The organism is Cedecea sp. P7760 (genome assembly GCF_013386425.1).
Classification (GTDB): domain Bacteria; phylum Pseudomonadota; class Gammaproteobacteria; order Enterobacterales; family Enterobacteriaceae; genus Cedecea; species Cedecea selenatireducens.
Genome location: NZ_JACARU010000030.1, coordinates 57,672 through 115,342 on the forward strand (window position 1 = coordinate 57,672; position 57,671 = coordinate 115,342).

Here is a 57,671-nt window from a genome sequence, read left to right on the forward strand (position 1 = left end):
AAGCTGATGATGACCCATTATCAGCAGGACAATCTGGATAAATACAAACAGAACATCAATAGTGCGAGTACGCTAGAAAGCACGGTTAACCGCACGCTGCCGCAGTTTAAAATGGACGGCAAGCTGATTTTCGATCGTGATATGGACTCCGTTGCCGGCTGGACGCAAACGCTGGAACCACGTGCTCAATACCTGTACGTGCCATACCGCAACCAAAGTGCGATCAACAACTACGACTCATCCCTGCTGCAGTCTGACTACAGCGGGCTGTTCCGTGACCGTACTTATGGCGGCCTTGACCGCATTGCCTCCGCCAACCAGGTGACGACCGGCGTAACATCTCGCGTTTATGATGACGCTTCCGTTGAACGTTTTAACGTATCCGCTGGTCAAATCTACTATTTCACCCAGTCCCGTACCGGGGATGACAATATTAACTGGGAGAAAGATAAGAAAACCGGCTCTATGCTTTGGGCCGGTGATACTTACTGGCGCATGACCGATCGTTGGGGCCTGCGTGGCGGGGTGCAGTACGATGCTCGTCTTGGCAGCGTAGCGAACGGCAGTGGAGCCATTGAATACCGCCGGGATACCGACCGTATGGCGCAGTTGACCTATCGTTATGCTAGTCCGGAGTATATTCAGGCAACGTTGCCAGCATACTCCACCGCCGATCAGTATAAAGAAGGGATCTCGCAGGTAGGTATGGTAGCCAGTTGGCCGATCGTTGACCGCTGGTCAGTCGTTGGTGCCTACTACTACGATACCAATGCCCGGCAGTCCGCTGACTCTATGTTCGCCGTACAGTATAGCTCTTGCTGCTATGCAATTCGTGTTGGCGTCGAGCGTAAAATCAACGGCTGGGAAAATAACATGAGCAAATACGATAACGTAATCGGCTTTAACATCGAGTTACGTGGCCTGAGCTCTAACTATGGCCTGGGTATTCCGCAGATGTTGCGTTCTAACATTCTGCCGTACCAGAGCTCGATGTAATTCACTTTGACGAATACTCTAAATAATCCGCTTTGCGGCTAAGTAAAATGGAAAAAGTATGAAGAACTGGAGAACGCTGCTTCTTGGTGTCGCCCTCGTAGCGAACACGGCTTTTGCAGCCCCGCAGGTTGTCGACAAAGTAGCAGCCGTAGTCAATAACGGCGTAGTCCTTGAAAGCGATGTTGACGGCTTAATGCAGTCGGTCAAAATGAACTCACGCGACGCGGGGCAACAGCTTCCCGATGACGCGACGCTGCGCCACCAAATCGTTGAACGTCTGATCATGGATCAAATCATCCTGCAGATGGGTCAGAAGATGGGCGTGAAGATAACCGACGATGAGCTCGATCAGGCCATCGCCAACATCGCCAAACAGAACAACATGACCATGGATCAGATGCGTAGCCGTCTGGCCTATGACGGCGTGAACTACAGCACCTACCGCAGCCAGATTCGTAAAGAGATGACGATTTCGGAAGTGCGTAACAACGAAGTGCGCCGTCGCGTTTCCATTCTGCCGCAGGAAGTTGACTCCCTGGCGCAGCAGGTCGGTAACCAGAACGACAGCAGCACCGAGCTGAACCTGAGCCACATTTTGATTGCCCTGCCTGAAAACCCAAGCTCCGCTCAGGTTGATGACGCAGAAAAGCAGGCACGTAACGTGGTCGATCAGGCTCGTAACGGCGCCGACTTCGGCAAACTCGCTATCAGCTATTCGGCCGATCAGCAGGCGCTGAAAGGCGGCCAGATGGGCTGGGGTCGTATTCAGGAGCTGCCTTCAATTTTTGCCCAGGCATTAAGCACGGCGAAGAAAGGCGACATCATCGGGCCAATTCGTTCAGGCGTGGGCTTCCATATCCTGAAAGTTAACGATCTGCGTGGCCAGAGCCAGAATATTTCGGTTACCGAAGTTCACGCTCGTCACATCCTGCTGAAAACGTCACCGATCCTGAACGATACTCAGGCACGCCAGAAACTGGAGCAGATTGCTGCTGATATTAAGAGCGGAAAAACTACGTTCGCTGCGGCGGCAAAAGAGTTCTCTGACGATCCGGGCTCAGCAAATCAGGGCGGCGATCTGGGTTGGGCGGCAACGGATATTTATGACCCAGCCTTCCGTGATGCGCTGCAGAAGCTGAACAAAGGCCAGATGAGCGCGCCGGTACACTCTTCCTTTGGCTGGCACCTGATCGAACTGCTGGACACCCGCAAAGTCGACAGAACCGATGCGGCACAAAAAGATCGTGCCTACCGCATGCTGTTCAACCGCAAGTTCTCCGAAGAAGCGCAAACCTGGATGCAGGAACAGCGCGCCAGCGCTTACGTGAAAATCATAGGCAGCAATGGCTAACATCTTTCGTGTGACCATCACTCCCGGCGAACCCGCCGGGATTGGTCCCGACCTGGTCGTCGCGTTAGCGCAACGCGACTGGCCCGTTGAACTGGTCGTCTGCGCTTCTCCCGAATTGTTACTCTCCAGAGCATCCCTGCTCGGCCTCCCACTGACGCTACAGCCTTTCCAGGCCGATCAACCGGCAAAACCACAGGCCGCAGGCACGCTGACCGTGCTGCCCGTTGAACTGCGCGCGTCGGTCGTTCCAGGGCAGTTGGATGTGCGTAACAGCGCTTATGTGGTTGATACGCTGGCTCGCGCCTGCGATGGCTGTCTGAGCGGAGAGTTTGCAGCCCTGATTACCGGTCCGGTGCATAAAGGCATCATCAACGATGCCGGCATTCCGTTTATCGGCCATACCGAGTTCTTTGAAGAACGTTCGCACAGCGAAAAAGTGGTGATGATGCTGGCGACAGAAGAGCTTCGCGTTGCGCTGGCCACCACACACCTGCCGCTGAAAGCAATTTCTGACGCCATTACGCCGGATTTGCTACGCCAGATTGTCACCATCCTGTATCATGACCTGCAGACCAAATTTGGTATCCCGCAGCCGCATGTGCTGGTCTGCGGTCTCAATCCGCACGCCGGGGAAGGTGGCCATATGGGCACCGAAGAGATAGACACCATTATCCCGGTGTTAAATGAGATGCGCGCTTTAGGGATGCACCTTTCTGGCCCACTTCCGGCAGATACGCTATTCCAGCCCAAATACCTCGATAGTGCTGACGCCGTACTGGCGATGTATCACGATCAGGGGCTGCCCGTGTTGAAATACCAGGGCTTCGGCCGCGCGGTGAATATCACTCTGGGATTACCTTTTATCCGCACATCGGTTGACCACGGCACGGCTCTAGAGCTGGCAGGCCAGGGAAAAGCCGACGTCGGCAGTTTTATTACGGCGCTTAATCTCGCCATTAAAATGATTGTTAATAGTCAATGAATACTCGAGTCCACCAGGGCCACCTTGCCCGCAAACGTTTTGGACAAAACTTCCTTAATGACCAGTTCGTTATCGACAGTATTGTCTCCGCTATTAATCCACAGCCAGGCCAGGCGATGGTCGAAATCGGGCCGGGCCTCGGGGCCTTAACCGAGCCGGTGGGTGAACGCATGGATAAAATGACCGTTATCGAACTGGACCGCGATCTCGCCGCCCGTTTGCAAACGCATCCGTTCCTTGCACCTAAGCTGACAATTTATCAGCAGGACGCCATGACCATGGATTTCGGCGAGCTTTCGCAGAAAATCGGCCAGCCGTTGCGCGTCTTTGGTAACCTGCCATATAACATCTCTACGCCGCTGATGTTCCACCTCTTTAGCTATACTGATGCTATTGCGGACATGCACTTCATGCTGCAAAAAGAGGTGGTTAACCGCCTGGTTGCCGGACCAAACAGTAAAGCTTACGGTCGTCTGTCGGTGATGGCGCAGTACTATTGCAACGTCATTCCGGTGCTTGAAGTACCGCCTACGGCGTTCACTCCGGCACCGAAGGTAGACTCTGCCGTCGTGCGTCTGGTGCCACACGCCACCTTACCGAATCCGGTAAAAGAGCTGCGCGTGCTGAGCCGCATCACTACGGAAGCATTTAATAAGCGTCGTAAAACGATCCGTAATAGCCTTGGCCACCTGTTCAGTGCCGAAGTGCTGGCGGAGCTGGGCGTCGATGCTACACTGCGTGCAGAAAACATTTCCGTTGCTCAGTACTGCAAGCTTGCAAACTATCTGGCTGATAACCCACAGCAGCCGTCGGAGAGCTAAACCATGCTTGATTCGCCCCGCGTATGTGTTCAGGTACAAAGCTTTTATATTGAGTCGCAGTCCTCGCCTGAGGACGAGCGTTTCGTATTTGCGTACACCGTCACTATCCGCAACCTGGGGCGAACGGCGGTTCAGCTACTTGGCCGTTACTGGTTGATCACCAACGGTAACGGTCGGGAAACCGAGGTTCAGGGCGAAGGTGTTGTTGGCGAGCAGCCGCACATTGAGCCGGGTAACGACTACCAGTACACCAGCGGAGCGGTCATCGAAACGCCGCTCGGCACTATGCAGGGCCATTACACAATGGTCGATGCGCAGGGAGAGGCCTTCAAGGTCGAGATTCCCGTTTTCCGTCTGGCCATTCCAACCTTCATTCACTGATACCATGTCTACATATCTGATTGGCGATGTTCACGGCTGCTACGATGAACTGATCGCGTTATTGCAGCAGGTTAATTTCAATCCTGAAGAAGATACGCTCTGGCTGACGGGCGACCTGGTGGCCAGGGGCCCTGCTTCTCTGGAGGTGCTGCGCTATGTTCGCAGCCTTGGGGACAGCGTACGTATGGTGCTTGGGAATCACGACCTGCATCTGCTGGCCGTCTTTGCTGGCATCAGCCGTAACAAGCCTAAAGACCGCATCACGCCGCTGCTGGAAGCCCCGGACGCCGACGAACTTCTCAACTGGCTTCGCCGCCAGCCGCTCATTCAGGTGGATGAGGAGAAAAAACTCGTCATGTCGCACGCGGGGATCACGCCGCAGTGGGATATCGAAACCGCGCAGGCCTGTGCGCGTGACGTAGAGGCCGTTTTGTCGAGCGACAGCTATCCGCTTTTCCTGGACGCAATGTATGGCGATATGCCAAACAACTGGTCCAGCGATCTGTCCGGCCTGGCACGCCTGCGTTTCATCACCAACTCGCTCACCCGCATGCGCTACTGCTTCCCTAACGGCCAGCTGGATATGTACTGCAAAGATACGCCAGAGAAGGCGCCTTCGCCGCTGAAGCCCTGGTTTGCAATTCCCGGCCCCGTCACCGCCGAATATTCCGTGGCCTTTGGTCACTGGGCATCTTTAGAAGGGAAAGGCGCGCCGGAAGGCATCTATGCGCTGGATACGGGATGCTGCTGGGGGGGAGATCTGACCTGCCTGCGCTGGGAAGATAAAAGCTGGTTCGTACAGCCTTCAAACCGCCAGCAGGATAGCGATGAAGGTCAGGCGGCCGTCGCCTCCTGAGACAGAGCTCTCTCCCTGGCGGGAGAGAGCTAAAAACTTAGCGACGTTCCAGAATTTCGAAGCAGTAGCCGTGCGAGTTGTTCTCGTCGGCATCATGGAATTCGCTGAAGGTTGACTGCCATTCGTCAGGATCGTAATCCGGGAAATGCGTGTCCCCTTCCACTTCCGCATCAATGTGGGTCAGGTAAAGGCGCTGCGCCTTCGGCAGAAACTGTTCGTACACACGCCCACCGCCAATCACCATGATTTCTTCGGCATCGCCACAGGCTTTGATGGCCTCTTCAACCGATGTCACCCACTCAACGCGATCGTCATTTCCAGCTTTGCTGCTGATGACGATGTTTTTACGTCCCGGCAGCGGGCGGCCAATCGACTCCCAGGTCAGGCGTCCCATAACGACGGGCTTGTTTAGCGTATTGCGCTTGAACCAGGCCAGGTCACCAGGCAAATCCCATGGCATGGCGTTTTCCATACCGATAACGCGATCTACCGCTAAAGCAGCAATCAGACTGATCATTCGTATAACCTAAGGATGATGAAAAAAATTGCCGCCACTATACGGAAAGCGCAATCTTTCGTCGACAGGGGGTGAGCCGCGTAACGAGAATTTTTTTTATTCTGCGCCGCCCGGAGCGCCTAAATATTCAACTGCGGGATATGGAACAAGGGGTTAGCGTTAACCCCCGTTCACTATAAGGAAAAGTAAATATTTTTCAGCAACATCACTCTGCCGGCCTGGCCGGGGGTTCGTCAGAAAGTTTGCCGCTGTGAAGGCCTTCTTTGGTGCCCTGCCAGCCGTCTTGCTGAATCACGTGCAGGTGCGCCCGATCCTCGTTAATCACCTCTGTCAGCATGGCGCTGTTACGCTTAAAGACGTCCGCCCGCTCGGCGGTCTTATCGTCGGTTGGCACCATCTCTTCAAGCATCTGCAGGTTAAAGCGACGGAAGTGATCGGCCCTTTCTCGTGCCTCGTATTTCCCTACGCCCAAACCTTCCAGCGCACGGCGGCCAATCTTCAGCGAGCTTTCAAACGTTTCACGTTCCGGCATCTCTACACCCGCCTGACGCAGGCGAATGTAGTGATTAATGTCGCGCGCCCTGGCAAGAATCTGCAGATGGGGGAAATGCTCTTTCGCCAGCTCCGTGAGCTGCATATTCGCTTCGGGATCGTCAATGGCGTTAATCAGCACTTCAGCGCCCGCTGCGCCGGCGGACTCAAGCAGGTCAACGCGGGTGGCATCACCATAAAACACTTTTGTACCGAATTTTCGCAGCGTTTCAATATGGTCTGGATCGTGATCCAGGATGACTACGTTCACGCCGCTGGTCAGCAGTAAACGACCTGCAATCTGCCCAAAGCGCCCGAAGCCGGCAATGATGACCCGAGGCTGCTCTTCATCAATCTCGTCGGCTTCTCCTGCCTGCTCGCTTCCCGTTTTCTCCAGCCGGTTCAGTAACACCAGCAGCAGAGGCGTCGCCGCCATCGAGAGCGCCACGGTAAGGGTCAGCGATTTAGACCAGCCGTCGTCCAGCACCTGCGCCATATGCGCCGCGCCGAAGATAACAAAGGCAAACTCACTTCCCTGCCCCAGCAAAGCGGCAAACCAGCGCCGCTGCCTGCGTGGCACCTTCAGCGGCTTAGCCACCAGCCAGAGCATCAGCGTTTTAATCATCAGGAAGCCGACCAGCAGGATGAGAATGCGTAGCGGATTTTCGAGTAACGTCCCGAAGTCGATGGACATCCCCACGCCGATAAAGAACAGCCCAAGCAGCAGGCCTTTAAACGGTTCGATATCGCTTTCCAGCGCGTGTCGATATTCGGAGCTGGCTAACAGCACTCCGGCCAGAAACGCCCCCATCGCCATCGACAATCCGGCCTCTTCTAACAGAAGGCCAAAGCCAAAGACCAGGAAAAGCGCAACGGCACTGAACACTTCACGCAGCCCGGAACGCGCCACAAACCGCAGCACTGGCCGGGTCACATAGCGGCCAAGCAGCACGACCAGGGCGAGCGCAGCAACCACCTTAAGCGCGGAAATTAAGAAGGTTGCAAAGGTCATCGTGCCGCCACTGCTGGCCAGCAGCGGGATCATTGCCACCAAAGGAATCGCGGCAATATCCTGGAACAGCAGCACCGCAAACGCGCTGCGCCCCATTGGCGTAACGGTCAGGTTACGCTCGTTCATTGCCTGCATAGCAATCGCGGTCGATGAGAGGGCAAGCGTCAGGCCGATAAGCAACGCTATCTTCCAGTCGAGCCCCATCACGATACAGAAAGCGCCCAGCGCCAGCCCGCAGCCCGCCATCTGGAGGAAACCGCCGCCAAACACCGAGGCACGAAGCGTCCATAACCGCTGCGGATCAAGCTCCAGCCCGATGACAAAGAGCATCAGCACCACGCCAATCTCGGCAAAATGCAGAATAGTTTCGGCATCCGTCACCAGCCGCAGCCCCCACGGCCCGATAATACAGCCGGCTATCAGGTAGCCAAGTACCGATCCCAGCCCGAGCCTTACGGCAATCGGCACGATAAGCGCGGCTGAACCGAGGTAAATAAGCGCCTGAATTAAGCTATGGCTATCCACGGCGAGCCTCCTGCCAGTCAATTAAGCGTTGCTTATAGTCGTCCGCCTGGCGGGCAAGCGTGAATTCGTCGCAAACAAAGGTAAAGTGAATGGCAAAACTCGGCAGCCAGTTCATGCCGCAGTAAAGCGCTGTCGCCTGCAATGGCTGGGCAAGAACGTCAAATCCGGGGTGGTCACCCAGCTCGAAATGCTTTTCGCTTCCGCCGGTTGTTACCGCCCAGATAACGTCTTTACCGTGCAGAGCGTTTCCGCCCTTACCGTATGCCCAGCCGTGTGAGAGGACTTTATCTATCCACAGTTTCATCAGCGGCGGCACGCTATACCACTGCATAGGATGCTGCCAGATAACCAAATCAGCGCGGCTCAACGCCTGCTGTTCAGCGGCAATATCAATGTTGAAGTCGGGATAAAGTTCGTAGAGGGAACGAATCTCTACCCCCGGCAGCGTTTTCGCCCGCTCAATCATTTGCCGGTTGGCGTGCGAATGCTGGGGATAGGGATGCGCATAAATTATAAGAATCATTGTTAAGCCTGTCTTCACTACTGCCTTTAATGACAGTGAGTTTAGTCAGTTAATCGACAGGCTAACAGTCAATATTGCTGAGCGTGTTGTTGGATATTTCTTAACTAGTTATCCAGCTCGCTCATCTCTTTCACCTGGTCACGGTTGATCTGCTCGGTTTTCCCCGTTTCGGCATTTTTGTAAGACACCAGGCCGGTATCTTTGTCTACCTGCGGTTTGCCATCGGTCACAATCGTTTTGCCATCGCTAGTTTTAACGGCCTGATTCGACGAGCAGCCTGCTACGGTCAGAAGCGTTACGGCAGCGAAAAGGGAAGCGAGTAAAGTATGTTTCTGCATGGTGTTCTCCCAGCGTGTTAGTCATTTTCAGTTGTGTGCAGGTTAACTGTAGACTATCTCGCTGAGGCCGAAGCAAAAACGGCCTCTTTTCAGAGGCCGTTGGCGTTGTTTTCGGAATATTCTTTCAGGCTGATGAGTATCAGCCCTTAATCTGCGCGTGCATTTCCTGCACCGAGATCACCTTCTCGGTGGCATCTGCGTTCAGCGCCATCGCCGTAGCGAAGCCGCCGTTCAGCGTGGTGTCGTAATGCACTTTGTACTGCAGCGCGCTGCGGCGAATCAGCTTGGAATCTTCAATCGCCTGGCGGCCCGCGGTGGTGTTGATGATGTAGGTGTATTCGCCATTCTTGATACGGTCCTGAATGTGCGGACGCCCTTCATGCACCTTGTTCACCAGGCGTGGATTGATGCCAGCTTCACCCAGAACAATCGCGGTACCGTGGGTAGCATCCAGCTCGAAGCCCTGTTTCAGCAGCTTAGCGGCCAGGTCTACTACGCGCTCTTTATCGCCCTCACGCACGGAGAGAAGCGCGCGGCCCGGCTTACGCATCGTGGACTGGCTGCCCAGCATCGCTTTAGAGAAAGCTTCAGCGAAGGTACGGCCCACGCCCATCACTTCGCCGGTAGAGCGCATTTCTGGCCCTAACAGCGGGTCAACGCCTGGGAATTTGTTGAACGGCAGCACCACTTCTTTCACCGAGTAGTACGGTGGAATGATTTCTTTGGTCACGCCCTGCTCAACCAGCGTTTTACCTGCCATGACGCGAGCGGCAACTTTCGCCAGCGGCACGCCCGTAGCTTTGGAAACAAACGGCACGGTACGCGCGGCACGCGGGTTAACTTCAATCAGGTAAACCTCGTTGTCCTTCACCGCAAACTGCACGTTCATCAGACCGCGCACCTGCAGCTCGAAGGCCAGCTTCTGCACCTGCTGGCGCATTACGTCCTGGATTTCCTGGCTCAAAGTGTAAGCCGGCAGAGAACACGCAGAGTCACCGGAGTGAACGCCCGCCTGCTCAATGTGTTCCATGATGCCGCCAATCAGTACGGTTTCACCGTCACAAATGGCGTCCACGTCCACTTCAACCGCGTCATCAAGGAAGCGGTCGAGCAACACCGGGGCGTCGTTAGAGACGCTAACCGCAGTCTGGAAGTAGCGGCGAAGGTCCGCTTCATCGTAGACGATTTCCATCGCACGGCCGCCCAGCACGTAAGAAGGACGAACCACCAGCGGGTAACCAATCTGCACGGCTTTCTCTACGGCCTGCTCAATGGCCGTCACGGTGGCGTTAGCAGGCTGCTTCAGCTTCAGGCGTTCAACGGCATGCTGGAAGCGCTCACGGTCTTCCGCACGGTCGATAGCATCCGGGCTGGTGCCGATAACCGGCACACCGGCCGCTTCCAGCGCACGAGCCAGCTTCAGCGGAGTCTGGCCGCCATACTGCACGATAACGCCCTTCGGTTTCTCAACGCGGACGATTTCAAGCACGTCTTCCAGAGTCACCGGCTCAAAGTAGAGGCGGTCGGAGGTGTCGTAGTCGGTGGAGACGGTTTCCGGGTTGCAGTTAACCATGATGGTTTCGTAACCATCTTCGCGCAGCGCCAGAGAGGCGTGTACGCAGCAATAGTCGAACTCAATGCCCTGGCCGATACGGTTTGGACCACCGCCCAGCACCATGATTTTATCGCGGTCGTTGTTCGGGTTAGCTTCGCACTCGTCTTCGTACGTGGAGTACATGTAAGCGGTGTCGGTAGCAAACTCTGCCGCACAGGTATCCACGCGCTTGTAGACAGGGTGCAAGTTATATTGCTCACGCAGTTTGCGAACTTCGGATTCACGAACGCCAGCCAGTTTCGCCAGACGCGCATCCGCAAAACCTTTGCGCTTCAGCATCCGCAGGAAGTCGTGGGTCAGGCCGGTGATACCAATTTCAGCCACCTGCTCTTCCAGGCGCACCAGCTCTTCAATCTGCACCAGGAACCAGCGATCGATGTTGGTCAGGTTGAACACGCCGTCTACGGACAGGCCCGCACGGAACGCGTCTGCCACATACCAGATACGCTCGGCGCCTGCGTCTTTCAGCTCGCGACGAATTTTGGTCAGCGCTTCCGGGTCATCCAGGCTGACTTTCGGGTCAAGGCCCATGGCACCAACTTCCAGGCCACGCAGCGCTTTCTGCAGGGACTCTTGCTGGGTACGGCCGATAGCCATGACTTCACCCACGGATTTCATCTGGGTGGTCAGGCGGTCGTTTGCGCCGGCAAATTTCTCGAAGTTAAAGCGAGGGATCTTGGTCACGACATAGTCGATGGACGGCTCGAAGGAAGCCGGAGTGCGGCCGCCGGTGATGTCGTTCATCAGCTCGTCGAGGGTATAACCTACCGCCAGCTTCGCGGCAACTTTTGCAATCGGGAAGCCCGTTGCTTTAGACGCCAGCGCGGAGGAACGGGACACGCGTGGGTTCATCTCGATGATGATCAGGCGGCCAGTCTTCGGGTTAACGGAGAACTGAACGTTTGAGCCCCCGGTTTCCACGCCGATCTCACGCAGCACCGCCATCGAGGCGTTACGCATGATTTGGTATTCTTTATCGGTCAGCGTTTGCGCTGGCGCCACGGTAATTGAGTCACCGGTATGAATGCCCATCGGGTCGAAGTTTTCGATAGAGCAGACGATGATGCAGTTGTCGTTTTTATCACGCACCACTTCCATCTCGTACTCTTTCCAGCCGATCAGCGATTCATCAATCAGCAGCTCTTTAGTTGGGGAGAGATCCAGGCCGCGCTCGCAAATCTCTTCAAATTCTTCGCGGTTATAGGCGATACCGCCGCCGGAGCCACCCATAGTAAAGGAGGGGCGGATGATGCACGGATAGCCCACGTCGGCCGCAACGGCCAGCGCTTCTTCCATATTATGTGCAATGCCGGAGCGCGCGGTGTCGAGGCCGATTTTTTTCATCGCGATGTCGAAGCGACGGCGATCTTCAGCCTTGTCGATAGCGTCTGCGGTGGCGCCGATCATGGTGACGCCGAACTCTTCCAGCACGCCCTGGCGCTCAAGCTCCAGCGCACAGTTCAGCGCGGTCTGGCCGCCCATGGTTGGCAGCACCGCGTCCGGGCGCTCTTTTTCGATGATTTTGCGCACCACTTCCCAGTGAATAGGCTCGATGTAGGTCGCATCAGCCATTTCCGGGTCGGTCATGATGGTTGCCGGGTTGGAGTTCACCAGAATAACGCGGTAACCCTCTTCACGCAGCGCTTTACAAGCCTGAGCACCAGAGTAGTCGAACTCACAGGCCTGGCCGATAACAATCGGGCCGGCACCGAGGATCAGGATGCTTTTTATATCTGTACGTTTTGGCATTTTATTTCGCTCCTGATTATTTAGCGGTGTTACGGTATTGCTCGATAAGTTCGATAAAGTGGTCGAACAGCGGCGCGGCATCGTGCGGCCCCGGGCTGGCTTCAGGGTGGCCCTGGAAGCTGAACGCGGCTTTATCGGTGCGATGGATGCCCTGAAGGGTGCCATCGAACAGAGATTTGTGCGTTACACGCAGGTTGGCAGGCAGCGTCGTCTCATCCACTGCAAAACCGTGGTTCTGGGCGGTGATCATCACGCAGTCTTTATCCAGGTCTTTCACCGGGTGGTTACCGCCGTGGTGACCAAACTTCATCTTCACGGTGTTAGCGCCGCTCGCCAGCGCCAGCAGCTGGTGGCCGAGGCAAATCCCAAAGACAGGAATGTCTGTCTCCAGGAAGGATTTGATTGCGCTAATGGCGTAGTCGCAAGGTGCCGGGTCGCCAGGGCCGTTAGAAAGGAAGATGCCATCCGGGTTCATCTTCAACACTTCTTCCGCCGGCGTTTGTGCCGGAACAACCGTCAGGCGGCAGCCTCTGTCGACTAACATGCGCAGAATATTGCGTTTTGCGCCGTAGTCATAAGCCACTACGTGGAAAGGTAAATCTTCTGCTTTTGCCGCTTCCGGCAGATTGCCTTCAAGGGTCCAGCTCCCCTGCTGCCAGGTGTAAGCTTCTTTGGTCGTCACTTCTTTGGCGAGGTCCATGCCGTTCAGGCCAGGGAACGCTTTCGCTTTTTCCAGCGCCAGGGCCGCGTCTACGTTATCGCCCGCGATAATGCAGCCGTTCTGAGCGCCTTTTTCACGCAGCAGGCGGGTCAGCTTGCGGGTATCGATATCGGCAATGGCCACAATGTTATGGCGCTTAAGGTAAGAAGAAAGGTCTTCGGTGCTTCTGAAGTTGCTGGCAATCAGCGGCAGGTCACGAATGACGAGGCCTTGCGCATGGACCTGGGAGGATTCTTCGTCGGCTTCATTGGTGCCGACATTGCCGATATGAGGATAAGTAAGAGTGACGATCTGGCGGGAGTAGGAAGGATCAGTGAGGATTTCTTGATAACCGGTCAATGAGGTATTGAAAACGACTTCACCCACTGCCGTACCCGATGCCCCAATGGCCCGACCGTGGAATTGGGTTCCGTCTTCCAGAACCAACAGCGCTGACTTAATCAAAACGTCCTCCAGGGAATAAACATTCAATTTATTCGCATATTAATTCAAAACTAACGGCTGAATCAAATGCAAAAAGCGTCTGCCCTACGGATTTTTGGCAAACGGCGGCATTCTAGAGACAAGCCGGTCGAAAGTCTACCTTAAGACGAAGTTTTTATGTCTATTTCGCCGCTCAGAGTAAAAATATCTGATTCGAGGGTCAAAATAACCAGCTAACCAGGGAAAAGTAATCGGTTGCCGGCTATGAATAGTGGAAAAGTGATGGGATAGCAGTGAAAAAGTAGACCAGATGGTCAAAATTAACATTACAACAACACAAAAAAGAGAGATAACCGCTAATTTTAAGCACAAATGAACACTTATAAATCAAGTAGCTTATAAAAACAAAAGGGTGATATAAATCACCCTAAAATCAATCAATTAAAAACAAACAACCACATTTATAAGGATAGGTTTAACTACAAATTATTGAGATCAAGCACGTCTCTCATATCAAAAATACCGTTCTTTTTACCTTTAAGCCACGAAGCGGAACGAACCGCGCCATTAGCAAAGGTCATGCGGCTTGAAGCCTTATGGGTAATCTCAACGCGCTCCCCAATATCTGCAAACATCGCGGTATGCTCCCCGACAATGTCACCCGCACGCACGGTAGCAAAACCAATTGTGCCAGGCACTCGCTCGCCGGTATGACCTTCCCGAGAGTAAACCGCGCAGTCTTTGAGATCTTTGTCCATCGCCTGGGCAATAGCCTCGCCCATTGCCAGCGCGGTGCCGGAGGGAGCGTCCACTTTGTAACGGTGATGCGCTTCGATGATTTCGATGTCGGTGTAATCGCCCATGACCCTGGCCGCTTTCTCCAGCAGCTTCAGCATCACGTTCACGCCCACGCTAAAGTTCGCCGCGAAGACAATCGGGATCTCACGCGCCGCATCGTTAATAGCCTGCTTGCCGGCATCATCAAAACCCGTCGTGCCGATAACCATGCCTTTGCCATGCTTGAGGCAAAATGCGAGGTGAGCCAGCGTCCCTTCCGGGCGGGTAAAATCAATAAAGACGTCGAAATCATTAGCTACCGCGTCCAGGCTATCGCTCACCAGCACGCCGGTTTTAGCCGCACCGGCCAGTTCACCCGCGTCGCTGCCGACCAGAGAAGATCCCGGGCGCTCAAGCGCAGCGCCAAGCTGGACGCCGTCCAGCTGCAGAGCCGCCTGAATTAACTGGCGCCCCATACGGCCGCCCGCTCCCGCGATGGCTACGCGAATCTGTGCATCATGCATATCATTACTCTTTGGTTAAATAATTCGTAGAAACGCTCTCAGGTTAACCAGCCCGCTGCCGGGCCGCCAGCCGAAAACACCCATAATTAGAATTTACTGTCATGGCCCGTCAGTTATCAATAACGGACATTAAAACCATTTAATTAATAAGGCTTAATTCTGACTAAAACCGCATGACTCGCGGACGATAAGCGTCGGCGGCAAAATAATTCTTTTTGCCGGCTCATCGTTTCCCTGAATTCGGCTATAAAGCAGCTCTCCTGCTTTGCGGCCAATCTCTTTAGCGGCGACAGAGACCGTGGTAAGCGCAGGCTGTACCAGCGATGCTTCGGTCACGTCATCGAACCCAACGAGCGCAAAATCTTTTCCGACAACACGCCCCATCTTGCGCAGCGTCTGCATCACGCCCAGGGCGACAATATCCTGGTAACACACCGCCGCAGTGATCTGCGGGAAACGGGTAAAAAGCCCTTCTGCGACTCTGGCGCCGTCACTTTGAGAGGCCTGCGAGGCCACAATCCATTCGCTTTCAGGCTGAATATTGTGTTCCAGCAGCTTGCTGGTATACCCGCCGATACGCTGTGCCCGGCTGGTAGAGCCGTTGCTCCCGCCGATAAAAGCAATATGCCTATGCCCGAGGCGTAACAAATGCTGAGTAGCCAACTGGGTTCCCAGGAAATTATCGGTACCAACGAAGTCGAAATCGACATCCTCAAAGGGACGAACCACCATAATCGCCGGGATGTTTCTTCTTCTCAGCGTTTCAAAGAACAGCGGCGGAGTCTCTCTCGCACCACAAAGCACCATGCCGCAGGCATTATTACGCATCAGAGAGTCGACAAATTTCTGCTGGCGTTCGCAGGACTCTTCGCTGTTTGCCAGAAAAAGCAGCAGATCGTGACGCTCCATCTCATGGCTTAGCCCGGCGGTCATTTCACCATAAAAAGGGTTGGTAATATCATGCAGTAGCAGCCCCACCTGATTACTGGTTCTGTTACGCAAATTGGCGGCGGTCTGGTTATACACATACCCCATCTCATCCAGCGTGAGTAATACCCGCTGCCGGGTGGCATCTGAAATACGCCCACGATTTCGTAGCACCATCGATACGGTTGCGGTTGAGACACCCGCCCGCTCAGCGACCTGAGCAAGAGTTACAGAAGTCATCGGCCCTCCTTGAAATCAATATCAGCAAAGATTAATCGAATAACCTGAAACTTGCATCTTTCTATGTGAAAGCCATCACAGATAGCCGGTAAAAATCCTCATCATTGCGAAAAATGGCGGGTTAATCATGTTTACCACTCTGTTCAAAAAAGGTTAATCGATTAATCTTATCTTAAATGAAAACAGGGAGCACTTATGAAACAGGCAGCGTATAACAAATTTCCTGAAGTCCAGGTTGCTGAGTATGCCGGCCACGCCTGCCAGGGCTGGGAGGCGATCGCCCAGGCGGTAAAGTCGACGCTTTCTCAAAGCGGAAAAACCGTGCTGGTGATCGATTGTTATCCAGGTGTACGCCTGGACGAGTTACGCCCACAGCTCATTGATGAGCTATGTCCGGCAAGAGTCATTAATGTCGAAGAGGCACGCCACAGCGAGCAGCATCTGCATGACCTGCTGGCCGGAAATCTGACCGACGATCGCGTTTTTGGCGTCCTCTCCTGCCACCAGCTTATCGAGTTTTTCGACGCTGAGAAGCTGACGCAGATGCAGCATGAAATAGAGGAAATGGATGCTGGCCTGGCGGTGGTTTATGGCTCCGGTGCCGCGCTGGTTCATGAAGGTGATGTGCTGGTGTATGCCGACCTGGCGCGCTGGGAGATCCAGCAGCGTTTCCGAAGCGGCGAGCTGGGCAACTGGGGAACGGAGAATCAGCAGGAAGATATACTGCGCCGCTACAAACGCGCCTTCTTTATTGAATGGCGCGTGTTCGACCGCCATAAAACGCCGTTGCTGAAACGCGCGAATTTTCTGTTGGATACCAATCAGAAGGATTCCCCAGCCCTGGTGACGGGCGAGGCACTGCGCCACGCGTTACAGCAAACAACCCGGCAGCCTTTCCGCGTCGTGCCCTTCTTCGACCCTGGAGTCTGGGGCGGACAGTGGATGAAGGAAAAATTCGATCTCGATCCCTCGAAGCCAAACTACGCATGGTGTTTTGACTGTGTGCCCGAGGAAAACAGCCTGTTACTGCGTATCGGTGACGTGCGGATCGAGATCCCCTCTCAGGATCTGGTGCTGCTCTACCCTCGCCCGCTGCTTGGCGAAAAAGTTCATGCTCGTTTTGGCGCAGAGTTCCCGATCCGCTTTGATTTTCTGGATACCGTCGGCGGTCAGAATCTCAGCTTCCAGGTTCATCCGCTGACCGAGTACATCCAACAGCATTTCGGCATGCATTACACCCAGGATGAAAGCTACTACCTGCTGGAAGCCGAGCCGGGAGCAGAGGTCTATCTGGGGACCAAAACTGGCATCAACCCGCAGGAGATGCTGGACGATCTTGCCGCCGCTCAGCGCGGTGAAAAGACCTTTGATGACGAGAAATTTGTTAATCGTTTCCCGGCGCACAAGCACGACCATTTCCTGATCCCTGCGGGTACCGTTCACTGTTCTGGCTCAGGCGCTATGGTGCTGGAAATCAGCGCCACGCCTTACATCTTCACCTTCAAACTGTGGGACTGGGGCCGACTGGGGCTGGATGGTTTACCGCGCCCCGTGCATCTGGAACACGGTGCTCAAGTTATCGACTGGCAGAGGGATACGCGCTGGGTCGAACAGCATCTGATAAACCATTTCGAGCCAATAGCCGAGGGAGATGGCTGGCACGAAGAACGAACCGGGCTTCATGAGCGTGAGTTTATTGAAACCCGGCGCCACTGGTTCAGCAAGCCGGTTACGCACCACACTCACGGTGGCGTGAACGTGCTTAATCTGGTGGAGGGCAGCGAAGCGGTGGTGGAAAGCCCAACTCACGCCTTTGAACCGTTTGTTGTTCATTATGCGGAAACATTCATCGTTCCGGCCGCCGTGGGCGAATACCGAATCTCACCTTATGGCGAGGGCGTCGGGCAGCAGCTCGCCACGATGAAAGCCTGGGTAAGGGGATAAATCATGATTAACGTCATTCTTGCAACACACGGTCCGCTGGCGGAGGCGATGCTGGCAACCGCACGCATGGTCTACGGCGAACTGCCGCACGTTTTTCCGGTTATGTTGAGCGAAACCAAGGGCATCAACGGCTTCCAGGATGAGTTTGCTGGCGTGCTTCAGCAAGCAAGCAAAGGTGCTGACGGCGTACTGGTGCTGTGCGATTTACAGAGCGGTACGCCGTGGAATGTTGCCTGCCATCATGCATTCGCTCCCTCAACGACACCGCCAATCGCGGTGCTGGGCGGCGTTAACTTCCCGATGCTGTTACTCAGCGACGAGCTAAAAACACTCACCGACGTAGAACAAGCCGCCGCCGTACTGCTTGAGCAAACGAAAGATGCGGTTGTTCAGGCTCGCCTGGTTGAAACCCAGCAATCTGATGATTTTTAAGGGGGCAAGATGAGTATTTCATTTGTACGGATTGACGACCGGGTGATCCACGGTCAGTTGATCACCCGATGGGCAAAAGAGCTGCCCTGTGACGGTATCGTGGCCATTGATGACGCCGTCGCAGCCGATCCGCTGCTTTCCTCAGTGATGAAAGGCGCGGTACAGGATACCAAAGTCTGGCTGTTCGATACCGCCACCGCCATTGAGAAGCTGCCGAAAATCATCGCCAGCGAAAAGCGCTATTTCGTGATTGGCAAGTCACCGGTCACGCTTCAGCGCATCGAGCAGGCGGGCGTCAGCCTGCAAAACGCTAACCGTAAAATTAACGTTGGGCCGATGAGCGCCCGCGCCAACACCACCACTATTGGGCCAAACCAGGCGGTCAGCGGAGAAGAAGCTTCGGCATTCGACTATTTGGCAGAGCGTGGGCATCAGATTGAGTTTCGCCTGGTGCCGGACGCAAGCTGCTATAGCTGGCAGGACGCCCGTCAAAAAATAAAATAAGGAGTGCATCATGGCTTTTGAAGCTGCGTTAATCGGCATTCTCTGTTACCTCGGTGCGCTCAGCAGCCCCTGGCTGCTCGGGCTCACCGGCGGCTGGTATCTGATTACCCGCCCGCTGGTTTCAGGCATGCTGGTGGGGTTTATCCTTGGCGATGTGCAAACCGGGATTATCATCGGCGTGGCCGTGCAGGCGGTCTACATTGCGATGGTAACCCCCGGAGGATCGATGCCGGCAGACCTTAACTTTGTCGCCTTCCCGGCGATTGCGCTGGGGATCTTATCGAATAAAGGGCCGGAAGTGGCCGTAGCGCTTGCCGCGACCATCGGCATTGCGGGCACGGTACTGTTTAACGCCATGCTGGTGCTGAACTCGTGGTGGAACCATCGGGCGGACATTGCACTGGAGAAAGGTGATGAGCGCGGTATTTACCTCAACAGCGCCATCTGGCCCCAGGCCACCAACTTCCTGATGCGCTTTGTGCCGACCTTCATCGCCGTCTATTTTGGCGCACAGTACATCAATGGATTTATGGATAGCCTGCCACACGTCGTGCTATCGACGATGAACGTGCTCGGCGGCATTCTGCCTGCGGTAGGCATCGCCATTCTGTTGAAGCAAATCATCAAAAACTACAGCATGCTGATCTACTTCCTGGTGGGCTTTATCTGCATCGTTTTCCTGAAGCTGAATATGGTGGCGCTGGTTATCGTCGGCAGCCTTTTAGCCCTAATCCATTACAACTACAAGCCAGAGCCACAGCCAGCAAATACGGCGAAACCGGCCGATGACGAGGATGAATTCTGATGGAAGATCGCAAACTCACCCGCCAGGATCTGCGCCGCTGCTGGCGCAGCTGGATGATGTATAACCTTTCTTCAATGAGCTTCGAACGCCTGGAATCCTTCGGCTTTTGCCTGAGTATGCTGCCCGTGGCGAAAAAGCTTTATCCGGATCTTCAGCAGCGTAAGGAGATGCTCAAACGGCATGCGTCGTTTTACAACACGGAACCGCAGCTGGGCGCTATCGTTAACGGCATGGTCCTGGGTCTGGAAGAGAAACGCGCCAACGGAGAACCTATCGACGGTGAAACCATCAACACCCTGAAAGTGGGGCTGATGGGGCCGGTCGCAGGGATTGGCGACTCCATGATTCCCGGTATGCTGATTCCTATCCTGTTAAGCATCGGGATGGCGCTGGCGGCAGGCGGCAATATTCTTGGACCGCTGTTCTACTGCGTGGCCTGGCTGGCAATCATTGTTCCCGGCTCGTGGTTCCTGTTCCTTAAAGGCTACCGGATGGGCTCAACGTCGGTTGAGATGCTGGTCAGCAGTAAATCAAACCGGCTGCGCGAAGCGCTTTCTCTGCTCGGCGTATTTGTGATGGGCGGCGTGGCTGCGAGCTACGTCAAATTAGGTACCGGGCTGGAGTTCATCACTAAAGACGGCGTGAATATCCATTTACAGCAAATGCTGGACGGTATTTTCCCGCAGCTTTTACCGCTGGTGGTGGTACTGGGGACCTGGTATTTGATGGCAAAACGTGGCCTGTCGCCGGTTAAGGCAATGTTGATGCTGCTGGTTATTGCGGCTCTTGGTGTCGCGGTTGGATTATTTGCAGCTTAACGTTACCCCCCTCCTCCGCACGGAGGAGGGGGTCATTTTCAAGGGTGATAATTCACCCACTTCTCGGCAACCATTCCCGGTTTTGAAATAAACTGAAAACGAGCCGGATCGTCCACAAATTGCTGATATAGCGGCTCATCTGTAATCCCAAACTCCCGATATTTACGCGGGGAGGTCGTGTGCAGGCGACCCGGCATATAATGTCGGTTATGCTGCCAGGCAACGTGCTCATCCTGCAAAATCGGATACCACGCCAGCCCCTTGTAGGCCCGCACCGCCTCATATTCAAAACCGTATTCCCTGTCGCACCACGCCCCAAACGTTAAAGGCTCGTGCGGCGAAGCAGAAACGGTGGCATGGGCCCAGCCGGGTGGCACCAGCACCTTATCGCCAGCTTCAGCCAATATTGCAAAGCAACGGCCCGGATCGTCGGCCACAAACTCCTGCATATAGATAATCGCCTTCCCCTGCCAGATTTCATACAGTTCGGGCGGCGACCAGCCGCTGTGAGCGCTGACCCGATGAATATGCCCCTGGCTGCGAATGGGTTCTTCGCCCAAACGCCCGGATGCATAGGTCACCACGCCAAAAAGCAACATTCGCTTCTTCAGTTCGGCAATATCACTTATCCGGGCGACGTCCATTGCAATCGCATACACCTGTTCCGGCCCTGTACATTCAGGATCCCGCAGAGAAGCTCGGATTTGATCCAGCGTGCGGATTTCAGGCAAAGGCCCCAGCGTTTCTTCGCCATAGCTGAACCCCATAGGCTGATGATGAATCAGCATATCCAGGCCGTATTTTTTTACGCTGTCAGTCATGGCTAGCCTCCGCGCGCCAGCCAGTGCCGTCGGTCTTGATCCTGACGGAAAATCCGTCCGACAGAGCGGCGTAATCATGCCCGGCAACCGTTGGCCAAACAGCAAGAGCGGAAAGAATTTCGCCGCCCGTATTGATGAGCCGGTGCGCTGTATACCCGGGAATGATATGCACGGATCCGGCGGTAACTATCTCGACCCGGGCTTCACCTCGTTCGTTTTGCAGTAGCAATAATCCGCAGCCGCGCAGGCCGAAATAGACTTCGCCCTGCTCCCGGCGCGCATGAAAATGGCCACGAGTCATAAAAAACTCATCGCCAACCCGGCCTGGGTGTACGTGAGTCACGCCGGTAAAAAGCGCACCTTCGCAAGTTTCAGTTTGCAGAACGTCAACATCATAGACAGCCTGGCCAGGCTCACATCGTTGCCAGCTTTTTGTGTCGGCAAAAACGCCAGCCAGCGCGGCTATATCGGTGGTTTTGCGGATAACGGGGCCATTTTTCAGCGCGCCCGTTTGCCATGCCACATGGGGTGGCACGAGAGTAGAAAGTGTCATGTTTATCTCCGGCCCGAGGAGAACAACTTCATCGACACACTAACAGATTAATCGATTAACCTGAAGACGAATGAACAAGCTTGCGAACGCAATCACACTCCTGGAACCGGAAGGCAGAGCTTCACCGAAATATCCCTATGCTGGCTTGTTTAGTGCATCCACTCAAGGCGCCAGCGCCAGCACCTCAGAGACCCACGCCTGAAAACCGGGAACGTCGATATCCAACGCAACCTGAGCGTTTGCCGGGCGCTCCAGGCGATGCTCCAGGTCCACAACCGTGGTTCCGCTGGTATAAGTCCCGTGCGTTTCCACCGCAACGAAACAAGGGTAAGTTTGAAACAGTTCGGGTTTAACCAGCCACGCAATGGCGGTCAAATCATGCATTCGCAGCCCGGTTTCCATGCTGCCGCTGCGGTAATGACTGAATAGCGCATGCAGCATTTTCCCGGTGCGATTCAGCTCTGGCAGGCGAGCCAGGTACTCAGGGGAAAGTATGGCCCGGCTGGTAACGTCCAGCCCGCACATGACTATCTCCAGGCCGCTCTCAAAAACACGGGCCGCGGCTTCAGGATCGATAGCGATGTTGAATTCGGCGGTCGGCGTAAAGTTCCCTCGCCCCGCAGATCCGCCCATCATAACCACACGCTTAATGCGCGCCTTGCACTCCGGGTACTGAGTCAGCAGCAAAGCGACGTTGGTCAGCGGGCCAATGGTGACCAAAGTAACCGACTCATCGCTGTTTATCAGGCAATCGTACATAGCCTGAAATGCGGGCACCGGCAGCGCATGACGAGACGTTTCGGTAAAGACATAACCTTCCATCCCCGATTCGCCGTGCACGTAGGCAGCATCCCGCAATGGACGCAGCAGCGGTACCGAAGCGCCCCTGGCAACCGGCGTATCTTTTTGCCAAAACTCCAGCAGCTGCAGCGCATTCCGCGTGGTTTTCTCCACCGACACATTCCCGGCGACGGTGGCGATCAGTTTCAAATCCAGCTGGGGTGCAAACAGGGCCGCCGCGAGGGCAACCGCATCGTCGATACCGGGATCGGTATCAAGAATAATCGGGGTTCTGGTCATGCTTTTCTCCATAAAAAATGCCAGCGGGCATACACCAGCTGGCATCTTCTCATAAACGTAAATCGACGACGCTAGTCTACTTCACGGATGTCGACCCGCAGCTCACGCGGCACTTCAAACACGATGTTCTCTTCGCGCCCGGTCAGCTCCTGGGCTTCACTGCCGCCCAGCTCACGCAGGCGGGTAATGACGTTCTGCACCAGCACGTCCGGCGCAGAAGCCCCGGCGGTAACGCCGACGCAATTTGCCTCTTTTACCCAGGATTCCTGGATATCCGCGGCGTCATCAATCAGGTAGGCCGCCTTCCCCATTCGCTGTGCCAGTTCGGCAAGGCGGTTGGAGTTAGAGGAGTTTTTAGATCCTACTACCAGCACCACATCGGCTTCACTGGCTAGCGCACGCACCGCTTCCTGGCGGTTAGTGGTGGCATAGCAAATGTCGTCTTTACGCGGGCCGATGATTTTCGGGAAGCGCTTGCGCAGGGCGTCAATCACGTCCGAAGTATCGTCCACGGAAAGCGTAGTCTGGGTCATAAACGACAGATTACTTTCGTCTTTAACCTCAAGCGTCAAGACATCATCCGGCGACTCAACCAGGTACATTCCGCCTTTCGGATTGCTGTACTGACCCATGGTGCCTTCGACTTCCGGGTGGCCGGCATGGCCAATCAGAATCGACTCTTCGCCGCGACGGCTGGCACGCGCCACTTCCATATGCACTTTGGTCACCAGCGGACAGGTGGCATCGAAGACCGTCAGCTCGCGGCTTTTGGCTTCGTTACGCACCGCCTGAGAAACGCCGTGCGCCGAAAAGATCAGGATCGCGCCGTCCGGCACTTCGCTGATCTGCTCGATGAAAATCGCCCCACGCTCGCGCAGGCTGTCCACCACGTAGCGGTTATGCACAACTTCGTGGCGAACGTAGATTGGCGCGCCGTAAATCTGCAGCGCGTTTTCGACAATGCTGATAGCGCGGTCGACCCCAGCACAAAAGCCTCTGGGATTAGCCAACAGGATCTGCATTCAACGCCTCCAGTACCGGATTAACTTCCAGTACTTCAATATCAAAATGGATAGTCTGCCCGGCAAGCGGATGGTTAAAGTCCACGGTTATCGAATCGCCGTTAACTTCACGCACCACGCCCGGCATTTCGCTGCCATCCATTGCGGTAAAAAGCATAATCGCACCCGGCTCAGGCTCGCCCGCCTCGACAAACTCACGGCGCGAAAAGTACTGAATCATATCCGGGCTTGGAATGCCAAAGGCCGACTCTGGTGCCAGCGAGAACGCTTTTTTATCACCAGCCTTCAGGCCAACCAGCTGATCTTCCATGCCAGGGGACAGTGTCTCATCCCCAAGGCGGAACAGCGCAGGCTTACCGTTCGCGCGGGTTGACTCCGCTGTGGAGCCATCCTCAAGCTTTAGCGTGAAATGCACTAGCACCGCGCTGTTGGTTTGTACGGACTCAGCCATGGATTACCCTTTTTGCTTTGCGGGCTTGTCGGAGGAGACAAAGAAGCCCTCCAGCACAATCAGCGCCGCGCCGATACAGATTGCGGTATCGGCCAGATTGAAGGTGGCAAAGTGCCAGTCGCCAACGTAGAAATCGATCATGTCGACGACAAAGCCGTGCCACAAGCGATCGAACAGATTGCCGAGCGCACCGCCAATGATTAACGCATAGGCGATGTTATTCAGCTTCTGGCTCGCTTTAGCGCGATACATCATCCACACCAGCGCCACGCAGATACCGATCGCGATCCCCGCGAAGAACCAGCGCTGCCAGCCGCCTTTGTCGGCCAGGAAGCTAAATGCGGCGCCATAGTTACGGGCGTAGTGCAAATTCAGGGAAGGGAACAGTGGCACCGTATCCCCCAGCATGAAGTGCTGGAGGATCAGGTATTTACTGCCCAGATCCACAATCAGAACTACCACCACCAGCCACAGCCAGCACAACCCGGTAGAGAAAATTGGTTTCATCAAGCAAACTTACGTTGTTCGCCGTCGCCGGCTACGTTGCTGACACAGCGGCCGCAGATTTCTGCGTGTTCCGCTACCTGACCGATATCCGTGGTGTAATGCCAGCAGCGCGGGCACTTCTCACCGTCGGCTTTACGCAAGGCAACTTTCAGCCCCTTGAGGATTTCGCTCTGCTGAGCGTCATCGCTCGCCTGCGCATAATCGGCAACGGCAGCGGCCGAGGTCAACAGGACAAATCGCAATTCATCGCTCAGGCTGTTCAGCTTCGCCGCCAGCTCAGCGTCAGCGTACAGGGTGACTGCCGCTTCCAGAGAACCGCCGATGCGCTTATCAGCACGAGCCTGCTCGATGACCTTGTTCACTTCGCCACGCACGGTCAGCAGAGTATCCCAGAACTCATTGTTCATCCCTTCGCTTTCCGCCAGGCCAAACAGACCTTCGTACCACTCGCCGGTGAACACATACTTCTCGCGCGCACCCGGCAGGAAGCCCCAGATTTCGTCGGCGGTGAAGGACATGATCGGCGCCATCCAGCGCACCAGCGCTTCAGAGATGTGATACAGCGCGGTCTGGCAGCTGCGACGAGCTACGCTGTCGGCCTTCGCGGTGTACTGACGATCCTTGATGATGTCGAGGTAGAACGAGCCCATTTCGACGGAGCAGAAGCGCATCAGACGCTGCACCACTTCGTGGAAATCGTAGTTTTCGTAAGAGGCGAGAATATCCGCCTGAGCTTCTTTCGCGCAGCCAACGGCCCAGCGATCCAGCACCACCATATCTTCTGGTTTCACCATGTCGGTTTCAGGGTTGAAGCCGCTCAGGTTTGCCAGCAGGAAGCGCGCGGTGTTACGGATACGACGATAAGCGTCAGCGGAACGTTTCAGAATCTCGTCAGAAACTGCCATTTCACCGGTGTAATCGGTAGACGCCACCCACAGACGCAGAATATCCGCGCCGAGCTTGTTCATCACGTCCTGCGGGCTAACGGTGTTGCCGATAGACTTGGACATCTTACGGCCCTGACCATCAACGGTGAAGCCGTGGGTCAGTACCTGGCGGTAAGGCGCTTTGCCTTTCATCGCCGTGGAGATCATCAGGGAGGACATGAACCAGCCGCGATGCTGATCGGAACCTTCCAGGTACATATCCGCAGAATGGCCGTTAAATTCAGGACGCGCATCAACTACAGAGTAGTTGGTTGAACCGGAGTCAAACCAAACGTCCAGGGTGTCAGGCACTTTCACGTAGTTGTCGGCGTCGTCACCCATGATGTCGCGCGGGTCGAGATCCCACCACGCCTGGATGCCGTCCTGCTCAACGCGCTTAGCCACTTCTTCCATCAGCTCAAGCGAGCGTGGGTGCAGTTCTTCGGTGTCTTTATGCACGAACAGAGACATCGGCACGCCCCAGGTACGCTGACGTGAGATACACCAGTCTGGGCGGTTCGCCACCATGGATTCGATACGAGCCTGGCCCCAGTCAGGGATCCACTGCACGCCTTTGATCTCTTTCAGGGACTGCGCGCGCAGGCCTTTCTGATCCATGCTGATAAACCACTGCGGCGTTGCACGGAAGATGATCGGCGTTTTGTGGCGCCAGCAGTGCGGATAGCTGTGCAGCAGTTTTTCAACGTGCAGCAGAGCGCCTTTATCACGCAGGATGTTCACGATCAGGTCATTAGCTTTGAATACCTGAACGCCGTCCAGGCCTTCGTAGGTACCCGGCAGATAGCTGCCGTCCGGGCCAACCGGGTTAGCGATTTCCAGGCCGTATTTCTGGCTGATGGTGTAGTCGTCCGGGCCGTGGCCACCGGCGGTATGTACCGCCCCGGTACCCGCATCCAGGGTAACGTGGTCGCCAAGAATGGCCGGAACGTCAAAGCCCATGAACGGATGCTTAAAGCGCAGCAGCTCAAGCTCAGCGCCTTTTACGGTGCCGAGGATCTGGTAATCGGTCACGCCAGCGCGCTTCAGCACGCTTTCCATCAGGTCCTTCGCCACGATCAGCGCCTGGCCTTCAATCTGCACCAGCACGTAGTCAAACTCAGCGCCCAGGGAGATAGCGCGGTTAGCCGGCAGGGTCCACGGCGTGGTGGTCCAGATAAGCAGGGAGACCGGGCCATTGACGGCTGAGGCACCAAACTTAGCTTTGACCGCATCGACATCTACAGCGTTGAACGTCACGTCGATAGACGGGGACGTTTTGTCGTAATACTCGACTTCCGCTTCCGCCAGCGCGGAACGGCAGTCAACGCACCAGTGAACCGGCTTAGCCCCTTTGTGCAGGTGGCCGTTGCCGATGATTTTACCCAGCGCACGAATGATGTTGGCTTCGGTGTTGAAGTCCATGGTCAGGTATGGACGAGACCAGTCGCCCAGCACGCCCAGGCGGATGAAGTCTTCGCGCTGGCCATTAACCTGCTCGGCGGCATATTTGCGGCACGCGGCACGGAACTCAGCGGCGGACACTTTCTCACCCGGCTTGCCGATCAGTTGCTCAACTTTCAGCTCGATTGGCAGGCCGTGACAGTCCCAGCCCGGCACGTACGGAGAGTCGAAGCCGGAGAGCCCTTTGGACTTAATGATAATATCTTTCAGAATCTTGTTAACTGAGTGACCAATGTGAATGCTACCGTTCGCATAAGGAGGGCCATCATGCAAAATAAAGGTTTTTTTGCCTTTTTTCGCATTACGGATGATGCCGTACAGATCGTCATCATTCCAACGCGCCAGCATACCCGGTTCGCGCTTGGCTAAATCGCCGCGCATCGGGAACCCTGTTTCAGGCAAATTTAGGGTAGATTTAAAGTCACTCATTAGATTCTCGGTTCCGTATTTCGGTTAGCCTTTCAGGCATTTGACTCAAAAAATTCTCGGGCTGATACCACATCTCTGGCGATTTGCGCCTTCAGCTCATCGAGTGAAGCAAATCGCTGCTCATTACGTATCTTTTTACGCAGCACTACTTCTATATGGCGACCATAAAGGTCCATTACAACGTCCAATAAATGGACTTCAAGCTGCTGGCGTATTCCCGCCACCGTAGGGCGAGTGCCAATGTTTGCCACGCCGGCAATCGGCTTTTCGCCGAGGCCTGAGACTTCAACCGCATAAACCCCTTTCACCGGGGAGACATGGCGGCGCAGCGGCAGGTTCGCCGTTGGGAAACCAATCGTGCGGCCCAGTTCATCACCGTGCACTACGCGACCGGAGATCATGAACGGATGCCCCAACAGGCTTTCGGCCTGCGGCAGGTCGTCATCGGCCAGCGCCTGACGCACCGCAGTACTGCTGATGCGCACGCCCCCCTCACAAAACGTTTGGGTGCTGGTGATGTCAAAACCGTATTCGCGGCCAGCCTTCTGTAATAACAAGAAATCCCCCTGGCGACCAGCGCCAAAGCGGAAATCATCGCCGACCGCGAGGAATTTCACCCCGAGACGGTCAACCAGAAGATCGCTGACAAAGTTTTGCGCGCTCAACGCGGCGAAACGACGGTCGAAGCGAACGCACAGAACATAGTCCACGCCACACTCGGCCAAATAACGCAGCTTTTCTCGCAGACGAGTCAGGCGAGCTGGTGCCTTTTCCGGTGCAAACAATTCGAGCGGCTGAGGCTCGAAAATCATGACCATCACAGGGAGATTGCGCGCACGCCCCTCTTCACACAGGCCCTTTAACAGTGCCTGATGGCCACGATGTACGCCGTCGAAGTTACCAATGGTGAGTACACACCCGTGGTGCTCCCGGCGCAGATTATGTATACCGCGTATCAGCTTCATGGCTGGCTCAAAACAGTGGAAATTGGCGGATTATACCAACTACCGCGATTAAGGTTAACCGACGATTACCGCCTTTAACGTAAAGCTTGAATGAATTCATTGTACTGGGAAGGGCTTTGCACCCGCTTCGCATTTGTCTTGACGAATTTTGATGCGAAAGACTGTATTCCCAAGCCTGATGCTGGTAGAATCCGCGCCATCACACGTAAGAGGTGTCGGAAATTTAACGACGCTTATTTGCACAAATCCATTGACAAAAGAAGGCTAACGGGGCATATTCCTCGGCCTTTGAATTGTCCACATAGATCATATTTGGGAGTTGGACCTTGGCTAATATCAAATCAGCTAAGAAACGTGCTGTACAGTCTGAAAAGGCTCGTAAGCACAACGCAAGCCGTCGCTCTATGATGCGTACTTTCATCAAGAAAGTATACGCAGCGATTGAAACTGGCGATAAAGCTGCTGCACAGAAAGCATTTAACGAAATGCAACCAATCGTGGACCGTCAGGCTGCTAAAGGTCTGATCCACAAAAACAAAGCTGCGCGTCATAAAGCAAACCTGACTGCGCAAATCAACAAACTGGCTTAATCGCCTTTTTGCTGTGAGCTTTGATAAAAAAACCGGCTAACGCCGGTTTTTTTATGCCTGTCATTCAGTCAACTTTGAAGAGCGCCGAATAATCCTTGCTGCAGATGCGCTGCACGGCGGGATGCTGAATCATACGCTCAGCAAAAATGGCGTGGTACTCCTCCAGCACGTTATCCATTCTGCCTATCTCGACGATGTTGTCACCGCTGTAGATGTCCTGCGTGTACAGCGTCGGAGCAACAAAGATAGCGTTGTGCGCGGCACCAAACGCTTTCATCAATGCGGCATCATCAAACTCGCCCAGAATCTCAATCTTCAGCCCCTGAATGTTAATCCAGTTGAGAAGCTTGCGCCCGAGCATGGAGCGGCGCCCGGGAATAAGTAGACGGCGTGTTTCAAGGCAGGCAGGGAAAGACTGCTCCGGCGCAGGCCCCTTGCACCAGAAGCTGATACCGCACTCGCCGAGCTTCACCGAAAACAGCCCTTCCTGCTGAGTCGAGTCTATCGGGCAGTCCGAAATGATCATATCCAGCTTATGCTGGCTCAGCTGCTCGAGCAGCATTTCATGGGTAGATTCAAAGCAGCGCAGGTGAATCTGCTCATCCCCAACGACCGCTGCGTCCAGCACGCCGCTGACCAGGCGCTTGGACAACGCATCCGCGACGCCAACATCAAACAGGATATTGGCCTCTTTACGGTAGTTAACGATATCCAGCATTTCCTGGCTTAGGGTAAACATTCTGTCGGCATAGCGGAACACCAGTTGCCCCAGCTCGGAAGGCACAAGCCCCCTTCCCTGACGACGGAATAGCTTGCCCTGCAGGCGCTCTTCAAGCGCTTTAATCTGCCCGGTGATGGTTTGCGGGGTCAGGAACAGTGCCTCAGCGGCACCGACGACTGACCCTTCTTTGCACACGTGCCAGAAATAATAAAGATGGTTGTAATTGATATGGGACATGCCCTTCACTCCCTGAGAGTTAATCCATTATCGGGTCATCTGACGATGACCCGGCAGCCAGTACCGTCATGAAGCAGCCTTAGGCAACCGTGCTTTTAGCATGGTAAAACCTACGACCGCGGAAAGTAACGATCCCAGCAAAATCCCCAGCTTCGCCCAGGTAATAAGCTCCGCATCCACGTCGCCAAATGCCAGCGAGGCGATAAAAATCGACATCGTAAAACCAATGCCGCACAGCACGCCCACCGCCATAATATCCCTGAAGCTTGTGCCCTCCGGCAGCGAGGCAAGCTTCAGTTTGAGCGCCAGCCAGCAGAACAGGCTAATGCCCAGCGGCTTGCCGATAAACAGTCCGGCAATAATGCCGAGCGGTAGCAGAGACGTCAGCCCCTCCAGCGTCACCCCGTTGAGCGAAACCCCGGCGTTGGCAAAGGCAAACAGCGGCAGGATCAGGAAAGCAACCCAGGGGTGTAGCACATGCTCCAGCTCCTGAGCGGGCGAGCGCCCTTTCTGCTCTTTTAGCGGGATGAAGAAGCCAATAATGACTCCCGCCAGCGTAGCGTGCACGCCTGATTTTAATACCGCCGTCCAAAGTATAATGCCAACCAGGATGTAGACGCCTGTACGGCGAACGTTAAACAGGTTCAGCAGCGCCAGGACAACGATGGCCGCCGCCGCAACGCCCAACGACATCATCGAGAGATCGTGGGTATAAAACAGCGCGATAATCACAATCGCCCCAAGGTCATCGATAATCGCCAATGCCATCAGGAAGACCTTCAACGCCAGCGGAACTCGGTTGCCCAGCAACGCCAGGATCCCCAAAGCAAACGCGATATCCGTTGCCGCCGGGATAGCCCAGCCTTCACGCGTGACAGGATCAGCATAGTTGAAAACCAGGTAAAGCAGAGCCGGCACGACCATCCCACCCAGGGCGGCAATGACCGGAAACGAAGCCTGACGACGATCGGCTAGCGAACCGATCACCATCTCCCGCTTCACCTCCAGACCTATCATCAGGAAGAAAATCGCCATCAGGGCATCGTTCACCCACAGCAGCAGATTTTTACTGATATCCAACGGCCCAATTCTCACCTCAACGGGCGTGGCGAGAAATGCCTCGTAACCGGCGCTGGTTGCTCCCATGTTCGCCAGCAGCATCGCCAGCACGGCGGCAACAATCAAAAAAATACCGCCAGCGGCATCATTCTGAAAAAAGCGTTGCAGATTTTTAGTCATTATTTCACCTAACTCTCTAAGTAGCCGATTCATCCTGAACACTAATATGGTAGCCAGCATAGCGATAATGACACATCGTTAAAAACAGCTTATATGGCAAATAATGATCGTTAAAACCGATCAATTGCGGCAGGCATAAAAAAACCTGAACCGAATGAAGCAGTTCAGGTTTTTGCAGTATTGCAGCCGGAAGAAATTAGCGGGTCAAATCGTCAAAGAATTTCTTCACGCCGTCGAAGAAGCTCTTCGAGCGCGGGCTGTTATTCGCCCCGGTTGGGCCACCGAAGCTCTCTTCCAGGTCACGCAGCAGCTTTTTCTGCTTTTCGTTCAGGCTAACCGGCGTCTCTACAACCACACGGCACAGCAGGTCGCCCTGCGCACCGCCGCGTACAGACTTCACGCCTTTACCGCGCATTCTGAACAGCTTACCGGTTTGCGTTTCGCCCGGCACCTTCAAGTTAACCCGACCGTCCAGAGTTGGGACTTCAATTTCCCCACCCAGCGCAGCCATAGCAAAGTTGATCGGCACTTCGCAGTACAGGTTATTGCCTTCACGTTCGAAGATTGGGTGCTGTTTCACCTGAACCTGAACGTACAGATCGCCTGACGGCGCACCGTGTTCACCCGCTTCGCCTTCGCCCGACAGACGAATACGGTCGCCGGTATCCACGCCAGCCGGGATTTTCACCGACAGCGTTTTGGTTTTCTCTACGCGACCGTGGCCGTGACAGCTGTTGCACGGATCTTTAATGATGGTGCCGCGGCCCTGACAGTGCGGGCAGCTTTGCTGCACGGTGAAGAAGCCCTGACGCATCTGCACCTGGCCCTGTCCGTGACAGGTTGGACAGGTCTGCGGAGAAGAACCTTTTTTCGCGCCGCTGCCGTGGCAAACGTCACACTCTTCCAGCGTCGGGATACGGATCTCTTTGGTGACGCCACGAACCGCTTCTTCAAGCGTTAAGTCCATGTTGTAGCGCAGGTCCGCGCCACGAGACGCACGTTGACGGCGTCCGCCACCAAAAATGTCGCCAAATACGTCGCCAAAGATATCGCTGAAGTCCGCACCGCCGCCGCCAAAGCCGCCACCGCCGCCCATGCCGCCCTGCTCAAACGCGGCGTGGCCATACTGATCGTAGGCCGCACGTTTTTGATCGTCGGTAAGGATTTCGTAGGCTTCTTTGATCTCTTTAAACTTCGCCTCGGCCTCTTTATCGCCCTGGTTACGGTCCGGATGGAACTTCATCGCCAGGCGCTTGTAAGCCTTTTTGATTTCACGCTCTTCCGCTGATTTCGGAACGCCTAAAACCTCGTAATAGTCTCTCTTCGCCATCTCTTTTTTCTGCCCTTAACATACGAGCACGGGCGTGGAGTAAACTCCGCGCCCGTGCCGGTTAATTACCCTGCATCAGGGCGATTATTTTTTATCTTTAACTTCTTCGAACTCGGCATCAACAACATCGTCGTCTTTGCCGGCGTTGGCGTGGCCTGCATCTGCGGCATTGCCAGCCTGCTGTTCAGCGTGCTGCTGCTGAGCCAGTTCCATCAGCTTCTGGGAAACTTCAGCCAGCGCCTGGATTTTGGCTTCGATATCCGCTTTGTCTTCGCCTTTCAGGGACGCTTCCAGCGCGCTCAGCGCAGACTCGATAGCAGTTTTGTCGTCAGCCGGCAGTTTGTCGCCTGCTTCTTCAACCTGCTTACGGGTGCTGTGCAGCAGATGGTCACCCTGGTTGCGGGTCTGAACCAGCTCTTCGAACTTACGGTCAGCTTCGGCGTTAGCTTCTGCATCACGAACCATTTTCTGGATTTCGTCTTCGTTCAGACCAGAAGATGCCTTGATGGTGATCTTCTGCTCTTTACCGCTGTTTTTGTCTTTTGCAGAAACGTGCAGGATACCGTCAGCATCGATGTCGAAGGTGACTTCGATCTGTGGCATACCGCGCGGTGCCGCGCTGATCCCGTCCAGGTTGAACTGACCCAGTGATTTGTTATCGGATGCGCGTTTACGCTCACCCTGAATCACGTGGATGGTTACCGCAGACTGGTTGTCTTCAGCGGTAGAGAACACCTGGCTGTGCTTGGTCGGGATCGTGGTGTTTTTGTTAATGAGTGCAGTCATCACGCCGCCCATGGTTTCGATACCCAGAGACAGAGGGGTAACGTCCAGCAGCAATACGTCTTTCACTTCACCCGTCAGAACACCACCCTGAACCGCTGCACCGATAGCAACAGCTTCATCCGGGTTAACGTCTTTACGCGGCTCTTTACCGAAGAACTCAGCAACTTTTTTCTGCACCATTGGCATACGAGTCTGACCGCCGACCAGGATAACGTCCTGGATATCGGAAACGGACAGGCCAGCATCCTGCAGGGCAACTTTCAGCGGCTCGATAGAACGGTTTACCAGGTCTTCAACCAAGGATTCCAGTTTCGCACGAGTCACTTTGATGTTCATGTGTTTTGGACCGGTCGCGTCTGCAGTGATGTACGGCAGGTTCACGTCGGTCTGCTGTGCAGAAGAAAGCTCGATTTTCGCTTTTTCTGCCGCTTCTTTCAGGCGCTGCATGGCCAGCGGATCGTTACGCAGGTCAATGCCCTGATCTTTCTTAAACTCGTCAACGAGGTAGTTGATCATGCGGCTGTCGAAGTCTTCACCACCCAGGTGGGTATCACCGTTGGTTGCCAGAACTTCGAAGGTTTTTTCGCCATCAACTTCGTCGATTTCGATAATAGAGATATCGAAAGTACCACCACCGAGGTCGTAAACCGCGATAGTACGGTTGCCAACTTCTTTATCCAGACCGTAAGCCAGCGCGGCTGCGGTTGGTTCGTTGATGATACGTTTGACTTCCAGACCCGCGATACGGCCGGCGTCTTTGGTTGCCTGACGCTGAGCATCGTTGAAGTATGCAGGTACGGTGATAACAGCTTCGGTTACCGGCTCACCCAGGTAATCTTCAGCAGTTTTCTTCATTTTCTTCAGCACTTCTGCAGAGATCTGCGGCGGTGCCATTTTCTGACCTTTTACATCAATCCATGCGTCGCCGTTGTCAGCGCCGATGATTTTGTAAGGCATGATGGCTTCATCACGCTGCACTTCTTCATCCTGGAAGCGGCGGCCAATCAGGCGTTTGATCGCAAACAGAGTGTTTTGCGGGTTAGTCACTGCCTGACGTTTAGCCGGCTGACCTACCAGGATTTCGCCGTCCTGAGTGTAAGCAATGATAGAAGGCGTGGTGCGGTCGCCCTCGGCGTTCTCCAGCACACGAGCAGTTGTACCATCCATAATCGCGACACAAGAGTTGGTTGTCCCCAGGTCGATACCAATAATTTTACCCATCTAAACGTCTCCACTAAAAATTCGTCATCATGTGGTTGTGAACCTGTTATGCGGGCAAAAGCATCTGTTTCAACTGCCCGAAGCGTTTTTTTTCAGGTCCGCCAACTGCGGTTGCATACAAGATGGGGTCGCAACGCCTGCCATCAAGGGGCAGGTGAAAAAAAATTTTCTGCTTTCCCCCCGCTCAGATCATAGACGGCGACGTGCAGCCTGATTATTATGCCGCGCCCGCAACCGGACTCCCGGCTGCGTGGCATTAATTGACATTACATTTCAGATGAATTTTTCAGAGGAACTATGGGCAACACTAAGTTGGCTAATCCAGCTCCCCTGGGCTTAATGGGCTTCGGCATGACCACCATTTTGCTCAACCTGCATAACGCAGGTATTTTTGGTTTTGACGTTACTATCCTCGCGATGGGGATTTTCTACGGTGGGATCGCGCAAATCTTCGCGGGCCTGCTGGAGTTTAAAAAAGGGAACACTTTCGGTTTAACCGCCTTCACCTCTTACGGCTCTTTCTGGCTGACGCTGGTGGCGATTCTGCTGATGCCTAAAATGGGCCTGAGTGATGCGGCCAACGGCCACTTCCTCGGCGCGTACCTGGGCCTGTGGGGCGTATTCACGCTGTTCATGTTCTTCGGCACCCTGAAAGCGCCACGCATGCTGCAGTTCGTGTTTGCCAGCCTGACCGTGCTGTTTGCCCTGCTGGCGATTGGCCACCTGGCAGATAACGAAGCTATCGTTAAGGTTGCTGGCTGGATTGGCCTGGTTTGTGGCGCAAGCGCTATCTACCTCGCAATGGGTGAAGTGCTGAACGAGCAGTTTGGCCGCACCGTGCTGCCAATCGGCGAAAAACACTGATCTTCCTTTAGTGGAAAGTAAAACGCGGAGCCCTGCTCCGCGTTTTTTTTATTCAGGATTGCGTCAGCGCCCCTTTTTCTATCTTATCCTGATGATGAATATCTTTTCTTAGCCAAATCCCCATCACCAACCCCACGATAGCCAGCGCCAGCACGTACCAGGCCGGTGCCATTGGCGAAACGCCCATCAGCATGGTCACCGCAATTGGCGTCAGGCCGCCGAAAATGGCATACGACAGATTGTAAGAGAACGATATGCCGGTAAAACGCACCTGCGCCGGGAACGCACGTACCATAACAAACGGCACCGCACCCACCACGCCCACGCTCAGCCCGACCAGGCCATACAGCAGGAACAGATGCTCAGGGTGAGTCCCGCTCAGGTGATAAAACATCCAGCTGCAAACGGCAAGCAGGAAACTGCCTACGGTAAAGGTCTTCCCCGCGCCGAAGCGATCGGCCGCCAGCCCTGCCAGCAGGCAGCCAACGCACAGCATAATCGTCGCGATACTGTTCGCCTGCAGCGTCAGGGCTGGCGCAATACCGTGCTGTTTTTGCAGCCAGATGGGGGACATCAAAATGACGACCACGATGCAGGCGGAAAGCAGCCAGGTCAGCAGCATTGAAACCACCACCGCTTTTTTATGGCCAACTATCACCGATTTGAGCGGCAGCTCTTCGGCCAGCGCCTTGCGCTGCTGCATTTCGAGGAAAACAGGCGTTTCACGCAGCCAGCGGCGCAGGTACATCGCCACCAGGCCGAAAATCCCGCCCAGGAAGAAAGGAATACGCCAGCCGCCATCGTGAATAGCCTGCTGAGTCATTGAGGTATTGATGATGGTTGCCACTACAGAACCCAGCAGAATCCCGACGGTCAGCCCCATCGTTAAGATACCGCAGGCAATACCGATGCGCTTTTCCGGAACGTGTTCGGAAACGAACACCCAGGCTCCAGGGACTTCTCCCCCAATTGCCGCACCCTGCAGGATACGCATCAGCAATAACAGCAACGGAGCCGCAATCCCTAACGACGCATAGGTCGGCAACAGGCCGATAGCCAGCGTCGGAACAGCCATCAGCAGAATGCTGAGGGTAAACATCTTTTTGCGCCCCACCAGATCGCCAAAATGCGCCATGACGACACCGCCCAGAGGACGCACGAGATAGCCCGCAGCAAAGATGGCGAACGTTTGCACCTGGCGCAGCCACTCGGGGATGTCAGCCGGGAAGAAAAGCTCTCCCAATACGGCCGCAAAGAAGACGAAAATGATGAAGTCGTAGAATTCGAGGGCACCGCCGAGGGCGGCAAGCGTCAGGGTTTTATAGTCCTGGCGATTAAGAGGTCTGGCGTGCTGTTTTGACATAGGGGACCGCTTGTAAAGAGGAGTGTTAATTATTTTTTCCGTTTTCATGTAAAGCCAGAGTTACTATAACGGTTAAATATTAACACTCCATAACAATTCGATCTTATGTCACAAAAGCTGATTATTCAGGGTTTTGTTTCGCGACGTGCGCTTTTAGGACGAAAAGCTGCTACGACCCCGGCATCGGTTTCGATATAAGGCCCATCAAGCAACTGTATACAATACGGTACACTTGCAAAAATACCCGGCACGACAACTTTCCCGCTTTCGTCCTTCACGCCTTCCAGCGTTTCCTGAATTGATTTTGGCTGCCCCGGCAGGTTAACGATCAGCGCCTGTTTACGGATAACCCCCACCTGACGCGAAAGGATCGCCGTCGGAACAAAATGCAGGCTGATTTGACGCATCTGCTCGCCAAACCCGGGCATCACGCGGTCAGCAACCGCAAGCGTAGCGTCCGGCGTTACGTCGCGGCGCGCGGGGCCGGTTCCGCCGGTGGTCAGCACCAAATGGCAGCCCATCTCATCAACCAGCTCACAAAGCGTTTGCTCAATAATGGGCTGTTCATCGGGGATCAGGCGAGTTTGCATCTCAAAGGGCGTAGTCAGGGTATTTTCCAGCCATTCCTGCAGCGCAGGGATGCCCTTGTCCTGGTACACGCCGCTGGAAGCGCGGTCAGAAATGGACACGAGTCCAATGCGTAAGGTATTCATAAAGTTTCCGGAAATCAGCAAGCCTGAGCGGAATGATACACGGGGAAAGAGGATGCAGACAGGAGAAGCGGTGAAAAGCGTGGCCGACAGGCGCCGGCCACGGGAATGATTACAGCAGGTCGCCGATCATTTTTTCCAGTTTTTCCTGGTCGATAGCAAACTTACGGATACCGTCCGCCAGCTTGTCTACGGCCATTGGATCCTGGTTGTGCTGCCACAGGAACTGGGACTCGGTGATGCGCTCAGGACGCGCCTTCACTTCACCGGTGTAGCTCAGCTTACGCTCGAGCGCGCCTTCGCTTTCAGACAGCTCTTTCAGCAGAGCAGGAGCGATGGTCAGGCGGTCACAGCCAGCCAGCTCGATAATTTCACCGACGTTACGGAAGCTTGCGCCCATAACTACGGTTTCATAGCCGTGCTGCTTGTAGTACTGGTAGATTTCGGTCACGGAAACCACGCCTGGATCTTCCTGCGGGGCGTACTCTTTCTTGTCGGTGTTAGCTTTGTACCAGTCGAGGATACGGCCAACGAACGGAGAAATCAGGAATACGCCAGCTTCAGCACAGGCACGCGCCTGAGCGAAGGAGAACAGCAGGGTCAGGTTACAGTTGATGCCTTCTTTTTCCAGCTGCTCTGCAGCGCGAATGCCCTGCCAGGTTGAAGCCAGTTTAATCAGAATGCGATCGTTGCTGATGCCCGCGTCGTTGTAGAGCTTGATCAGGTGTTTCGCTTTAGCGATGCTGGCTTCGGTGTCATAAGACAGGCGAGCATCCACTTCGGTAGAAATACGGCCAGGGATCAGCTTCAGAATTTCCAGGCCGATGTTCACAGCCAGCTTATCGGAAGCGTCAACCACCTGCTGAGCGCGGTCGCTGCTCTGGCTACGAGCCCAGGTAATCGCTTCGTCAATCAGTTTGCGATACTCAGGGATCTGCGCAGCGTTAAGAATCAGAGAAGGGTTGGTAGTAGCATCTTGCGGCTGGTACAGCTTCATTGCCGCGATATCTCCGGTGTCAGCAACCACGGTGGTCAGTTGACGCAAAGAAGTCAATTTATCCGTCATAATGAGTGTTTCTCTTCAGGTGTAGCTTGTTAGGGAGATGTAACCGGTCTGACTTGATGATATCACGCCGCCCATCAGGTGCAACCGCGACAAGTGCTGTCCGTCCAGTGGACCAGAATATGATAAACTCGGCCGCCAATTTATCTGTAACGTAATGGATTGCATGGCACGGGCCCGTCAACCTCGCCGCCATCACGCATTAACAAGAGGGACGTTAATGACAGATTTCTTATTTTTTATCAACGAAGTACTCTGGGGCTCTGTATTGCTCTGGCTGCTGATTGGCGCGGGCATCTGGTTCACGTTCCGCAGCGGCTTCGTCCAGTTCCGCTATTTTACCCGTTTACGCATTTTCCTCCGTAACAGCGACTCACCGGATCCTTCCGGAATATCCTCATTCCAGGCGCTCTGCACCAGCCTTGCCGCCCGCGTAGGCAGCGGGAACCTTGCGGGCATCGCGCTGGCTATCTCCGCAGGCGGGCCAGGTTCAGTATTCTGGATGTGGGTTGCGGCGGTACTCAGCATGGCCACCGCTTTTGCCGAATGCTCACTTGCCCAGCTTTATAAGAGCCGGGACAAAGAGGGCAATTATCGCGGCGGCCCGGCGTGGTACATGGAGCGCGGGCTGGGCATGCGCTGGATGGGCGTGCTGTTTTCCGTCTTTTTGATCGTAGCCTTCGGTATGGTCTTTAACGCCGTCCAGGCTAATTCCATCGCTATCGCCACCCACTATGCGTTTGACGTGCCGAAAATCTGGGTGGGCGTTTTCCTGGTTGCCATGACCGCGCTGGTTATCTGGCGAGGCATGAGAACCATCGCGCGACTCTCGCAATGGCTGGTGCCGCTGATGGCGTTACTGTGGGTGTGCATGAGCCTGTATGTTGTTGTCCTGCACATTGAACGCTTCCCGGAGGTTATCAGGCTGATTTTCAGCCACGCTTTTGGCTGGCATGAAGCCGCATCAGGTGCGTTGGGTTATACCGTCAGCCAGGCCATCACCAACGGTTTTCAGCGCGGGATGTTTTCCAACGAGGCGGGTATGGGCTCCACCCCCAACGCGGCAGCGGCGGCGGCTGCATGGCCTCCGCACCCGGCGACTCAGGGCGTGGTACAAATGTTTGGAGTGTTAATCGACACGCTAATCATCTGCACCGCGACCGCCGCCATCGTGCTGATGTCCGGCATGATAGACGGCATTGAAACCTCACGTAGCGGCATTATTCTGGTTCAACAGGCGCTTAGCTCAGCCGTGGGCGGCTGGGGCAGCGGTTTTATCGTGATCGTTGTCTTCCTCTTTGCCTTCACTTCCATCATGGCGAACTACACCTACGCAGAGAACAACCTGCTGTTCCTGAACCAGGACAGCCGCGTGCTGAAATTTTTACTGCGCTTTATGGTGCTAACGATGGTGATGTTCGGTACGCAGGCAGCCCTGCCGCTGGTCTGGCAGTTAGCAGACGTGGCGATGGCTATTATGGCGATAACCAATATCACGGCGATTCTGCTGCTTTCCCCGGTGGTGAAAGCGATAGCGGCGGATTATTTGCGCCAGCAAAAGCTCGGGATCTCCCCAATATTCAACCCAAACCGTTTCCCGGACATTAAGAACCAGCTTGCGCCCGGCGTTTGGGACAGAGACGTGGAAAAAAAACTTAGCTGATTGCAGCCATAGGCCGCTACGTCCGGGAAATTTGCTAAAGTAACGGCCAAACCATGCAAGGAGTGGACATGCTAATTCTTATCTCACCTGCCAAGACGCTGGATTACCAAAGCGAGCTGCCTACGGACCGCTATACACAGCCGGAAATGCTGGAATACTCCCGGCAGTTAATCAGCGTTGCCCGCAAGCTTAGCGCGCCGCAAATTGCCTCGCTGATGAGCATCAGCGACAAGCTGGCTTCACTGAACGAAACGCGCTTCCACGAGTGGCAGCCGGCGTTCACTCCACAAAACGCGCGCCCTGCTATTCTGGCGTTTAAAGGCGATGTTTATACCGGCCTGCAGGCTGAAGAATTCAGCGAAGCGGACTTTGATTTCGCCCAGCAGCACCTGCGTATGCTTTCCGGGCTGTACGGCGTACTGCGCCCGCTGGATCTGATGCAGCCCTACCGCCTGGAAATGGGCATTCGCCTGGAAAACCCGAAAGGCAAAGATCTCTACCACTTCTGGGGCGACACGATAACCGAGAAGCTCAACCAGGTGCTGGCGACACAGGGCGGCAACATCGTGGTAAACCTGGCGTCTGATGAATACTTTAAGGCGGTTAAGCCGAAGAAGCTGAATGCGGAAATCATCAAGCCCGTCTTCCTGGATGAGAAAAACGGCAAGTTTAAAGTCATCAGCTTCTATGCGAAAAAAGCGCGTGGGATGATGAGCCGCTACATCATTGAGAATCGCCTGACGAAGCCCGAACAGCTAAAAGCGTTTAATACCGACGGCTACTTCTTTGATGCAGACGCCTCACAGAAAAACGAACTGGTATTTAAGCGCCACGAGCAGTAAAAAAAACGCCAGCGCTAAGCTGGCGTTTTAATTTGCACTAGCGCCGGTCATCTATCCCAGCGGTCATCATGATGATAGCGCGGCGGGCCATCGAAATGTGCATGGCGCTGCCAGCAGAGAAAAAGCCCCCATTTTTACCAACAAAATGGGGCTTCAGGATTAAGCTTTAACCATCATGAACTTACGCAGTTCGGCGAAATCAGCCGGAAGATTGTGGGACAGCAGCGGCAGGTCGGCGCGGGATGCCAGCTCCTGCGGCAACGGCAGCGCTTCACCCAGAATCTCTTCCACGCTCTCTTTAAACTTCGCCGGATGCGCAGTCCCCAGGAACAGGCCAAACTCGCCAGGCTGCAGCTGGTCGCGCAGGGCACGGTAAGCAATGGCCGCATGCGGTTCAGAAACGTAACCAATAGCCTTCAGCTCACGCATCGTCTCTTTGGTGGTTTCATCGGTGACTGCGGCATAGCCCAGGTCGGTCAGGCGCCAGATTTTGCGGCGGAACAATTCTTCCACGCGCGGCCAGTTGTTAGGCTGGCTTACGTCCATCGCGTTGGAAAGCGTTGCAACGGTCGTTTTAGGCGCCCACTGGCCTTCTGCGAGGAAGCGTGGAACGGTGTCGTTGGCATTCGTGGCGGCGATAAAACGCTTAATCGGCAGGCCGAGTGATTTCGCCAGCAGGCCCGCAGTCAGGTCACCGAAGTTGCCGCTCGGCACGGAAACCACCAGCTGGTTACGGGCTTCCTGCGGCAGCTGAGCCACGGCTTCAAAGTAGTAGCAAATCTGCGCCAGCAGGCGGCTGATATTGATGGAGTTCGCCGAGTTTAACCCAAGCGCCACTTTCAGTTCTTCATCGTCAAATGCCTGTTTTACCAGCGCCTGACAGGCATCGAAGTCACCGTCAATCGCCACGGTTTCGATATTGCCGCCGAGGGTACAGAACAGTTTTTCCTGCAGCGGGCTGATTTTCCCACGTGGGTAAAGAATGACTACGCGTACGTTCTCAATGCCATAAAACGCATGAGCCACGGCCGCGCCGGTGTCGCCTGATGTAGCGGTCAGAATGGTCACCGGTTTGTCGCCGCTGATGTGGGTCAGCATCTGGGCCATAAAGCGCCCGCCAAAGTCTTTAAACGCCAGCGTCGGGCCGTGGAACAGCTCCAGGCAGCCTACGTCCGGTTCGACCATATTTACCGGTGCAGGGAAGGCGAAAGCCGCTCGCACGCGCTCTTCCAGAATCTCCTGCGGGATCTCATCGCCGATAAACGCAGACAAAATTTTGCTGCTGCGGCTGACAAAGTCCATATCCAGCATGGCGTCGATTTCAGTCAGCTCAAACTCCGGCAGGTCGTGCGGGAAGAACAGACCCTGCTGCTTGCCCAGCCCCTGGGTAACGGCCTGTGCAAAAGAGACCTGCTCGTTGTGATCTTTAAGGTTGTACAGTTTCATGCTTTATCCCAAAACTCGTGCGCCAGCCGTATCCAGACGGCAAATATGTACAAAACCTTCCTGGTTCTGCAAATAATGTTGGCTGAGCCAGTCAGCCACGCGCTGTGCGGTGTCGGTGTTATCGCACAGTGCAAATAAGGTCGGGCCGGAACCCGAAATCCCGCTCGCCAGCGCGCCAATATCCGCGACGGCCTTACGGGACTCATCAAACTTAGGCAGCAGTTTGGCGCGGTAAGGCTCGGCGATGACATCCCGCATCAATTTTGCGGCAAGCGCAGGCTGGCGGGTGTGGCAGGCATGAATAAAACCGGCCAAATGGCGACCGTGACTGATGCAGTCCTGGCGGCGATACTGGGCAGGTAAAATCGCACGTGCTTCTGCGGTCGAAACCTTAATGCCAGGGTAAGCCAGCACCCACAGCCACTCATCAAAGCCTGGCACCTGCTGGCTGATGATGCCGCTTTCTTCGATCATCAACTGCATTCCGCCGAGGAAACAAGGCGCTACGTTGTCGTAATGAATGCTGCCGGAAATACGCCCTTCCAGCTCGCCCATCAGCCCCAGCAGACGCGTGTCGCTAAGAGGCTTGCCGCAGAATTCATTCATCGCCATCAGGCCAGCAACCACAGAGCAGGCGCTGGAACCCAGGCCAGAACCAATAGGCATGTTTTTCTCAAGCGTCATCGCCACGGGGATCGTTTTACCTACCTCCTGGCAAAAACGCTCCCAGCACTGATAAACAATGTTCTCACGCGGCTCATCCGGCAGTTTGCTGGCGAAGCGCCCAAGGTTGGTGAGGCTGAAGCTGTCCGCCGCCTCCACCGTGACATAATCACCGAGATGTGAACCATCAATGGGCGACACCGCCGCGCCCAGCACGTCGAATCCGACGCTCATATTGGCGCTGGAAGCCGGGGCATATACTTTAACCATCTTAAACTCCTAACTTCCATGACAGGGTACGAAGCAGATCCGCGAAAACACCGGCTGCGGTAACGTCATTACCCGCGCCATAGCCACGTAGAACCATCGGCAACGGTTGATAATAGTGGCTGTAGAAGGCCAGGGCGTTTTCGCCATTTTTCACCTTATACAGCGGATCGTTGCCGTCTACGGCATCGATTTTCACTTTACAGCTGCCGTCTTCTTCAATAATGCCGACGTAACGTAGCACTTTCCCATCGTCACGCGCCTTCCTCACACGAGCCGCAAACTCATCATCCAACTGAGGAAGGCGTGCCATAAAAGACTCGACGTCTCCGCTCGCATCAAAATTTTCCGGAAGCACAGATTCGATCTCGATATCCGAAAGTTCCAGATCGCTTCCGGTCTCACGGGCCAGAATCAACAGCTTACGAGCAACGTCCATGCCGGAAAGATCGTCACGCGGATCCGGTTCGGTATACCCCATCTCACGGGCGGTGCTGGTGGCAAGCGAGAAGCTCATCCCCTCGTCCAGCTTGCCGAAGATGTAAGAGAGCGATCCGGAAAGAATGCCGGAAAAACGCTGCAGTTCATCACCCGCATTCAGCAGATTTTGCAGGTTTTCAATCACCGGCAAACCCGCGCCAACGTTGGTGTCGTAGAGGAATTTACGGCGCGATTTCTCGGCGGCATTACGCATCTGGTGATAGTAATTCATGCTCGAGGTGTTGGCCTTTTTGTTTGGCGTCACCACGTGGAAACCTTCGCTCAGGAAGTCGGCGTACTGATCCGCTACGGCCTGGCTGGAGGTACAGTCCACAATGACCGGGTTCAGCAGATGGTACTCTTTCACCAGGCGAATCAGGCGGCCAAGGTTGAACGGCTCTTTCGCCTGCTCCAGCGCCTGCTGCCAGTTTTCAAGATCGAGGCCGTGAACGTTGGTCAGCAGCGCTTTAGAGTTCGCCACGCCGCAGACGCGCAGGTCGATGTGCTTCGCCTTCAGCCACGCCTGCTGGCGCTTAACCTGCTCGAGCAAAGCCGCGCCCACGCCGCCAACGCCAACAAGGAACAGCTCGATAACCTGGTCGGTGTTAAACAGCATCTGGTGGGTGACACGCACGCCGGTCACGGCATCGTCGTTGTTCACCACAACGGAGATCGAACGCTCGGAGGAGCCCTGGGCGATAGCGATAATATTGATATTTGCCCGAGCCAGCGCGGCAAAGAACTTGGCGGAGATACCGCGCAGCGTCTTCATGCCGTCACCCACGACGGAGATAACCGCCAGACGCTCGGTCACCGCCAGCGGCTCCAGCAGCTCTTCTTTCAGCTCGAGATAGAATTCATCTTCCATCGCCTTGCGGGCACGGCCACAGTCAGCCTGCGGCACGCAGAAGCTGATGCTGTATTCAGAAGAAGACTGGGTAATCAGCACCACGGAGATGCCGGCACGGGACATCGCGGCAAACACGCGCGCGGCCATGCCGACCATGCCCTTCATGCCCGGGCCGGACACGCTGAACATTGCCATATTATTCAGATTGGTAATGCCCTTAACCGGCAGTCCTTCATCGTCGCTTTTATCGCCAATAAGGGTGCCTGGCGCCTGAGGGTTTCCGGTATTTTTAATCAGGCAAGGGATCTGGAACTGTGCAATCGGGGTGATCGTGCGAGGGTGAAGAACTTTAGCGCCGAAGTAGGAAAGCTCCATCGCTTCCTGGTAAGACATCGACTTCAGCAACCTGGCGTCCGGGACCTGGCGCGGGTCGCAGGTATAAACGCCGTCGACGTCAGTCCAGATCTCACAACAGTCGGCTCGCAGACAGGCGGCCAGCACGGCGGCAGAATAGTCGGAGCCGTTACGGCCCAGCACCACCAGCTCACCTTTCTCGTTACCGGCGGTAAAGCCAGCCATCAGGATCATGTGATCTTCAGGAATGCGGCTGGCTGCGATACGGCGGGTAGATTCTGCAATATCCACGCTCGAGTCCAGATAGTGGCCCACGGCCAGCAGCTTCTCGACGGGATCGATAACCGTAACCTGGTAGCCTCGGGCCTGCAGCACGCCAGACATAATCGCGATCGACAGCTTCTCACCCCGGCAAATGATCGCCGCGTTGATGCTGTCCGGGCACTGTCCCAGCAGGCTGATGCCGTGCAGAACGTGCTTAAGCTGGGCAAACTCTTGATTCACCACGGCCTTTAGCTCGGCCAGCGGGAAGCCCGGCTGCGCCTCTGCCAGGCCAGTCAGCAGTTCGGAGAAAATACGCTCGGCGTCGCTGATATTCGGCACTGCATCCTGGCCACCGATAGTTTTCTCTATCATCGCCACAAGGTGGTTAGTAATTTTTGCCGGAGCAGACAGCACGGTCGCCACCTGCCCCTGTTTGGCATTACTTTCCAGGATATCGGCAACGCGGAGAAAACGTTCCGCATTTGCCACCGAAGTACCGCCGAATTTCAACACTCGCATTGTTGTGACCCCTTGATTTTTTCCCGAAAAAAAAGCCCGCACTGTTTAGGTGCGGGCTTTTTTCATTTTTACCTGTATGCGTCAGCCCGCACCGTTACCTGTGGTAATGGTGGTTGTGATAATTGTGGTAATCAGGCTGAAGCGGAACATGGATGTTGTGTGCTCTAAATTTGTATTAGCTCTATTGGTTAAAGCAATCCCCTTATCAAGTCAATTTTTTTTAGTTCTGTCACAAAAAATCGACTTGTTCGGTCACGCTGGTAAATCCGCCAAAAATGATGGTAAAAACACGAAAAACCGGCATTAAATTAGATATAAACTTCAAATAAATTAAATTTAAAGAAATTTTATTCTGGTAATTTTTTTTCGATATCATGGAGCAAACGGTGCAGCATTGCGGTGTCTCTCTGCTCGAGCAGCCCCAGGCGCTGCTGTACCCAGTCGACCATTTTTTGGTCACCGGCAACCTCAAGCCGGTTTAACAACGCGGCAATCCGTAAGCGCAAAGCGTTCAATTGTTGACCATCACCCTCTGGATTTTCCACCGGCGGGAGCTGCATCAGGGCGGAAAGCTGGTAGCAATAAACCATCACGGCCTGACCCAGATTGAGCGAAGGATAATCCGCAACCATCGGTACGCCGGTTAAAACATCCGCCAGCTCCAGCTCTTCGTTAGTCAGTCCGGAATCCTCCCGGCCAAACACCAGCGCCGCGCACCCTACCCATTGACGCTTCTCTTCCAGCAGCGGCACCAGCTGCTCCGGCGTGGCGTAGTAGTGGAATTTCGCCCGGCTGCGGGCCGTCGTCGCTATCGAAAAATCAACGTCGCTCAGAGCTTCGGCAAGGGTGTCGTAGTGGCGCACGCCGTCAAGGATATCGCCCGCCCCGTGGGCAACCCAACGCGCGGCAGGCTGGAGATGTGCATCACTGGCGACGATGCGCAGCTCCGTAAAACCCATCGTTTTCATGGCCCGGGCGGCAGCCCCGACGTTCTCAGCTCTGGCTGGTGAAACCAGGATAATTGGCAAACGCATTGGAACTCTCTTCTAAAATTCGTAAAAACGTGCGAAGTGATGCACAAATTTTGATAATACGCATCGCAAATTTACTTTGTTGCAACATATATTATAACTGTAGCCACTCACGCAACGTATAACTTAAGCTTATGCTTTTACATGATTATATGGCATAAGAACGTTGTAAATACATCTTATATCCATTTGTTTAGCATGGTTTATTTCTTTACGAGCCGGTGGAAGCCACAGGCCAGATTCGGCCTGGTTTTTTTAACGCTTTACGATCTTGATTATTAAATAGTTGTGACAAAAGCTAGCATTGAGCTACGATGATTTAATGAAACTGTTAACGTGCTACAATTGAAATTGATATATGTCAACGAAGCGTAGTTTTATCAGGTGTCTAAGCAGCACTAGCCTGTTATGTTGCTGTTAAAATGGTTAGGATAATAGCCGTTTTTGACACCGTCGGGTCAAAAGGGAACGTACCCACGACCAAGCTAATGATGTTGTTGACGTTGATGGAAAGTGCATCAAGAACGCAATTACGTACTTTAGTCACGTTAAGCCCGGCATGTTAATTTATGGCATGTAACAGGCAGGTCAGGGACTTTTGTACTTCCTGTTTCGATTTAGTTGGCAATTTTAGGTAGCAAACATGCAGACCCCGCACATTCTTATCGTCGAAGACGAATTAGTAACACGCAACACGCTAAAAAGCATTTTTGAAGCGGAAGGCTATGATGTTTTTGAAGCGACCGATGGCGCAGAGATGCATCAAATCCTTGCCGATAATGACATCAACCTCGTCATTATGGACATCAACCTGCCGGGTAAAAACGGCCTGCTGCTGGCGCGTGAACTTCGCGAGCAAGCCAATGTGGCGCTGATGTTCCTGACGGGCCGTGATAACGAAGTGGACAAGATCCTGGGTCTTGAAATTGGCGCAGATGACTACATCACCAAGCCATTCAACCCGCGTGAATTGACCATTCGTGCACGTAACTTGCTGTCCCGTACGATGAACTTAGGCGCTATCAGCGAAGAGCGTCGCTCCGTTGAGAGCTACAAATTCAACGGCTGGGAGCTGGACATCAACAGCCGCTCACTGGTTAGCCCGAACGGTGAACAGTACAAGCTGCCGCGTAGTGAATTCCGCGCGATGCTGCACTTCTGTGAAAACCCAGGCAAAATTCAGTCTCGTGCTGAACTGCTGAAGAAAATGACCGGTCGCGAGCTGAAGCCGCATGACCGCACCGTCGATGTGACTATCCGCCGTATTCGTAAACACTTCGAATCCACGCCGGATACGCCGGAAATCATCGCCACGATTCACGGCGAAGGTTACCGTTTCTGCGGCGATCTGCAGGAATAAGCAAGAAAGATTACGAAAAGGGCTGACCAGCGTCAGCCCTTTTTTATGCCCGTCATTCAGCGAGCAATGCGTTCATCCCAGTCGCGGGTAAAGACCGTCTCTTCGTTGTGTTTAACCGTCATTTTTCCGCTAACGATAAAATGCGTCCGGTCGCTGCGCATCTCCAGCACAATATCCGTATCCGTCCACCAGCCTTCTCGCCCAATTTTCATGTTCTGAGTCAGCAGATAATGCGCCGAGAGCGGGTCAGCATTCTGCACGGTCAGCTGACGCCGAAGGCTATGATCGACGGTCGTATTGATATCGTCAAAACGGTACACGCCCTCGCCAAACACGCCGCCCACGCCCTCGGTAATGCTCTGCCAGCTATCGCTCACCGCGTCATAGCGCAGCTCGCGTTCGACTCGCCCAGGGGACAGGATCGTAAGAGGCGTATTTGCCGCAGTTTCCGGCTGAGGATTAGGCCCGGCTATCGGCTTCACTTCCCGGCAAACCGGCAATTGCAGCCGGGCGCTCGCCAGGTCAACGCTAAGCGTTGCATTTTCGGCCATCGGCCAGACCATCGGCCAGAACGTGGTCGCCAGAGAAACACGCAGCCGATGCCCTGCGGCAAAGCGCCAGGCTATGCCGTCCAGCTGCACGGTGACGTTGACCTTTTCGCCGGGCACCAGCGCGACGTTCTGCTCCTGCCCCTGCAAATGACTCAGGTTCACCCAACCGTGACTGACGCGGGTCGACGCCCCGTCTGGCGCAACGTCCGACAAGCGGACATACAGCATGGCCGCTGGTTTATCGCTGGCGAGCGTAACGTCAAACTGCGGAAAACCGTAGATCGCCAGACTTTCGTCCAGCGGCGCGCTGTCAAAGCTTTCAGCAAGGCCTTCGTCCATCCGCTGATCGCTCGGGCTTTCCCCCAGCACGCCAGCCCCCATCCACTCCCCGGCAAACAGCCCGTGGTTCTGTACGCTACGGATCTCCTGCCGGTATGCATTTGCCAACGGCGTTGTCATCAGCCGGCCTGGCTGCAAATGCCAGCGCTGAGGTGCGGTCACCGCATCCGTATCATCCTCAATGGCAATCCACTCCCCGAAGGCCTGCGGACGCTGCGAATCGGGCCGCTGGCTGTCGTTGAGCCACGCCTGAATGCGCGGGCCGTCCAGCACGTCATTGTCGACCTGCTTCAGCCAGCGATCCCACCAGCTCACCGCCTCCTGCAGAAAGCCGATAGCCGGAGCAGGTGAACCGTCCTGCGGATAAATATGCGCCCACGGACCGAGAATCGCCTTACGAGGAACGTCGAGATTATCCATCAGGCGGAAGACCGCATTGCTGTAGGAATCCGCCCAGCCGCCCACCGCCATTACAGGGCAGGTAATGGCCTGCCAGTCCTCACCGACCGAGCCGTGTTTCCAGTAATCATCCTTCAACGGATGCTCCATCCACAGTGCCGGGAAGAAAGGCATGTTTTCAAGACGATTGAGCCAGGCCTGATACCAGCCCTCCCCCACCAGCTCCGGATCCTGCGGGCGGCTTTGATAGGCCAGCATAATCCCGCCCCACCACAGGTTATCATTCAGCAGGCAGCCGCCTTTGTAGTGGATATCGTCGTTGTAACGATCGTCCGTCGAGCAAACCGTAATGATGGCTTTTAAGGCCGGAGGGCGACGAGCGGCAAGCTGCAGGCAGTTAAACCCGCCCCAGGATTTGCCCATCATCCCCACGGCGCCGTTGCACCAGGCCTGACGGCTGATCCAGTCGATCACTTCCAGGGCATCTTCCTGCTCCTGCAGCAGATACTCGTCGGCCATCAGCCCGTCAGAGTCGCCGCTACCGCGCATGTCCACACGCAGTACCGCGTAACCATTGCCGGCGAAATAGCCATGCATCGGCTCATCACGAGTACGTGTTCCGTCGCGCTTGCGGTAGGGGATGTACTCGAGGATAGCGGGCACCGGCTGCTGCGAGGCCGACAAGGGCAGCCACATACGCGCGGCCAGGCGAGTCCCGTCTTGCAGAACGATCCACAGGTGTTCCGTCACGCTCACGCTGTGGGGAAATTGCGTTATCAGAGTTTTCATGAGGCTCCTGCCATCGCGTTTAACTGACGCTGACCCAGCACCTCGTCCAGCCAGGAGGCGCGCATTTCCGGCACCGAGGTCAGCAGTTTTTCGGTATAGCTGTGCATCGGGGCGCTGAATACCTGCCCGGTCGGCCCCTGTGCCACAACGTTGCCCTGATACATCACGGCAACCTGCTGGGCGATACGTTTTACCGTGCTCAGATCGTGGGTGATGAATAAGTAAGACAGCCCCAGCTGTTCCTGCAGGTTTCGCAGCAGCTTCAGAACCTCTTCTGCCACCAGCGGATCGAGCGCGGAGGTTGCCTCATCACAGATAATCAGATCTGGCTTTGCGGCCAGCGCTCTCGCAATACATACCCGCTGCTTTTGGCCCCCGGAAAGCGAACCTGGGTAGCGGTCAAGGAGGTAATCAGGGAGTTCGGTCAGCTTCAGCAACTCAAGCACCCGCGCACGAACCTGCTGTTTATCGAGGCCAAAATAAAACGCCACCGGGCGACCAATAGCCTCAAGCACGGTCTGTCTTGGGTTGAGCGCCACGTCGGGCAGCTGATAGATCATTTGAATACGCCGCAGCGTCTCTTTATCACGCTGCTGGTAGCGGTTGGCCAGCGTCTTGTCGGCGAAGGTGACCGTTCCCTTCGTGTCGCTCAGCAGGCCGCACAGGGCGCGAGCCAGCGTACTCTTCCCGCTGCCGGACTCGCCGATAATGGCCATCGTTTCCCCTTTGGCAATACTCAGAGAGACGTTGTGCACGACGGCCTTACCGTTGTACCCGGTTGAGAGATTTTCCAGCGCAAGGAGCCGCCCTTCAGGTTTACTTCCGGCGTGAACCGGCGTCAGGGCATGAGCACGTTCCGACACCAGCCGCTGGGTGTAGCTTTCGGCAGGATTTTGCAGAATATCGGCGGTGCTGCCGCTTTCCACTTCGCTTCCCTGCCGCAGGACCATGATGCGGTCGGCAATTTGGGCCACGACCGCCAGATCGTGGGTGATGTACAGCGCGGCGGTATTAAATTCTCTGACCAGCTTACGCAGCATCACCAGCACCTCGATTTGGGTGGTGACGTCCAGCGCGGTGGTAGGTTCATCCAGCACCAGAATATCCGGCCTGCAGGACATCGCCATCGCCGCCATCGCGCGCTGGAGCTGGCCGCCAGAGAGCTGATGCGGATAACGCTGGCCGATCGTTTCAGGTTCGGGGAGATCCAGCGCTTTAAACAGCGTCACGGCCCAGGCCTGCGCCTCCTCCTGATTCATCAAACCGTGCCGAAGTGGCCCCTCGCAAACCTGCTTGCCGATGGTTAGCGCCGGGTTAAACGCCGCGGCGGCGCTCTGCGCAACATAGGCCACGCGTTTACCGCGAAACTCCCGTTTCTCTTTGCTGGAAAGCGCCACAATGTTTTGCCCGGCAACCAGCACTTCACCGCCCGCAATACGGCAACCCGGCCTGGCGTAGCCCAAAGCGGCCAGGCCAATGGTCGATTTACCTGCGCCGGACTCACCAATGAGTCCCAGCACTTCACCGGGCATCAGGCTTAGAGAGATACCTTTCACCAGCGGCAGCCCCTGCTCGGTCTCAATGCGTAAATCGCGCATCTGTAAGATCGGTTGTGTCATCCCTCTTCTCCCAGCGAAAGGTTATTACGCACCAGCAGCCAGTCGACCACCAGGTTGACGCCAATCGTCAGCAGGGCAATGGCCGCGGCAGGGTAAAGCGGAGCAAACTGACCAAAATTGATGGCCTGAGCGTTGTCGCGCACCATGCTGCCCCAGTCCGCCCACGGCGGCTGAATACCCAGCCCAAGGAAGCTCAGCCCGGCAATAAACAGGAAGGTAAAACAAAAGCGCATACCAAACTCTGCCAGCAGCGGCGGCATGGCGTTAGGCAGAAACTCTTTGCGCACAATCCACCACAGCCCTTCTCCACGCAGGCGTGCCGCCTCCACGTACTCGAGACAAACAATCCCCTGTGCGACAAGCCTGGCAAGGCGGAAAACACGGGTCGCATCTAATAGCGCAATAGTCCCGACCAGGACGGGAATAGACGTTCCCAGCACGGACAGCACGATCAGCGCCAAAATCAGGACCGGAATCGACATCAGCGTATCAACGATGCGGGTGAGCACGACGTCCACCCAGCGCCCGTAAATAGCGGCGGTAAACCCGGTAATAATGCCCACCACAAACGAGATAGCGGTGATCGCCAGCGCGATGGCAATGGTAGTTCTGGCACCGAACAGAATGCGCGAAAGCATATCCCGCCCGAGGCTATCAGTGCCGAACGGCATCGAACTGGACGGCAGCATCCAGATGTCACCCACCTGCGCCGTTTCGCTGTGTGGCGCCAGCCAGGGAGCAAAAAGCGCGGCAATCAAATTGATGGCAATGATGGCCAGGCCCAATATTGCCGACAGCGGCACCGTGCGAATTTTAATATTTTTCATAGACTACCTCGCATGTCGCAGGCGTGGGTTGCACCAGATAGCCAGCAGGTCCGCCGCCGTATTCAGCAGGATATAGGTCCCGCCAAACAGCAGCCCGCAGGCCTGTACTACCGGCAGGTCACGCTTCGTTACCGCATCCACCATCAGTTGCCCAATGCCCGGGTAGACAAAGACCACCTCGACCAGAATGACGCCCACCACCAGGTACGCCAGGTTAAAAGCAATGACGTTGATGATCGGCGCCAGCGCGTTCGGCAGCGCGTGGCTGAGCACGATCCGCCAGCGGGAAAGCCCTTTTAGCAGCGCCGTTTCGATATAGCTGCTGGACATCACCGCGCCAACCGAGGCACGCGTCATGCGCAGCATATGCGCCAGGACCACCAGCACTAGCGTCAGCATAGGCAACGTGCAGGCATAGAGCCGCTCAAGGAGGCTGGCATCAGGGTCGACCAGCGCGAGGCTCGGGAACCAGGCCAGACGAATGGCAAAGAAGATTACCAGCAGGTAGCCCACGAAAAACTCCGGCACCGAAATGCTCATCAGCGTCAGCGTATTCGCCAGGCGGTCGAACCAGGAGCCACGCCATACCGCCGAGGCAATGCCCAGCACCACCGCTAACGGAATCGCAATCAGCGCGGCATAAACAGCAAGGAACAGCGTGTTCGCCAGGCGAGGCAGCAGCTCGGCACCGATAGGCTGGTTATTGGCAAGCGAAGTGCCCAGGTCACCGTGCAGCACACCGGACAGCCAGTGCAGGTAGCGGTAAACCGCAGGCTGATCGAGGCCCAGCTGCAGGCGCAGCGCGGCGATGGTTTCCGGCGTGCCGTTCTGGCCCAGGATGGCGCTCGCCACGTCGCCGGGCAGTAACTCGGTACCGACGAAGATCAGCCCCGAAACCAGCCACAGCGTCAGCACGCCCAGCAATAAACGATGAAGGATCTGTTTTTTCATTACGACTCCAGCCAGACGCGTTCAGCCAGGCGGCCACCCATGAAGTTGAACAGCGGGTGAGGTTTTACGCCGCCGACTTTCTTGCTGGTGGCATCCAGGTAGTCACCAAACAGCGGGATCATTGCGCCACCGTCATCACGGGCAATGCTTTGCAGCTCGCCATAAATTTCCGCACGTTTTTGCTCGTCCAGCAGCGAACGTGCCTGAATGAGCAGGCTGTCGAACTTGTCGTTTTTCCAGTGGGTGTCGTTCCATTTCGCCGTTGACTGCCAGGCGGTGGAAAACATCTGATCCGCGGTTGGGCGCCCGCCCCAGTAGCCCATGCTAAACGGTGCTTTCATCCAGACGTCATCCCAGTAGCTGTCCGCCGGCTGACGTTTGATGCTGACCTGGATCCCCGCCGCGGCGGCTTCGCCCTGGAACAGCGCGGCGGCGTCCAGCGCCCCGGCAAAAGCCGCATCCGATGAGGACAGCTCGAGCGGCAGCGCGCTAAGCCCCGCTTTTTTCAGGAAGAACTTCGCCTTATCAGGATCGTAGGCACGCTGCTCCAGGCTCTTGTTGAAGAAGCGATCGGTTTTCGGGATCGGATGATCGTTGCCGAGCGTGCCGTAACCCCGAAGGACGGTAGCCAGTAATTTTTCACGATCGATACCGTATTTAATCGCCGTACGCACATCGTTGTTGTTAAACGGGGCTACCCGGCAGTCCATCAGGAAGGTGAAATGCTGCCCCCCGGCCGCGCGCACAATGTTCAACGCCGGACTGCGCTTCAGGAAATCAACGGTTTTAAAATCAACGCGGTTGATGGCGTGTACCTGGCCCGAGATAAGGGCATTGGTGCGCGCGGTCGCATCGTTGATAACCAACACTTCAACGGCATCCACAAACGCGCGGTTTGGCTTCCAGTAATTAGGGTTGCGCTTGAAGTAGGAGCGCACGCCCGGCTGATACTGGTCAAAGACGAAGCCGCCGGTGCCAATCGGGTGCTTCCAGTCGGTAAATCCGTCCGGGACCACGACCAGATGGTAGTCCGCCAACAGAAACGGTAAATCGGCGTTGCCGCTGTCCAGGGTTAAGGTAATTTCGTTCTCGCCGCTCTTTTTCAGCTCTTTGATGGCCGCCAGCTGAGTTTTGATCGCGCTACGCGACTGGTCGCCACGGTGCAGGTTGATCGAGTAGAGAATATCTTCGACGGTGAGGGTTTTACCGTTGTGGAAGGTCACGCCCTGGCGCACTTTAAACGTCCATTCCTGCGCGCCCGGCTTCGCCTCCCAGCTTTCCAGCAGCTCCGGCGTGGCCTGGTTAGTTTCATCAATTTCTACCAGACCGTTCATCAGCATGTAGGCCTGATTGAGCGGCACCCAGTCGCTAAAGAGCGTAGGATCCAGAGAATCGCTAGTATTGCCTCCCGACATTCCCAGCTTGAGCACGCCGCCTTTTTTAGGCGTGGCCTCGGCGGCAAAACCCGCCAACGGCGAAAGCGATAACGCGCTGCCCATCCCAATCAGCGCCGCCGTGTTGATAAATGAACGGCGGCTCATGTTCACGCCTTGCAGGTATTTTTTCACGTCTGAACGATCGTCTTTCATTTATTTTTCTCCGTTATTATTTGTTTGTCTGACCACCGGCCAGATGCCATAGCACATCTATTTATGATTTATATCAAAACCGTTAAACACTGATGCATGAGTTTTTCGTATCAGACTATGAAAAAAACGCGCAGCAGAGCCGCAGCAAAAAAGATAATTTCCCGATCACGGAGTCACACCAGGAAAGAAAATGTGGAACTGCATACCCTTGTAGGCTTAATTGGCGTCTTTTGTTACCTGCTGGCCTACGCACTGGTTCAGATGCGAAGGCTATCAATAGATTCAAATGGTTATGCTTGTCTTAACATCGCGGGGTGCGTGGGCGGGCTGTATTCACTGAGCCATGACTTTAATTTGGCGTCGGTCATATCACAGTCGATGTGGTTGGTCTTCACGCTGGTAGGTATGCATACTTCTTATCGCCGCCGGGGGGAGTTAAAAAATAAAATACCGCCTCTGGATCTGGACACCATAAATAAACCAAAGGATTAAGATGTTTTAAATGTTTCTTTTTCTCGCCTTTATATAAGAAAAGGTTATGGCTAAAAGAAAGGTTAAATAATTTATTGATCGCGGCAATAATAAAATAATCATCTTATATGATTAACGTCTGTTTTCTGCTTATTCCGCCGAAGGCTGTCGCTGCAACCAGTTCATGACATGGCGAACAATCGGCTTCATATAGCGATCCTGAGGGATAAGCAGGAAACATTTACTGGCGGCCGCCAGCTTTCCAGGGTGCGCCGCAACAAGCTCGCCTCTATTAAGATAATCCTGCACCAGCCCTTCCCAGCCGAGTAATATCCCGTCTCCTCGCACCGCAGTCTCAACCAAAAACGGATAGTTATTGGCGCGCCAGGTCTGACGCGGGACAAAGCTCAGGACACTCTGCGAAGCAAACCAGTCGCTCCAGCCGGTCCACTCTCGCTGCGGATCGTCCTGAATCAGCAGCGTGTGCTGCAGCAGCGCTTCTGCGGGAGCGCCAGTCCCGATGCGTGACAGAAACGCCGGCGAGCACATCGGGTAGCAGACCTCGTCGAAAATCGGCGTGGCATGAAACCCCACCGGAACATCCCGAAGGTAAAAAATAGCCAGATCAAATTCCGATGAACGCAGTTCGGAGAAGTTGTCGGTGATTTTCATGCGAACCTGCAAATCCGGCAGCTCACGATGCAGCGCCGAAAGGCGCGACGACAGCCAAAGCGAACTCATGGCGCTGGTGCAGGCGATGGTCACCTGCGGCAACCCCGTCCAGCCCATCACTTCCGCCGTAGCATGTGACAATGCCGCCAGCTGTTGCCGCACGTGAGTGGCATACGCTTCACCCCTCGGCGTGAGCAATACGCGCCGCTGAGTTCGGGTAAAAAGCTTACAGCCCAGCATTTCCTCCAGCTGCAGGATCTGGCGGCTGGTCGCGCTTTGCGTCAGGTTTAACTCTTCCGCAGCACGAGAAATATTGCCGTAGCGGGCAACGCATTCGAAGGCGATAAGGGTATTGAGGGGCGGTAGCGGCTCAATCTGCATCAATGAAGCCTTAAAAGGCAACGGAACGGTCTCAACACACTAATAAGGAAGGCAGGGGCTGACAAGCCTGATGCATCAGAAATACATCAGGCTTCTCATGAAGGTATCGCGGGTGCACATAGGTTGTGCGTGGGTGCAGCGGATTATTTACCCCACGGAATAATCGGCACCGCGCTGATAGCGTTCTTCGGCGAGCCTTCTACCACCCGGTCAGAGTAGGCAAGGTAGGCCAGAGCGTTACGTTTGGCGTCATAGAAACGAACAACCTGCAGCTTTTTAAACACCAACGAGGTCCGTTTCTGGAACACCACGTCGCCCTCCGCTTTGCCGGCTTTAATTTTGTCGCTCAGCTCAACCGGCCCAACCTGCTGGCAGGAGATTGCCGCATCAGAAGTATCTTCGGCTAAGCCAAGGCCGCCTTTGATACCGCCGGTTTTAGCGCGGCTGATATAGCAGGTCACGTTCTTCACATCGGGATCGTCAAAAGCTTCCACAACGATCTTGTGATCGGGGCCAAAGACCTTAAACACCGTATCGACCGAACCAATCTGCTCTGCGCTCGCCCCAAAGCTGGCGGCCAGAATCGCACTGCAAAGTGCTAAAGCTTTATATTTCATATTGTTACCATTTTTCAAAGATCACCCTGCGGGACTATTCAACAATTGGATGAAAAATCGTTGAATATCACATTAT

At 55.1% G+C, this 57,671-nt stretch carries 53 protein-coding genes and 1 other annotated feature (1 of these 54 only partly in view); of the genes, 17 read left to right on the top strand and 36 right to left on the bottom strand.

The genetic code is table 11. The annotated features are described in order from the left end of the window. The 6 genes in view from lptD to apaH are tightly spaced (at most 58 nt apart) and all read left to right on the top strand, a layout consistent with a single transcriptional unit that may run on beyond the window. Window positions 1–996 carry the 3' end of an LPS assembly protein LptD gene (gene lptD, locus HX778_RS12630; RefSeq protein ID WP_038475643.1) on the top strand. The gene continues 1,368 nt to the left of window position 1, outside the view, so only the last 996 of its 2,364 coding nucleotides appear in the window; its start codon lies off the left edge, out of view; it ends in the stop codon at window positions 994–996. A gap of 58 nt (window positions 997–1,054) precedes the next feature. Continuing rightward, complete coding sequence (surA, locus tag HX778_RS12635) at window positions 1,055–2,347, top strand: peptidylprolyl isomerase SurA (RefSeq protein ID WP_176982187.1); 1,293 nt, start codon at window positions 1,055–1,057, stop codon at window positions 2,345–2,347. Next, a complete protein-coding gene (gene pdxA / locus HX778_RS12640; RefSeq protein ID WP_176982188.1) occupies window positions 2,340–3,329 on the top strand; it encodes a 4-hydroxythreonine-4-phosphate dehydrogenase PdxA in 990 nt (329 codons plus the stop codon). The genes surA and pdxA overlap by 8 nt, the downstream gene beginning before the upstream one ends. Further along, window positions 3,326–4,150, top strand: coding sequence for a 16S rRNA (adenine(1518)-N(6)/adenine(1519)-N(6))-dimethyltransferase RsmA (rsmA, locus tag HX778_RS12645; RefSeq protein ID WP_038475649.1), 825 nt, complete (start codon window positions 3,326–3,328; stop codon window positions 4,148–4,150). The genes pdxA and rsmA overlap by 4 nt, the downstream gene beginning before the upstream one ends. Window positions 4,151–4,153: 3 nt before the next feature. After that, window positions 4,154–4,531 carry a Co2+/Mg2+ efflux protein ApaG gene (gene apaG / locus HX778_RS12650; RefSeq protein ID WP_038475651.1) on the top strand — a complete coding sequence of 126 codons (378 nt, stop codon included), beginning with the start codon at window positions 4,154–4,156 and terminating at the stop codon, window positions 4,529–4,531. 4 nt (window positions 4,532–4,535) lie between these two features. After that, window positions 4,536–5,387, top strand: coding sequence for a bis(5'-nucleosyl)-tetraphosphatase (symmetrical) ApaH (gene apaH, locus HX778_RS12655; protein ID WP_038475653.1), 852 nt, complete (start codon window positions 4,536–4,538; stop codon window positions 5,385–5,387). A gap of 37 nt (window positions 5,388–5,424) precedes the next feature. On the opposite strand, the gene folA is transcribed toward apaH, so the two are convergent. From folA to HX778_RS12695, 8 genes are all read right to left on the bottom strand, one after another. Continuing rightward, on the bottom strand, window positions 5,425–5,904 hold the full coding sequence (gene folA, locus HX778_RS12660) for a type 3 dihydrofolate reductase (protein WP_176982189.1): 480 nt from the start codon (window positions 5,902–5,904) through the stop codon (window positions 5,425–5,427). Window positions 5,905–6,109: 205 nt separating this feature from the next. Continuing rightward, entirely contained in the window at window positions 6,110–7,972 is a 1,863-nt protein-coding gene (kefC, locus tag HX778_RS12665) for a glutathione-regulated potassium-efflux system protein KefC (protein ID WP_038475657.1), read from the bottom strand. Then, window positions 7,965–8,495, bottom strand: a complete 531-nt coding sequence (kefF, locus tag HX778_RS12670) for a glutathione-regulated potassium-efflux system oxidoreductase KefF (RefSeq protein ID WP_038475659.1) — start codon at window positions 8,493–8,495, stop codon at window positions 7,965–7,967. Before kefF ends, kefC begins: the two co-directional genes overlap by 8 nt. 104 nt (window positions 8,496–8,599) lie before the next feature. Continuing rightward, on the bottom strand, window positions 8,600–8,833 hold the full coding sequence (locus HX778_RS12675) for a YgdI/YgdR family lipoprotein (RefSeq protein WP_038475661.1): 234 nt from the start codon (window positions 8,831–8,833) through the stop codon (window positions 8,600–8,602). Window positions 8,834–8,972: 139 nt separating this feature from the next. Further along, entirely contained in the window at window positions 8,973–12,197 is a 3,225-nt protein-coding gene (gene carB, locus HX778_RS12680; RefSeq protein WP_176982190.1) for a carbamoyl-phosphate synthase large subunit, read from the bottom strand. A gap of 16 nt (window positions 12,198–12,213) precedes the next feature. Continuing rightward, entirely contained in the window at window positions 12,214–13,362 is a 1,149-nt protein-coding gene (gene carA / locus HX778_RS12685) for a glutamine-hydrolyzing carbamoyl-phosphate synthase small subunit (protein WP_038475665.1), read from the bottom strand. A gap of 458 nt (window positions 13,363–13,820) precedes the next feature. Continuing rightward, window positions 13,821–14,642: a 4-hydroxy-tetrahydrodipicolinate reductase gene (gene dapB / locus HX778_RS12690; RefSeq protein WP_038475667.1), complete on the bottom strand. Its 822-nt coding sequence runs from the start codon at window positions 14,640–14,642 to the stop codon at window positions 13,821–13,823. Between the two features lie 153 nt (window positions 14,643–14,795). Continuing rightward, window positions 14,796–15,809 (bottom strand): LacI family DNA-binding transcriptional regulator, encoded by a 1,014-nt coding sequence (locus tag HX778_RS12695; protein WP_176982191.1) that lies wholly within the window; start codon window positions 15,807–15,809, stop codon window positions 14,796–14,798. Between the two features lie 195 nt (window positions 15,810–16,004). Here HX778_RS12695 and HX778_RS12700 point away from each other — a divergent pair, with 195 nt between their 5' ends. The 5 genes from HX778_RS12700 to HX778_RS12720 are packed head-to-tail and all read left to right on the top strand — an operon-like array spanning window position 16,005 to window position 20,312. Continuing rightward, window positions 16,005–17,753 (top strand): class I mannose-6-phosphate isomerase, encoded by a 1,749-nt coding sequence (locus HX778_RS12700; protein ID WP_176982192.1) that lies wholly within the window; start codon window positions 16,005–16,007, stop codon window positions 17,751–17,753. A gap of 3 nt (window positions 17,754–17,756) precedes the next feature. Beyond that, on the top strand, window positions 17,757–18,185 hold the full coding sequence (locus HX778_RS12705) for a PTS sugar transporter subunit IIA (RefSeq protein ID WP_176982193.1): 429 nt from the start codon (window positions 17,757–17,759) through the stop codon (window positions 18,183–18,185). A gap of 9 nt (window positions 18,186–18,194) precedes the next feature. Further along, window positions 18,195–18,689: a PTS sugar transporter subunit IIB gene (locus tag HX778_RS12710; protein ID WP_038475675.1), complete on the top strand. Its 495-nt coding sequence runs from the start codon at window positions 18,195–18,197 to the stop codon at window positions 18,687–18,689. A gap of 10 nt (window positions 18,690–18,699) precedes the next feature. Next, on the top strand, window positions 18,700–19,494 hold the full coding sequence (locus HX778_RS12715) for a PTS sugar transporter subunit IIC (RefSeq protein ID WP_038475677.1): 795 nt from the start codon (window positions 18,700–18,702) through the stop codon (window positions 19,492–19,494). Continuing rightward, window positions 19,494–20,312, top strand: a complete 819-nt coding sequence (locus tag HX778_RS12720) for a PTS system mannose/fructose/sorbose family transporter subunit IID (protein ID WP_038475679.1) — start codon at window positions 19,494–19,496, stop codon at window positions 20,310–20,312. The genes HX778_RS12715 and HX778_RS12720 overlap by 1 nt, the downstream gene beginning before the upstream one ends. A gap of 38 nt (window positions 20,313–20,350) precedes the next feature. Here HX778_RS12720 and HX778_RS12725 read toward each other — a convergent pair whose 3' ends face one another. From HX778_RS12725 to ribF, 8 genes are all read right to left on the bottom strand, one after another. Beyond that, window positions 20,351–21,133, bottom strand: a complete 783-nt coding sequence (locus HX778_RS12725; RefSeq protein ID WP_176982194.1) for a glucose-6-phosphate isomerase family protein — start codon at window positions 21,131–21,133, stop codon at window positions 20,351–20,353. Next, the gene (locus HX778_RS12730) at window positions 21,126–21,686 is read right to left on the bottom strand and encodes a glucose-6-phosphate isomerase family protein (RefSeq protein WP_176982195.1); all 561 of its coding nucleotides are present in this window, start codon (window positions 21,684–21,686) and stop codon (window positions 21,126–21,128) included. The genes HX778_RS12725 and HX778_RS12730 overlap by 8 nt, the downstream gene beginning before the upstream one ends. A gap of 162 nt (window positions 21,687–21,848) precedes the next feature. After that, complete coding sequence (gene rihC / locus HX778_RS12735) at window positions 21,849–22,766, bottom strand: ribonucleoside hydrolase RihC (RefSeq protein ID WP_176982196.1); 918 nt, start codon at window positions 22,764–22,766, stop codon at window positions 21,849–21,851. Between the two features lie 71 nt (window positions 22,767–22,837). Continuing rightward, window positions 22,838–23,788, bottom strand: a complete 951-nt coding sequence (gene ispH / locus HX778_RS12740; protein ID WP_038475685.1) for a 4-hydroxy-3-methylbut-2-enyl diphosphate reductase — start codon at window positions 23,786–23,788, stop codon at window positions 22,838–22,840. Next, complete coding sequence (gene fkpB, locus HX778_RS12745) at window positions 23,769–24,239, bottom strand: FKBP-type peptidyl-prolyl cis-trans isomerase (protein WP_038475687.1); 471 nt, start codon at window positions 24,237–24,239, stop codon at window positions 23,769–23,771. Before fkpB ends, ispH begins: the two co-directional genes overlap by 20 nt. Before the next feature lie 3 nt (window positions 24,240–24,242). Next, the gene (lspA, locus tag HX778_RS12750) at window positions 24,243–24,746 is read right to left on the bottom strand and encodes a signal peptidase II (RefSeq protein ID WP_038475688.1); all 504 of its coding nucleotides are present in this window, start codon (window positions 24,744–24,746) and stop codon (window positions 24,243–24,245) included. After that, window positions 24,746–27,562, bottom strand: a complete 2,817-nt coding sequence (gene ileS, locus HX778_RS12755; protein ID WP_176982197.1) for an isoleucine--tRNA ligase — start codon at window positions 27,560–27,562, stop codon at window positions 24,746–24,748. Before ileS ends, lspA begins: the two co-directional genes overlap by 1 nt. 32 nt (window positions 27,563–27,594) lie before the next feature. Next, window positions 27,595–28,527 carry a bifunctional riboflavin kinase/FAD synthetase gene (gene ribF / locus HX778_RS12760; RefSeq protein ID WP_038475692.1) on the bottom strand — a complete coding sequence of 311 codons (933 nt, stop codon included), beginning with the start codon at window positions 28,525–28,527 and terminating at the stop codon, window positions 27,595–27,597. A gap of 326 nt (window positions 28,528–28,853) precedes the next feature. On the opposite strand from ribF, the gene rpsT reads away from it, so the two are divergent. Beyond that, the gene (gene rpsT / locus HX778_RS12765) at window positions 28,854–29,117 is read left to right on the top strand and encodes a 30S ribosomal protein S20 (RefSeq protein WP_008461694.1); all 264 of its coding nucleotides are present in this window, start codon (window positions 28,854–28,856) and stop codon (window positions 29,115–29,117) included. A 64-nt stretch (window positions 29,118–29,181) separates the two neighbouring features. Here the strand turns inward: rpsT and nhaR are convergent, their stop codons facing one another. The 4 genes from nhaR to dnaK all read right to left on the bottom strand — a co-directional run bounded on the left by nhaR (window position 29,182) and on the right by dnaK (window position 34,651). Continuing rightward, complete coding sequence (nhaR, locus tag HX778_RS12770; RefSeq protein WP_176982198.1) at window positions 29,182–30,075, bottom strand: transcriptional activator NhaR; 894 nt, start codon at window positions 30,073–30,075, stop codon at window positions 29,182–29,184. Between the two features lie 66 nt (window positions 30,076–30,141). After that, on the bottom strand, window positions 30,142–31,314 hold the full coding sequence (gene nhaA / locus HX778_RS12775; RefSeq protein ID WP_038475696.1) for a Na+/H+ antiporter NhaA: 1,173 nt from the start codon (window positions 31,312–31,314) through the stop codon (window positions 30,142–30,144). Between the two features lie 196 nt (window positions 31,315–31,510). Then, window positions 31,511–32,644: a molecular chaperone DnaJ gene (gene dnaJ, locus HX778_RS12780; RefSeq protein WP_038475698.1), complete on the bottom strand. Its 1,134-nt coding sequence runs from the start codon at window positions 32,642–32,644 to the stop codon at window positions 31,511–31,513. An 84-nt stretch (window positions 32,645–32,728) separates the two neighbouring features. Next, a complete protein-coding gene (gene dnaK / locus HX778_RS12785) occupies window positions 32,729–34,651 on the bottom strand; it encodes a molecular chaperone DnaK (RefSeq protein WP_176982199.1) in 1,923 nt (640 codons plus the stop codon). 297 nt (window positions 34,652–34,948) lie between these two features. Here dnaK and satP point away from each other — a divergent pair, with 297 nt between their 5' ends. Further along, a complete protein-coding gene (gene satP / locus HX778_RS12790; protein ID WP_038475702.1) occupies window positions 34,949–35,515 on the top strand; it encodes an acetate uptake transporter in 567 nt (188 codons plus the stop codon). Between the two features lie 52 nt (window positions 35,516–35,567). Here satP and HX778_RS12795 read toward each other — a convergent pair whose 3' ends face one another. The 3 genes from HX778_RS12795 to tal all read right to left on the bottom strand — a co-directional run bounded on the left by HX778_RS12795 (window position 35,568) and on the right by tal (window position 38,654). Then, complete coding sequence (locus HX778_RS12795; protein ID WP_038482963.1) at window positions 35,568–36,878, bottom strand: MFS transporter; 1,311 nt, start codon at window positions 36,876–36,878, stop codon at window positions 35,568–35,570. 125 nt (window positions 36,879–37,003) lie between these two features. Next, window positions 37,004–37,591: a molybdopterin adenylyltransferase gene (gene mog, locus HX778_RS12800; protein ID WP_176982200.1), complete on the bottom strand. Its 588-nt coding sequence runs from the start codon at window positions 37,589–37,591 to the stop codon at window positions 37,004–37,006. A 109-nt stretch (window positions 37,592–37,700) separates the two neighbouring features. Next, window positions 37,701–38,654, bottom strand: a complete 954-nt coding sequence (tal, locus tag HX778_RS12805) for a transaldolase (protein ID WP_038475706.1) — start codon at window positions 38,652–38,654, stop codon at window positions 37,701–37,703. A gap of 217 nt (window positions 38,655–38,871) precedes the next feature. Here tal and HX778_RS12810 point away from each other — a divergent pair, with 217 nt between their 5' ends. After that, window positions 38,872–40,314, top strand: a complete 1,443-nt coding sequence (locus tag HX778_RS12810; protein ID WP_176982201.1) for a sodium:alanine symporter family protein — start codon at window positions 38,872–38,874, stop codon at window positions 40,312–40,314. 68 nt (window positions 40,315–40,382) lie between these two features. Further along, complete coding sequence (gene yaaA / locus HX778_RS12815) at window positions 40,383–41,156, top strand: peroxide stress protein YaaA (protein ID WP_176982202.1); 774 nt, start codon at window positions 40,383–40,385, stop codon at window positions 41,154–41,156. A gap of 159 nt (window positions 41,157–41,315) precedes the next feature. Here the strand turns inward: yaaA and thrC are convergent, their stop codons facing one another. The 6 genes from thrC to yjjY form a co-directional block, all read right to left on the bottom strand. Next, a complete protein-coding gene (gene thrC / locus HX778_RS12820) occupies window positions 41,316–42,602 on the bottom strand; it encodes a threonine synthase (protein ID WP_176982203.1) in 1,287 nt (428 codons plus the stop codon). 3 nt (window positions 42,603–42,605) lie between these two features. Next, window positions 42,606–43,535 carry a homoserine kinase gene (gene thrB / locus HX778_RS12825; RefSeq protein ID WP_038475714.1) on the bottom strand — a complete coding sequence of 310 codons (930 nt, stop codon included), beginning with the start codon at window positions 43,533–43,535 and terminating at the stop codon, window positions 42,606–42,608. A gap of 1 nt (window position 43,536) precedes the next feature. Next, window positions 43,537–45,999, bottom strand: coding sequence for a bifunctional aspartate kinase/homoserine dehydrogenase I (gene thrA / locus HX778_RS12830; RefSeq protein ID WP_038475716.1), 2,463 nt, complete (start codon window positions 45,997–45,999; stop codon window positions 43,537–43,539). 25 nt (window positions 46,000–46,024) lie between these two features. Further along, window positions 46,025–46,142 (bottom strand) — a sequence feature (Thr leader region). Further along, window positions 46,081–46,149, bottom strand: coding sequence for a thr operon leader peptide (gene thrL, locus HX778_RS12835; protein ID WP_071530522.1), 69 nt, complete (start codon window positions 46,147–46,149; stop codon window positions 46,081–46,083). It overlaps the preceding feature by 62 nt. A 197-nt stretch (window positions 46,150–46,346) precedes the next feature. Then, a complete protein-coding gene (locus HX778_RS12840; protein WP_038475718.1) occupies window positions 46,347–47,033 on the bottom strand; it encodes a tRNA/rRNA methyltransferase in 687 nt (228 codons plus the stop codon). Between the two features lie 403 nt (window positions 47,034–47,436). After that, the gene (yjjY, locus tag HX778_RS12845) at window positions 47,437–47,577 is read right to left on the bottom strand and encodes a protein YjjY (protein ID WP_144244039.1); all 141 of its coding nucleotides are present in this window, start codon (window positions 47,575–47,577) and stop codon (window positions 47,437–47,439) included. Between the two features lie 96 nt (window positions 47,578–47,673). Between yjjY and arcA the strand changes: the two genes are divergently transcribed. Further along, a complete protein-coding gene (arcA, locus tag HX778_RS12850; RefSeq protein WP_008461663.1) occupies window positions 47,674–48,390 on the top strand; it encodes a two-component system response regulator ArcA in 717 nt (238 codons plus the stop codon). A gap of 56 nt (window positions 48,391–48,446) precedes the next feature. Here the strand turns inward: arcA and HX778_RS12855 are convergent, their stop codons facing one another. The 5 genes from HX778_RS12855 to HX778_RS12875 are packed head-to-tail and all read right to left on the bottom strand — an operon-like array spanning window position 48,447 to window position 55,454. After that, a complete protein-coding gene (locus HX778_RS12855; RefSeq protein ID WP_176982204.1) occupies window positions 48,447–50,468 on the bottom strand; it encodes a CocE/NonD family hydrolase in 2,022 nt (673 codons plus the stop codon). Further along, complete coding sequence (locus tag HX778_RS12860; RefSeq protein WP_176982205.1) at window positions 50,465–52,087, bottom strand: ABC transporter ATP-binding protein; 1,623 nt, start codon at window positions 52,085–52,087, stop codon at window positions 50,465–50,467. Before HX778_RS12860 ends, HX778_RS12855 begins: the two co-directional genes overlap by 4 nt. After that, on the bottom strand, window positions 52,084–52,914 hold the full coding sequence (locus HX778_RS12865) for an ABC transporter permease (RefSeq protein ID WP_038475725.1): 831 nt from the start codon (window positions 52,912–52,914) through the stop codon (window positions 52,084–52,086). The genes HX778_RS12860 and HX778_RS12865 overlap by 4 nt, the downstream gene beginning before the upstream one ends. Before the next feature lie 3 nt (window positions 52,915–52,917). Beyond that, window positions 52,918–53,865 (bottom strand): ABC transporter permease, encoded by a 948-nt coding sequence (locus HX778_RS12870; protein WP_038475728.1) that lies wholly within the window; start codon window positions 53,863–53,865, stop codon window positions 52,918–52,920. Next, window positions 53,865–55,454, bottom strand: a complete 1,590-nt coding sequence (locus HX778_RS12875) for an ABC transporter substrate-binding protein (RefSeq protein WP_038475731.1) — start codon at window positions 55,452–55,454, stop codon at window positions 53,865–53,867. The genes HX778_RS12870 and HX778_RS12875 overlap by 1 nt, the downstream gene beginning before the upstream one ends. Before the next feature lie 192 nt (window positions 55,455–55,646). Between HX778_RS12875 and HX778_RS12880 the strand changes: the two genes are divergently transcribed. Beyond that, window positions 55,647–55,946, top strand: coding sequence for a hypothetical protein (locus HX778_RS12880; RefSeq protein ID WP_038475734.1), 300 nt, complete (start codon window positions 55,647–55,649; stop codon window positions 55,944–55,946). A gap of 129 nt (window positions 55,947–56,075) precedes the next feature. Here the strand turns inward: HX778_RS12880 and HX778_RS12885 are convergent, their stop codons facing one another. Together HX778_RS12885 and creA are read right to left on the bottom strand one after the other, a co-directional pair. After that, complete coding sequence (locus HX778_RS12885) at window positions 56,076–56,978, bottom strand: LysR substrate-binding domain-containing protein (protein WP_176982206.1); 903 nt, start codon at window positions 56,976–56,978, stop codon at window positions 56,076–56,078. A gap of 143 nt (window positions 56,979–57,121) precedes the next feature. Continuing rightward, window positions 57,122–57,595, bottom strand: a complete 474-nt coding sequence (creA, locus tag HX778_RS12890; RefSeq protein WP_038475740.1) for a protein CreA — start codon at window positions 57,593–57,595, stop codon at window positions 57,122–57,124. Window positions 57,596–57,671 lie beyond the last annotated feature (76 nt).

What these genes read in the sequence shown, in the direction of transcription:
- HX778_RS12695 (WP_176982191.1), bottom strand. Translation starts at nt 15,809, where the DNA reads ATGACTTCTGTAACTCTTGCTCAGGTCGCTGAGCGGGCGGGTGTCTCA.
- folA (WP_176982189.1), bottom strand. Translation starts at nt 5,904, where the DNA reads ATGATCAGTCTGATTGCTGCTTTAGCGGTAGATCGCGTTATCGGTATG.
- HX778_RS12705 (WP_176982193.1), top strand. Translation starts at nt 17,757, where the DNA reads ATGATTAACGTCATTCTTGCAACACACGGTCCGCTGGCGGAGGCGATG.
- HX778_RS12710 (WP_038475675.1), top strand. Translation starts at nt 18,195, where the DNA reads ATGAGTATTTCATTTGTACGGATTGACGACCGGGTGATCCACGGTCAG.
- HX778_RS12855 (WP_176982204.1), bottom strand. Translation starts at nt 50,468, where the DNA reads ATGAAAACTCTGATAACGCAATTTCCCCACAGCGTGAGCGTGACGGAA.
- thrB (WP_038475714.1), bottom strand. Translation starts at nt 43,535, where the DNA reads ATGGTTAAAGTATATGCCCCGGCTTCCAGCGCCAATATGAGCGTCGGA.
- arcA (WP_008461663.1), top strand. Translation starts at nt 47,674, where the DNA reads ATGCAGACCCCGCACATTCTTATCGTCGAAGACGAATTAGTAACACGC.
- rihC (WP_176982196.1), bottom strand. Translation starts at nt 22,766, where the DNA reads ATGACCAGAACCCCGATTATTCTTGATACCGATCCCGGTATCGACGAT.
- ileS (WP_176982197.1), bottom strand. Translation starts at nt 27,562, where the DNA reads ATGAGTGACTTTAAATCTACCCTAAATTTGCCTGAAACAGGGTTCCCG.
- dnaJ (WP_038475698.1), bottom strand. Translation starts at nt 32,644, where the DNA reads ATGGCGAAGAGAGACTATTACGAGGTTTTAGGCGTTCCGAAATCAGCG.
- nhaA (WP_038475696.1), bottom strand. Translation starts at nt 31,314, where the DNA reads ATGACTAAAAATCTGCAACGCTTTTTTCAGAATGATGCCGCTGGCGGT.
- thrA (WP_038475716.1), bottom strand. Translation starts at nt 45,999, where the DNA reads ATGCGAGTGTTGAAATTCGGCGGTACTTCGGTGGCAAATGCGGAACGT.
- HX778_RS12860 (WP_176982205.1), bottom strand. Translation starts at nt 52,087, where the DNA reads ATGACACAACCGATCTTACAGATGCGCGATTTACGCATTGAGACCGAG.
- nhaR (WP_176982198.1), bottom strand. Translation starts at nt 30,075, where the DNA reads ATGTCCCATATCAATTACAACCATCTTTATTATTTCTGGCACGTGTGC.
- lspA (WP_038475688.1), bottom strand. Translation starts at nt 24,746, where the DNA reads ATGAAACCAATTTTCTCTACCGGGTTGTGCTGGCTGTGGCTGGTGGTG.
- tal (WP_038475706.1), bottom strand. Translation starts at nt 38,654, where the DNA reads ATGACGGATAAATTGACTTCTTTGCGTCAACTGACCACCGTGGTTGCT.
- dnaK (WP_176982199.1), bottom strand. Translation starts at nt 34,651, where the DNA reads ATGGGTAAAATTATTGGTATCGACCTGGGGACAACCAACTCTTGTGTC.
- mog (WP_176982200.1), bottom strand. Translation starts at nt 37,591, where the DNA reads ATGAATACCTTACGCATTGGACTCGTGTCCATTTCTGACCGCGCTTCC.
- pdxA (WP_176982188.1), top strand. Translation starts at nt 2,340, where the DNA reads ATGGCTAACATCTTTCGTGTGACCATCACTCCCGGCGAACCCGCCGGG.
- rsmA (WP_038475649.1), top strand. Translation starts at nt 3,326, where the DNA reads ATGAATACTCGAGTCCACCAGGGCCACCTTGCCCGCAAACGTTTTGGA.
- HX778_RS12795 (WP_038482963.1), bottom strand. Translation starts at nt 36,878, where the DNA reads ATGTCAAAACAGCACGCCAGACCTCTTAATCGCCAGGACTATAAAACC.
- dapB (WP_038475667.1), bottom strand. Translation starts at nt 14,642, where the DNA reads ATGCATGATGCACAGATTCGCGTAGCCATCGCGGGAGCGGGCGGCCGT.
- HX778_RS12730 (WP_176982195.1), bottom strand. Translation starts at nt 21,686, where the DNA reads ATGACACTTTCTACTCTCGTGCCACCCCATGTGGCATGGCAAACGGGC.
- apaH (WP_038475653.1), top strand. Translation starts at nt 4,536, where the DNA reads ATGTCTACATATCTGATTGGCGATGTTCACGGCTGCTACGATGAACTG.
- HX778_RS12675 (WP_038475661.1), bottom strand. Translation starts at nt 8,833, where the DNA reads ATGCAGAAACATACTTTACTCGCTTCCCTTTTCGCTGCCGTAACGCTT.
- HX778_RS12720 (WP_038475679.1), top strand. Translation starts at nt 19,494, where the DNA reads ATGGAAGATCGCAAACTCACCCGCCAGGATCTGCGCCGCTGCTGGCGC.
- creA (WP_038475740.1), bottom strand. Translation starts at nt 57,595, where the DNA reads ATGAAATATAAAGCTTTAGCACTTTGCAGTGCGATTCTGGCCGCCAGC.
- thrC (WP_176982203.1), bottom strand. Translation starts at nt 42,602, where the DNA reads ATGAAACTGTACAACCTTAAAGATCACAACGAGCAGGTCTCTTTTGCA.
- satP (WP_038475702.1), top strand. Translation starts at nt 34,949, where the DNA reads ATGGGCAACACTAAGTTGGCTAATCCAGCTCCCCTGGGCTTAATGGGC.
- HX778_RS12875 (WP_038475731.1), bottom strand. Translation starts at nt 55,454, where the DNA reads ATGAAAGACGATCGTTCAGACGTGAAAAAATACCTGCAAGGCGTGAAC.
- HX778_RS12715 (WP_038475677.1), top strand. Translation starts at nt 18,700, where the DNA reads ATGGCTTTTGAAGCTGCGTTAATCGGCATTCTCTGTTACCTCGGTGCG.
- HX778_RS12810 (WP_176982201.1), top strand. Translation starts at nt 38,872, where the DNA reads ATGACAGATTTCTTATTTTTTATCAACGAAGTACTCTGGGGCTCTGTA.
- fkpB (WP_038475687.1), bottom strand. Translation starts at nt 24,239, where the DNA reads ATGGCTGAGTCCGTACAAACCAACAGCGCGGTGCTAGTGCATTTCACG.
- apaG (WP_038475651.1), top strand. Translation starts at nt 4,154, where the DNA reads ATGCTTGATTCGCCCCGCGTATGTGTTCAGGTACAAAGCTTTTATATT.
- HX778_RS12870 (WP_038475728.1), bottom strand. Translation starts at nt 53,865, where the DNA reads ATGAAAAAACAGATCCTTCATCGTTTATTGCTGGGCGTGCTGACGCTG.
- HX778_RS12865 (WP_038475725.1), bottom strand. Translation starts at nt 52,914, where the DNA reads ATGAAAAATATTAAAATTCGCACGGTGCCGCTGTCGGCAATATTGGGC.
- kefF (WP_038475659.1), bottom strand. Translation starts at nt 8,495, where the DNA reads ATGATTCTTATAATTTATGCGCATCCCTATCCCCAGCATTCGCACGCC.
- yaaA (WP_176982202.1), top strand. Translation starts at nt 40,383, where the DNA reads ATGCTAATTCTTATCTCACCTGCCAAGACGCTGGATTACCAAAGCGAG.
- ispH (WP_038475685.1), bottom strand. Translation starts at nt 23,788, where the DNA reads ATGCAGATCCTGTTGGCTAATCCCAGAGGCTTTTGTGCTGGGGTCGAC.
- ribF (WP_038475692.1), bottom strand. Translation starts at nt 28,527, where the DNA reads ATGAAGCTGATACGCGGTATACATAATCTGCGCCGGGAGCACCACGGG.
- HX778_RS12885 (WP_176982206.1), bottom strand. Translation starts at nt 56,978, where the DNA reads ATGCAGATTGAGCCGCTACCGCCCCTCAATACCCTTATCGCCTTCGAA.
- surA (WP_176982187.1), top strand. Translation starts at nt 1,055, where the DNA reads ATGAAGAACTGGAGAACGCTGCTTCTTGGTGTCGCCCTCGTAGCGAAC.
- carB (WP_176982190.1), bottom strand. Translation starts at nt 12,197, where the DNA reads ATGCCAAAACGTACAGATATAAAAAGCATCCTGATCCTCGGTGCCGGC.
- HX778_RS12700 (WP_176982192.1), top strand. Translation starts at nt 16,005, where the DNA reads ATGAAACAGGCAGCGTATAACAAATTTCCTGAAGTCCAGGTTGCTGAG.
- HX778_RS12725 (WP_176982194.1), bottom strand. Translation starts at nt 21,133, where the DNA reads ATGACTGACAGCGTAAAAAAATACGGCCTGGATATGCTGATTCATCAT.
- HX778_RS12840 (WP_038475718.1), bottom strand. Translation starts at nt 47,033, where the DNA reads ATGCGTTTGCCAATTATCCTGGTTTCACCAGCCAGAGCTGAGAACGTC.